Raw genomic sequence first — 50,617 nt, 5'->3', positions numbered from 1 at the left:
CGATGTCGTTCAACCACCGCAACTGCGTTTCGCTACGCGCGGCCGCTATATTGCTCAAGCGCTGACGAAATTGTTGAGCCTCCAGCAGTGGTTCTGGAAAGTGACTGACATAGTTTTCTAGCGCAGTTCGCTCCCGCGCCAGCTGTCCCGCTTGACCATAAAGTTTTGCCGCCAAATAACTAGCGTGGCGGCGGGTTTCAACCGTCTCTACACTACGCAGCGCGATACGCGCGTAAGCCGCCGCTGCCAATGCCGGTTGCGCCAATTTTTGATATGTCTCGGCTAATAGCTTTTCACCTTCAGCCGCCATTGCATGGCGGGGAAAGGAGCTAGCAAAGTTTTGCAACACATCTGCCGTGCTCTGCCAATCTTCAATTGCATAGAACTGCCCCGCCGCATCAAAACTCGCGTTGGCCTGTAATTCCGACTTAGGACTCAACTTAGCGGCGCGTAAAAACAGATTTGCCGCCAAAGCTCCATCGCCATTCGCCCGCGCTTCTTCAGCGAGACGATACACCGACACGGATAAGCGCTCGGCGGCAATAAGACGAAGCGCCTGTTTCCCCGATAACATGCCCATAAGCCGACTGTAATAGCGCTCAGCTTGTGCAAAATTATTTTGCGCGAAGAAGGCGTCAGCCGTAATACTTAAGGCCTTGCGCGTTAAATGTGACTCTTGCCGATCAGCACTTGCCAACAAAGGACGGGAAATTGCAATCGCCTCCTCGTAGCGCTTTAACATGTACAAATCTTCAGCGCTGGCCAATAGCACGCGGTTGCGTTCGGGGTGCAGGGGAAAGGCCGCCGCCATTTTGGTGCTAGCGGCAATTACCGCCTGCTGCGCGACGTCGCGCTCTCGCTCTGGCGCCACGGCCAACCACGCGCGGTAGGCTTTTACGGCCGCTAATGCGGCGTCTTCGGCATTATCGTGATCACTCAACTCATAGGCGACCAGACTGTATTGATCCCCCGCTGCATTTAACTCTCCCGCGTCAAATAATGCGTCGGCATAACGCATACTCGTCTTGGCAAATTCAGCGTCATTCGGAAGCATGGTAAGCATACGCCGATAACTCGCCGCCACGCTGACAAAGCGCGCCTGGCGTAAGTTCGGATCCGCAGTTTCCTGTGCTTCTGCATGCCGATAACGCAACACCTCGACCATATACCCTCGTAGTAAATCGTGCTGTGGCGGCGCAGTATCAACCGCTAGGATGTCATTGCCATAGCGCTCAATATAGGCCTCCTGAGCAGCAATCATGACATCAGTAAAACCACCATTTCGGTACGCCGCAATCGCCATTTCACTGAAACTCATTGCCAGGGCGTGCTGCGGATAGGCGCTCGCAAAATCCGCATATACACTGGCGGCATCGGTATAACGCTGTTTACTAAGGAGCAACTCACCAAGACTGCTGTACACCACCGGATAAAATTTATTGCTTGGTAGCGCCGCAAAATAATTGTTAATTTTGTGGCCCTCGGGCTTTGCCGCTAACGCTAAACATAAAGCGCGCAAACTGTCGCGAACGAGTTCTCTTTTTGTGGTCGGCACCAGTGCTAATAATTGCTCTACACTTTCCACTTCGCGGTTAATCGTCAAGTGCATCAGTATCGCGGTAAAGGCACCGGCAGCAGTATCTGCTTGGTTTAGCAGATACTGGCTCCAACCGTATTTATATTGGGCCATATGCCAATATGGCGTAGTTGCATCCTGCTCAAGTAAGTGCCGGTATTGCTTGCTCGCCTCGCTATAGCGCTTACGTAAATAGAGCATTTCGGCAGAGCGAAATAGTGCATCATTGGCGCGGCTGGATTGCGGAAAATCCTTTGCTAGATCACGAAGGGTATCAATGGCTAGATCGGGACGACCAGACAGCTCATAAGCCCGTGCGAGCTGGTATATAACATGGTCTTTATTTGGGTAATCGGGAAATTCGCTCAGCAGGTCTTGATACATTCCAAGCGCTAGCGCGACCTCGGACTGATTCACTTCCAAGCCTTGAGCAGCGGCTTCAATACGCAAGTCAGCAGAACGACGCATAGCCTCCGCGCGCACACCAGGCGCAGAATGCAAGTCCAAAACAGCCTGATAATGATTCAGCGCCGCTGCCTTAATCCTTTGACTTGCCACGTCAACATCATCAACTGTGGCCCGCGGCAACTTCGCCATAATAAGTCGATCTGGGCGCTGACCATTGCGCTCAAGTAAATCACCAATAGTCTGCGTCTCGCTATCGGGTAGCACACCATGCTGACAAGCCGACAACAGACCCAACAAGACGACAGCTCCGAAACCTTGAAATCGATTTTTAGGCACAGCGCTATGCATTATTGCCGCTCCTCGCCATCCCACACCACGCGGGTCAAACTACGACGAGCATTTTCGTGGTTCCGCGCCAAGGCAAAATTAGCTTCGGCCAAATACGTTTCAGTCCGCTTACGATGACGACTTAATTCCGCAAGCGCTATGCGATCAATAATTTCCGCACTGCGAGCAACATTTAGTGCCAAGCGCGGCAATAAATCACTAAGCTTTCCGCCCAAAGCGCCATCGTTAGCGGCAACTACCGCGCTGTCCTTATAGCCGCTAAGGACATGGTAAATACGCGCGATTTGGCGATAATCCTGCAACGCTCGGTAAAACGCCGAACCCTCAAGTAATAAATCCAAATAGCCATCCTTGCTATCATAAATAGTCGACAACCAAATATTCCAGCCACTGCTTTCGCGCTGGTCAGCTAAATCAATCGCGTTGCGTAAGCCGCCGCGTTGAACATCAGCGCTTGCGCTATTCAGCCGCTGCAACGCCTCCGCCAAGCGGCTCGTTGCCAAGGCGTAATAGCTGTCGGCGCGCTGCGCCTGGCCCGCCCAATGCGACATGGCGTAGGGCAGAATTAGTAGGCCTTCTTGCACGGCGGGATCGAGGGGGTCGCGATTCATTAACTCCATCCACGGCACTAGGGCAGCCTGCAAATCTTCGGCCTTACCTCCGGATGCGACCGCCCACGCCCGTCTAAACGGCGTGTGTCGTCGCGCCCACGCTATTTCATCTTCTGAGCCGGACCATAAATAAGCGGTGGATGGCGCCGCCGCCCCCAAGGCATCAACAGGGGCCGGAACTCGGTTCTGACGGGGACTTAGCAAGGCCCAGCCCAAACCTACTAATGCTTTATTGGCATAGGGACTTAAGCGCCTTACTAATCTAAAATATTTTGCGGAGAGCTCGCTATCACCCTGTTTTAAAAAGTGAAAGCCAAGCGCTAAATTAATTTTATCCCGAAGTAGCAATTCATCATATTCGACGTACTCCCCAGCACTCAGAGCCATGAGCGTTTGTACACCTTGAGCCCACTCCCCCCGTTTCAGCAACTCAACGCCTGCATTGTATTGCGAATACACCGGACTGATCTGAGGGCTTTGACGGGCCTGGTCGTTATGTAGCACTGGCTTTAAGGTGGCGGGGATATCCACTAAACCAAACTCATACGCACTGCGATTTAGAGCCTGCGTGAGTGACGGCGAAAACTGATCCGCCCGACCACCGGCTTTGAGAACAGCGAGGGCATCAGCCAAGGCTTCAAATGCTTGGTGGCGCTCGGCATTAAAGTACATGGCCTTTAAGCGCAGCGAATCGCTAACACTATTTTTAATCCCGCGCTCTTGTACTTTTATTGCCGCTTTATTTTGCCATTTAAACCAAGCGTCGTGTACCAGCGCCAATTCCCATTGGGTATTTCTTTCGAGCGCAAAAGTTTCTTCAATATAAGGGTATAGACGCTCGGCGTGTGGCCCGCCCTCAACACTCATGGCTGTCGCCTTCACACCGATTGCATAGCGCCCAATCGGAAGCCGCAAATCAGCGAGAAGATGAATCCCGCCGTTACGGATGGATTCTATTTCCAAATCACTATAGGTATAGCGCGCAACTTCGCGGCCATCCACCGTCACTTGAATTGCCCGAACGATTAAATCCGGTTCACGATTCCCAAAATACAATGCAACAGAGCGGGTATCCTGAAACGCAGCTTCTTCTGTCGCTTTGATATCACTGTATAAGTCTAATGCCTGTGTCTTTAGGTCTGCCTCTTCCACGCTGGCGGCCGCGAGGGGAAGCAGAACTAAACAAGCACAAAGTACGCGCTTTACAAAGCTTGGTAATGGCATCGTCACAAACTACACCGCTTTTATTTCCGCATTTCAGTAATCAGTGCAGGCCGAAGCGGCGCTGCACTCCCACATAAGTAAATACATTCAAGGTAGTGACAGCAAAAGGCGCGCCAACGGAAAGCACTTTAAAAATTTATGAGCAGATTACTTTAGTCATTAGAAGAAATAATTGGTGCGTACGGCTGCGAAAGCACAAAAAATGCAGTGAAAGATGAGATAGGCATGTGACGTTAAAAGTATACTGTCGAGAAAAACGACGTTGACGCACTACTTTTATACACAAAGAAATAGGCGTAGCCTCTCGTTTTGCACCACAACAGCTCAAAGAGAGTACACCGCGGAAATTTCCAGATAGCTAATAAGAACTAGTGTGCCAAGCTCCAGATCAGCCCCAAGAGCAGTAAAAACGAAACGCCCTGCCAAACCATTAATGGATTACGGTTTAACAAAGGCTGGAAACTGTCTTTGCTATACGCTGGGTTCGGGTGCTGTAGATCGTGGACAAACTCCGCTATATCGTTATAACGAAGTTCGGGGCTAATACTTAAGGCCCGATTTAGTGCGGCATCTAACCACAACGGTACATGCGGGTTGTAATGGCTAGCAGAAATGTACTCGAGACGAGTAAATGCAGCCGTAGTGGTGCAACTTTCTAAACGTCCTTGATAGGGTTTATGGGCCGTTAGCATTTCAAAAACAACCGCCGCCAGCGAAAATTGATCGGCACGGGTTCCCGGACGGCGTCCTAGCACATGTTCCGGCGCCGAGTATTGGGCTGTGCCTAACACACGGTCTCGCGTTATCGGTACCGCTATTTCCGCCAGACCCGCAACAAAACAAGATCCGAAATCGATGATCTTTACCTGACCAGTATCTCCCACCAATATATTGTCGGGCTTAATATCCTGATGAATAGTGTCCCGCCGGTGCATCGCCTGCAAACCCTTGGCCGCAGGCAAAATAATATCTAACATTTGCTGAGTCGATGGCTGCGGATGTGCCCGCATCCACTGCCCAAGCGTTACGCCCGGCACAAACGTCGACAAATAATACAGGCAACTTGGCGGAACCGGTGGATCAACAACCTCGATAACATTTTCGCTTTGAATACGCCGCCCCACCCAGCTTTCTAAAATAAATCGCTCTATGTAAGCAGGGTCATCATTGTAGTTCGCCGACGGGGTTTTCATGGCGTAATGACGATCTGCAGTGGCGTCATACACCTTGTATAACTGACTGCGAGGGCTAGCGTGAATCTCTTCTTCAATTACCAACCCATCCACCACCATCCCCACGGAGAGCGGTGGGGGAAACGGCAAAGCCGTTAATTTGCGATACACATCGCCCGCGTCTTCAAGCGGCAAGGCATCTATCCGCAGCAGCTGACAACTGAGATTGTCGTCACTACCCGCTGCCAGCGCCTCGTCTATCATGCGCTGACATGCCAGTTCCAGATCGTCGCCAGCCTCACTGATAATTGCCTGCAAGCGGTTGCTATTAAGCACATCGTGAATGCCATCGGTGCTCAACAGAAAAATATCCGCCAATGCGACATCGGCGGCGCGGTAGTCGACATCCAAATTGATATCCAAGCCCATAGCGCGGGTCAAGTACGATTTCCCCCTACTAATCGGCATGGCATGATCGCGGGTTAATTGCTCGAGGCAACCATCGCGCAATCGATAAATGCGGCTATCGCCAACGTGAAATAAATGCGCAGTTTGCGACTTAAAGACCGCAATACTTAAAGTTGAGACATAACCTTTCTCTGCCTGTAAATAACTTTGCCCTTGACCATATAGCCAACGATTTAAGGCATTCAGTACTTGTTGGGCAGAACGCTTTACCGACCAAGAGTCCGGAGTTGAAAAATAATCGCTCAAAAATCCGGTCACACAAGTTTCCGCCGCCTCTTTACCGGCTTCTGCTGCTGATACGCCATCGGCAATCACAGCCACTGCGCCCTTGGTTGTTAACTGCTCGTCTTTGGGAACGCAAATACCCAAACTGTCTTCGTTAACGGACTTTTGCCCAGCGCTGCTGCGCTGGGCAATCGCCAACTTCAATCCACCATCAAAGTGCATTAAAACTTCCCAAGGTATACATCGCAGCCATATCTCTAAACATTCTCTGCACTTTAACTTACTTCGATCAGCGCGACACTACCGTCTTCGTTTAATTCAGCAGTGTGTCCCTGGGGCTCTTCCATAAACTGCACGGCAATGAACACCACGCCCGCACAAGCAGCAATCACCAAGAAGAACTGGGAAGCGCTCACAAATGACAACACCGTCAAAAAGATTACTGCACCAACGTTGCCATAGGCGCCGGTCATACCCGCAATTTGGCCTGTCATACTGCGTTTAACCAAGGGCACGATTGCAAACACGGCGCCCTCACCAGCCTGCACAAAGAACGAACAACACATGGTGGCAACAACCGCAACCCAAATAGTCCAAGTAGAGTCAATATTGCTCAGCACCAAATAGCCTACAGCCAAGCCGGACACCAAGATAGAAAGCGATTTACGACGTCCAAACCTATCAGACAAGTAACCGCCACCGGGACGCGCCACTAAGTTCATAAATGCAAAGCCCGCCGCCAACATGCCCGCGGTCACTGCACTTAAGTCAAAGGTTTCCATAAAGAACAGAGGCAGCATAGACACTACCGCCAACTCAGAACCAAAGGTAACGAAGTAAGCGACATTGAGAATTGCTACTTGCTTAAACTTGTAACGCTGCATTTCTGGAATATCGACATTGTTTAAGACATCGCTATTGACTCGGATTATTTGACTAACTTGAAAAATAAAAAGCACCACTAAAACAACATACAAGGCCGTTGCCGCCGCGCCATTTAGCAAGCCGAGATTAACCGGTGACAACTTCCACGTTAATGTCGCCAAAGCGAGATACATAGGTACACACATGGCAATGTAAAACACGAGGTCGCGCTTACTACTCACCACTAAACCACCGGACTTCTTCGGTTTAAAATACGTAGAGCCTTTGGGCGTATTGCGCGCACGCCAGTAGAAAAACACGCCGTAGACTGACGCCATCACGCCGGTCATGGCAATGGCATAACGCCAGCCGTCTGGACCACCGAAATACAGTGCCAAGCTAGGCAGGATCATTGCCGCTGCCGAAGAACCAAAGTTTCCCCAACCGCCGTATACGCCTTCCGCCAAACCTACTTGACGAGCCGGGAACCACTCACCAACCAAGCGAATACCAATAACAAAACCAGCACCGATGAAGCCCATTAAAAAACGCAGCAAGGCAATTGTTTCGTAGCTATTAGCAAACGCAAATGCCACACACATCATTCCGCCGGTCACCAATAAGGCGCTGTACACAATACGAGGACCAAAACGATCCACCAACATACCAACGATAACCCGCGCCGGTATCGTCAACGCGACATTCAAAATCATTAAGGCTTTTACCTGTTGGCTGGTCAGATCAAAGGCTTCTTTGATTGACGACAACATCGGCGCAAAATTAAACCACACGACGAAACTTAGGAAAAAAGCAAACCAACTAAGGTGAAGCAATCGAATTTTTTCTTGCTTGAGGTCAAGCACATTTAAAGTTGAGGAAGACATTAACAGCTCCATAATGGCCATTTAAAAGTATTGCCATGGAACAGCAAGGCCTGTGCCAAAGACCCGCACCGCTCTGGAACAAAAACACTAACCGCTTGTTTTAAAACAATTATTTTTTATTTTTAAGTAATCAAACTAATTAATTGCATTATTTTGAAGCACCTAACAATACGAATCAGGCGCAAACAAGCGCACCATATTGGCGCGCAGCGCCCCAGCAAATTCCGCAAGCCCGGCTTCTCTGCGCAAAAAACCGCCCCAACAAGGCGCAGCTTCAAAAAATACTTCTTACAAATCATAGCGTTAACGTGCGATCCAAACTGTGGCACAGCTTTTGCTTTTCTTTAATGCAATATCCATCTGCAGCACCGGCCGCCGACGCTAGCCACCGCGCAACGCATTTAAGGAAGTAACCATGACAGACAAACAACGCCTGCTTATTATTGGTAATGGACCTGTTGGCCACCAATTTATTGAGTCGATTATTGAAAGTGGCCAAGGCGGACAATTCGACATCACGGTTATTGGTGAAGAGCCGCGCCCAGCCTATGACCGGGTTCACCTTACCGCCTGGTTTGAAACCCGTGAAGCCGCCTCACTGAATATGGTTAAAGAAGGCTTTTACAGCGAAAACAGTATTACCGCGCTGACTCATGAAAAAGTCATCGCCATCGATCGCGCCGCGCAAACCGTCAGCACCGACAAGGGCGAACAGTATGCCTACGATAAGTTGATACTGGCCACGGGCTCTTTCCCCTTTGTGCCGCCGGTACCGGGCCACGATCGCAAAAACTGCTTTGTTTACCGAACTATCGAAGATTTAGAGGCCATTACCGCTGCAGCGGCCAACGCCAAAGTCGGCGCCGTGGTTGGCGGTGGCTTACTCGGCCTTGAAGCCGCTAAGGCGATAATGGATTTAGGCTTAAAGACCCACGTTATTGAATTTGCTCCGCGTCTTATGGCAGTGCAGGTTGACGAAGGTGGCGGCGCACTGCTTCGCCGCAAAATAGAGGATTTGGGCGTATCCGTACACACGCAGAAAAACACCCAGCAGATCATCGACGGTGAGGACTGCGTTCACAAACTGCAATTTGCCGATGGTGCGGAGCTTGAAACTGATATTTTGGTTTTCTCTGCCGGTATTCGCCCCCAAGACGCGCTCGCCAGACAGTGCGAACTTGAAGTAGGCGAGCGCGGCGGTATCGTCATCGACAACAGCTGCTTAACCTCAGACCCAGCGATTTACGCTATTGGCGAATGCGCCCTGTGGGGCGGTCGCATTTACGGTTTGATTGCGCCGGGCTGGGATATGGCCCGGGTTGCCGCCGACCACGTGCTGGGCGGCATAGAAGAGAAGGCATTCACCGGTGCCGACATGAGCACTAAGCTCAAGCTAATGGGTGTTGATGTTGCCTCGATTGGCGATGCGCATGCCAGCACCCCCGGCGCCAAGAGCTACACCTTTATAGACGAAAAAGCCGAGGTCTATAAAAAGATTGTGGTCAGCGGCGACGGCCAGCACTTATTGGGCTCCGTACTGATAGGCGAAGCGAATGATTACGGCACCCTGCTCCAGTTTGCCCTGAACAAAATTACCCTGCCCGAGCAGCCAGAGAGCATGATTCTGCCGAGCTTAGATGGCAGCGCCGGTGTTGGTCTAGGTGTTGACGCCCTCCCCGATGTCGCGCAAATCTGTTCTTGCAACAACGTCAGCAAGGGCGATTTATGCGCCGCAGTGCAAGGCGGCGCTATGACCGTTGGCGATCTAAAGGCCTGCACCAAGGCCGCCACGACCTGCGGCGGTTGTACCGCGCTAGTCGGCCAAGTATTGAATGCGGAACTGACCAAAATGGGCGTAGAGGTCAACACCGACCTTTGCGAACATTTCCCTTACACCCGCCAAGAAATATTCCACTTGGTTAAGGTTGGGCAAATTAAATCCTTTGACGAGCTATTGGAAAAACACGGCAGCGGCCACGGTTGTGAAATTTGCAAACCGACCGCAGCGTCGATTTTAGCGTCCTGCTGGAACGACTATATTCTTGAACCCAAGCTCGCCGGCCTGCAAGACACCAATGATCGCTACTTGGCCAATATGCAGAAAAACGGCACCTACTCGGTTGTTCCGCGCATGGCGGGTGGCGAAGTCACCCCCGACGGTCTGATCGCGGTCGGCCAAGTCGCCAAAAAATACAATCTCTATACCAAAATCACTGGCGGCCAGCGCGTGGACTTATTCGGCGCCACCCTCGATCAGTTGCCGCCCATTTGGGAAGAGTTGATCGCCGCCGGCTTTGAGTCTGGCCACGCCTATGGCAAATCGCTGCGCACGGTAAAATCCTGCGTTGGCTCAACCTGGTGTCGCTATGGTGTACAAAATAGTGTTGGCCAAGCCATCGATTTAGAAAACCGCTACAAGGGGCTGCGCTCGCCACACAAGCTTAAAATGGCCGTGTCTGGCTGTACTCGGGAATGTGCCGAGGCCCAGAGCAAAGATGTCGGTGTTATCGCTACAGAGAAAGGCTGGAATCTGTACCTGTGTGGTAACGGCGGCATGAAGCCGCGCCATGCCGATTTGTTTGCATCAGACATCGACACCGACACCATGATCAAATACATCGACCGCTTCCTCATGTTTTATGTGCGCACCGCAGATCGTCTACAGCGTACCTCGGTATGGATGGAGAATCTCGAAGGCGGTCTCGATTACCTACGCAAAGTAATTATTGATGATTCTCTCGGCATCTGCGCCGAACTCGAAGCTGAAATGGAACATGTCGTTGACACTTACCAGTGTGAGTGGAAAACCACCGTTGAAAACCCTGAGAAGGTAAAACAATTCCGTAGTTTTGTGAACGCCGATAAAGCTGACAAGGAAATCGTCTTCATTCAGGAGCGCGGCCAAATTCGTCCAGCCACAGACGCTGAGAAAATGACGAATGCCGACGATTTAATCGCCGTAGCCTAAACCATACAACCTGAGAATCACTGCGTGCATAACCCAGTGATTCAAACCGTTTTACACGAGGAACACACCATGTCTTGGACCACCGTTTGCCGCCTTGACGACATATTGCCTAACGCCGGCGTAGCTGCATTGATCGACGAAACCCAAGTAGCCATTTTTCGGGTTGAAGATAAAGTCTACGCCCTCGCTAACAAAGACCCCTTTAGCAACGCCAACGTCTTGTCACGCGGTATCGTCGGCAGCGTAAAAGGCACCTTAGTCGTGGCATCGCCAATCTATAAGCAGCACTTCAGTCTTGAGGCTGGCAATTGCTTGGAGGACGAAACAGTGTCCATTCCCTGCTATCAAGCTCGCACCGAAGGTGAGTTGGTTCAAATCCAGGTATAGCTAAGTCGCTGAGCTCACCGCAAACAGCTAGTCTCCCCCCTCGTCGGCTGTTACCTCAGTAGTAGCCGACCTTTTTCCAGCTTTGGCAATAAAATCCTACACAGTTTATAATCGGCGCAGATTTTAACCCCAACCACAAACCAAAATGGAAGCCCGTCATGAGCTACACACAAATTCCGGCCGGTAAAGACCTGCCTAACGATATCTTCGTTGCCATTGAAATCCCTGCCAATAGCAGCCCCATCAAATATGAAATCGACAAAGACTACGACGCGCTGATGGTTGACCGCTTCATGGCCACCCCTATGTTCTACCCTGCGAACTACGGCTATATTCCCAACACCTTGTCAGAAGACGGCGACGCCCTGGATGTATTGGTTGTTACTCCCTACCCCGTTGTCCCCGGCTCAGTTATTCGCGCCCGCCCTATCGGCATTCTCAACATGAGTGACGAAGCGGGTAAAGACGCCAAGCTGTTAGCTGTTCCCCACGACAAACTCACCGTGCTCTACAAAGACGTGAAAGAGCCTTCAGATCTTCCTGCTCTGCTTATTCAACAGATTGAACATTTCTTTGAAAATTACAAAGATCTTGAGAAAGGAAAATGGGTAAAAATCGACGGCTGGGCTGGCAGTGAAGAAGCTCGCGCTGAAGTCATGAAAGCGGCAGCGGCCTACAAAGGCTAAGTTCTGCAGCGGGGCCAATTGCGGCCCCGCAACATCTCTCCAGCCAATCAAATATCATCACGAAATTCACGCCTTAACCCCGCCCGCCAGAGACACCAACTAGCACAGCGCCCCTCGCGTTTTTAAAGGCAAAAAAAAGGGACTCAAGGCCCCGTTTTTGTGCATCACGCACTATGCAAAAGAACGCCATCAATCAGCCCACTTCGGGCATGGCCTTCAATAAGCGCTGATATAACTTCGAGTTTTTATGAATCGATTTGTGTTTGGAATAAGCTTCAACCGCTTTATGCCAAGCATCATCACTGCCGTGAGCATTAAGCGAGAAACTGGTACATACGGTTTTTTTCTCAACTTTTGATGCGACACCAACCTGAAAAATCGGCGTTAAATTTCCGCTTTTTTCAGTCTTTAATAAATAACTAATCCCGCGTACCGTACCGTCGCTTTTAAAACAGCGATCTTCTTTCGTCTCTTCAATATAACGACGCTGCTCAGCCTCAAGAACTGCATCTCGCGCCTTTGCCTGTTTTTCCACCTCGCTCTTTAACTTTCCTTCCAGTCGAGTACCACCGTTTTTTAGCGAGAAATATTCCTGATACAACTTCCCCGCAACTGTACGGCGCACCCGATAGCCGTAAAACGCCTTATTATCTAATAGTTTAACGCTCACAAGCACCTCCCTTTTAAATTTATGGGACCTCTACAACCCACAATATAACAGATGTAATCTAAGAATACTGGGCGAAATAACTAGCCTCATTAGGCCTCGTCGCTGATATTCTGATCCATGTTTAATGCCGGTAAATCAACAGACAATACCCCAACCTGTTTTGCCGGTACCCCCGCTACGGTAGCGTGTGGCGCCACACTACTTAACACCACGCTACCTGCAGCAATTTTTGCGCCTTCACCAACAATAATATTACCAAGCACCTTGGCTCCGGCACTGATTAATACGCCATCATGAATATGCGGATGCCGCGGCCCTGGTCCACTTCCACAGCCACCTAAGGTCACGGAGTGCAACATAGACACATTGTTTCCAACTACCGCTGTTTCACCAATTACCAAGCCCGTCGCGTGGTCCACCATCACTCCACAACCAATTACCGCCGCTGGGTGAATATCCACATCGAAAACACTGGCTATGCGATTTTGCAAAAACAATGCCAGTGACTCACGTTTTTGCGCCCACAACCAATGGGCAATACGGTAGGCTTGAATCGCCTGAAAGCCTTTGAAATATAAAAACGGCATTCCGTAATGATCACATGCGGGATCGCGATCATAATGGGCGCGAATATCCATCGCCGCAGAACTAACGATTGTCGGGTCGCTAATAAAGGCCTCACTGAACACATCGCGAATTAACATCGCCGGAACGGAATCGCAGCCCAGCTTAGAGGCGATATGAAAACTCAGTGCATCGGCAAAACTGGCGTGATTTAAAATACTCGCGTGATAAAAGCTGGCCAGCACCGGCTCATTCTGTCCGTAATCCCGGGCCTCGCTTGTCATGGCAAGCCACAGATCATCTACTGCTGCATTCATTCCTTAAGCCTTGTTTATTAAATCGGTAAATATCGGTTCGGGGTAGCACGAAGGTGGCACGGCCACATAACGAGAATAAAGTTTATCTAACTCGTCCAGAATACCTTTTCGCAAACACAAATTTTCTACGTTACTTAATATCTCGCGCAATAAATTTTCGCTAATCACTGCATCACACTTTGCAGCTAAGGGGGCGTAACTTAAGTGCCAGCGCTCGGGCGCAATACCGCCGCGATCCACAGCATATGGCCGAAAAAAACCATGACCACCACCACTCGCAAACTGCTGATCCAACCACAGATGCAAGGGACCAAAAACACCGGTATCAGCCACTTCATCAGGGGTTAACTGCACGACGTAGTCGGCAGTAACTGCCGCCGCATCGTAGATATCGATATCGCTACCCCAATGATGTCGTGACGCACCAGGCAGTGCCGACCACCGCATAATGGCATTGATCAGCTCAGACTCTGAAAGCGTACTAATGTCGAGGGTATGCCCAGCACTGTCTAACACCGCGCGTTTGCCCTGCGCCTTGGCATTCCAAATTGCCAATTGGCGGTCAAAACTGCGATAGCCACTGACTAAGCGCAAATCAAAACCCGCTTTGGCTGCGTCGGCTTGCAGCGCTGTTAACGGTGCGATAATGGCCCGATGCACAGGAACACCGCAAAACAGTACATTTGCGGATTCCTCACGCCCTAAAACCAAATCGGCACTTACTGTTGGATCCTTCATGGGTGCATACTATTCGCGCGGTTTAAGGTATTGAAGCTTCATGGCATCATACTACCGGCAAATGCACCGACTTGAAATTCTGGAGTAAGAATACGTGAACGAGTCCTATGGACATGTAAAAAAAATTGGCTTAGCCCTCGGCAGTGGTTCGGCCCGGGGCATGGCCCATATCGGGGTTATCCAACGCCTTGAGGAGCTAGGTATCCGCCCAGACATTCTCTGCGGCACCTCAGTAGGCTCGATTATCGCGGCCTGTTTTCTCACCGGAAAACTCGACCATTTTGAGCATTGGATTCAATCCCTAAGTACGACGCAAGTTCTCCACTATATGAGTGTCAGCCTCGGCGCCACGGGCGGCGTCGCCCATGCAACGCGACTCATCGACTTTTTTGCACGAGAGTACGGCAATCCCAATATTGAAGATTTAGACCAACCCTTCGCCGCCGTTGCCACCGATTTGGTACGCGGCAGAGAAGTTTGGTTACAACGCGGCCCGCTTTGGGACGCGGTGCGCGCCTCTATGGCTATCCCCGGCATACTGACCCCAGTACCCTTTCGTAACTCCTGGCTAGTCGACGGTGGTCTTGTAAACCCCGTGCCGGTATCCGTATGTCGCGCTCTCGGCGCCGACATCATTATCGGCGTCGATCTAAATAGCGACCTCGTCGGGCGCCAAAAAGTGATTAGCAATGCCAAAGCGACCAACGTAGAAGAAATCACTGAAGAGGAAGAGGCTGAAGAAGAGCAGCCCACCTTTGAAGATAACGATGGCGACGAGGAAGATGGCCAAGATCCCTTCTTAGGCGCCGCTTTTAGCCGTTTTGCCGCGTCCGTTAAAGAAGCCGCCAGCAATTTCCGGGGCAGTGAAGACGACAAAAAAGCCGAGCCGCCGGGCACCATCGCGGTCATGATGAGCGCCATAAATATTATGCAGGATCGTATTACCCGCAGTCGACTTGCCGGTGAACCCGCCGACATCATGCTGTGGCCGCGACTCGGGCATATTGGTTTAATGGAGTTTAGCTGCGCCGCTGAAGCGATTCAGGAAGGCCGCGACTCTGTCGACCGAATGCTACCAGCCATTCGCCACGCTTTTAAAAGCGAAGGCGATGACCGCCTGATTGAACCCGGCCATTAAACTTTTGCTGGCAACCTCCTCTCAATCCACATCGGTCAGAGCCATTATGGCTCGACCGACTGCCAAACTTGAAAATCCAATTTATGCGCACACTTTGTCATATAAACGAGATTCCTGACCCCGGCTCAAAGGGTTTCAAATCTGCCGAACAAAGCCTCTTTGCTGTTCGCCTACGCGGAGAAATTTATCTATATCGCAATAGCTGCCCGCACCTTGGCATTGAGCTCAATTGGCAGGAAAATCAATTTCTAGATTACGATGACTCACTGATCCAGTGCTCAACCCACGGTGCATTATTTATCATCGAAAATGGCCATTGCGTTGCGGGGCCTTGTATGGGCAAGGAATTGGAAGCCGTCCCATTCCAAATCGACAACGGCATGATCACCCTGTGCGATTAACGCTATAAACACACCGGCAGAGACCCGCCGAGCACCATGCCATCAAGGCTAATATCAGCTTTATAAGCAATAAGCTCCAAGCCTACGTCCACTGCAGCGCTTAAGGTCGTCGCGTAAACGGGGTCAATATGTGCGGCGGGTGTCACGCGCTGAATTCCCACATGCAGTACCGCGAATAACAACACCACTCGGGCGCCCTGCTCCCGCAGCTCACACAAGTCGACAATATGCCTGCTCGCTCGCTTACTCACTGCATCGGGAAACGCACCGCGGCCGCCGCCGCAGTCCAAGGTCACTGACTTCACCTCGACATAGCACTCCGGTAGACCATTGGCCGCCGGCGCATAAAAATCTATACGACTAGCCGAGGCGAGCTTTTTTTCGCGCTGCCAATTCGGGTAGCCCGCTAATTCCGAAATTTGCCCGGCTTGCAGCGCCTCGTCTACCAATCCATTCGCTAAAGCAGAATGAATACACACCGCCTCGCCACTAGCGGTTTCGACCAGCTCCCAAGTCATACTGTATTTGCGCTTAGGGTTCGCGCTCACCGACAACCACACCCGACTACCAGGCTCGGCACAACCTGTCATCGCCCCAGTATTTGGGCAATGCACGGTGACTTCCTCGCCACTATCCAAGACCACATCGGCTAAAAAACGCTTATAGCGCCTAAGCAAATACCCCCCCTGCAACTCACCCTGCCACTGCACCCATATACCCTTTTTTAATTTCCGATAGATTTTATCTTGGCCGGGTTAACAACGGCCAAGGTCCAGCAAGCTCGCCAAACATGTTATCGTAGATCCACAGACATTTGCGCATGAGCCGACATTCAACACCATGATGAAAAAAACGCTAATCGCCTTCGGCGTCCTTACCCTTATTGCTCTTATCACTATTGCCACAGTCTTAATTCAGCCACAGCTATTGCGTGGCTTAATTAGCAGTGGCGCACAGCGCTTTGCTGGGCTCGAGGTCAATATCAATGATATACGCTCACAGCTAAACCCATTGCGCATTGAGATAGAGGGTCTAGAAATTCGCAACCCCCACTGGCCCCGCCCCGCCTTACTAAGTTTGGCCAATATCAATATTAGCCTCAATGAAAACCCCTTTGGTCAGAAGCCATTCTGGACCCTTAACGCCGACGACTTGAGCATTCGCCTAGAACAAAACGAAGCGGGTGATTTTAACTGGATTAGCCCCGAGCTACTCGCCAGCACTAAAACAGCCACGCCACCACCAGAAACAGACTCGGCCATGCCCACCCTGCCGGGTGACTTTAACTTTAATCGCATAAACCTTACGAATATCAAGCTAGTGTGGCGGGATAAAACCGGTGTAGAGCGTAACGTCCACCTTCCGCAAGTCAGCGGTGAACGGGTCGAAGCCGGCAACGGTGATTTCTATATTGGCCTCGACTACCAGAAGCAGCACTTTGAACTGCAGAGCGGTATCACCCTGTTCGACCCCAAGAGCGGTGCATTGGGCTACTCCCTGGCCCTTAAGCATCAGGATCTCAATTTCAGCAGCGACGGCAAGCTCATACTCACCCCCAATTTAGCGGGCAGTGAACTCACCTTCAAACTGGATTTGCGCAGTGCGGTCAATTTGGCGGCACTAGCCAATGCCGAAATTCCTGCGATTCCGAAAATACGCCTTGTGAGCAAGTTGAACATAAGCCCAAATTACGAATTCACCGACATCAAATTAAAGCTCAATGATGACGAAATTCGCGGCGCACTCACGGTCAATGCCAACAATTCGGCGGTGAGCGGAACGCTGAGTGCAAAAGCCATTAATGTCGACAAATTACTGCCAGCACAAACAACCGAAGCTACCAGCGCAAACCAAAAAACGAACGCCCGCGAAGCAGGCACTGAAGCGCCCATCGACTGGACATGGCTGGAAACAAGCCAGCTAGCCCTCAAACTCAATATCGGCACGCTCAGCGCGTCTGGCTGGCAGCTGCAGGACTTAAGCAGTGACATCGCCATAAAAGAAAATATCAAGCTCAAGTTCACAGCGGCGAGCATTACTGAACTGGCCACTAGCCGTGAAATTAAACAATTTACAGCCGATCTCGATGTAAAGCCCCTCGCTAAGGTCACCGAAACCGCTGATATAGCTATGAACTTAAAACTTAGCATGCTGGGCCTCAATGCCAGCGCCGACGGCGAGCTTAACGTCAACGGCATAGCCGGCAGCAAATTCAAGGTGCAGGCAGAGGCCGAAAATAGTAAAACCCTCTGGCTACTCGCTCAGCTGCCCTACCAGGAAGCGGGCGCAGTCAACTTGAATGCCGACATTCAAACTCAGGCCGACCGTTATAAGGCCAAGGGCAGTGCTAGCATGGGCAAGCAAAACACTGAGCTTGATTTACAATTTTCCCCAGCCACGACGGAACATGTCGCCGAACTTAACGGCAACATCACGCTGAAACGCATTGACCTCGCCTTTCTCAATGCGCCGAGTGCGGCAGCAAGCCCCACAACGGCTAACCCCGTTAAAAAAGGTAAAAAACTCATTAGCAAAGACCCTATTGACCTCAGCGCCATGCAGAGCGTGAACGCCAATGTGGGTATTGCCTTAGAGGACATTGATACCGGCTACGCCTTAATTCGCAAAGCCAATCTCAAGCCCAGCCTGCAGGCTGGCGTTCTAAATTTAAAAAACACCACGATCAACTTTGCCGGTGGCGATGCCAAATTGCGGCTAAAACTCGACAGCACTCAAAGCCAAGCTCGCATTGACCTGAAGCTCAGCGTGAATGCGGAAGATTACGGCAAACTTGGCTTAAGCAAAGCCGCCGGCATCAATGGCGGCAAGGGCGGCATTCGCTTAAATGTGAATAGCCAAGGCGCCAGCCCCCATCTGTTAGCCGCCAATATGAATGGTAAATTAGACGTCAAAATCACCGACTTGGTCGCTGAAGGCAATGCCCTGAATTTGATCGGCTCCGACGTACTCAGTGAAACGATTGATAAGCTCAATCCGTTTTCGGAGAAAAAAACCAGCACCGAGATCGAATGCGTCGCCATTCACTTTGATGGCAAGAACGGTAAATTCATCAGCGACGACGGCATTGCTTTAGAAACCGCCCAAACCAAAATTATCGGCACCGGCCATTTTGATCTCGGCAAAGAACAACTCTTATTTGGGGTATCGCCAATCGCCCGCACCGGCGTCGGCATCAATGTCGGCGCCGCCGCGGGCTTAGTCCGCCTTGGCGGCACCTTTAGCAAACCGAAAATTGTCGCCGACCCATCGGGGATGTTTACCTCTAGTCTGTCGACCGGCGCCGCAGTATACACCGGTGGCCTATCACTATTGGCGCAGGGCTTACTGAAACGGGCGATTTACGCAGGCAGCGCCTGTGACGGCGCCATAGATGAGATTCCGACGGTAGACGAACTACCAGAAGAACTATTAAAGCCGCGCTTACCCGAAGCCACTCCGGAAGCGGGTAATACAGTCGTCGTCCCTGCGGCGTCAGCAGCACAAACGACCAGTCCTCAACACTGAGGGCTGGTGCATAAGCGCCCTATTTACTCAGACAAACAACCTTAAATCCCTCATGCTCTGCAAGCACCTCAGCGCTTGCAAACAATGCCGCCTTGCGCTCCAGCGGGATGAATTGGTTTACCACAAACAGTGCCCGCCCCTTGGGTTTTAACAAGCGGTGGGCCGCCGCAATAAACTGATCCGTTAACGAGCCAGCAACCGCAAAGCCCTTATGAAAAGGCGGATTACACAGTACCGCGTCATAGGGACCGCTGAGTCCAGCGGCGCAGTCAGCCAATTCTATTTGTGCGTCAATCCCATGCACATCGCAGTTTTTATGCGCAGCCAACAGCGCCGTCGCGTTATTATCTGTTAGCAGCCAGTGACTCGCGGGGAGCTGCGCCGCCGCCATCACTGCAATAAATCCATAACCGCAACCAAGGTCAACCAAGCTCTTAGGCTGCTGACTAAACCCGGCCAGAAATACGGGCAATTGCTCTACTAACAATGCGCTACCGCGATCGATTTTCTGCCAGCCAAACACTCCCGGCTTACTATACAAGCTCGGTGAACTCGCAATTTCTTGAATATGGGTATAGTCACTGTCAGGTAGGAGCCCGCTAGGCTCGCTGCGTTTATGAATTGTGGCGATATAAGCCGCGCCGCTGTGCTTTTTAATCTCGGCGACAGCGCCAACCAGCCCCGCAGCCTTTTTAGCATAGCTGTGTAACCCGTCATTTTTATGGCCCGCCAAGTGTAAACTGCCGCCGACAGGCAGCACCGCCAAGGCCTGATTAATTAAATAATGTACCAGTGCTTTTTCCTTAGACACCCTATAGCAAACAGATTTCGGTGGTTCAGCATCCAGCGGCAACACAAAATCGCCCAGCTCGACCGGGTAGCCCGCTGCCTGCAACAGCGTAGCGATATCACAGCGATTACTAAAACTGCGCCAATTGTCCCGCGCAGCAGGTAAGGGCTGCGCGGCCACGTGCTCATCGGCAAACCACCACAGAGGCGTTTGCGCTGTGGAAAACTGCTGATACAGCGCCATTAAGGCGGTATCTGGCGAGAAAGAAGTTGACTGTTCGCTCATCGTCACGGGTGTCTCATCGAGTTTGGCTCTGGCTAAAGCAAATAAACCTATGTTTGAACACTGGCAACCTCGGCCGCCGTTAAATAACGATATTCGCCTTCAGCCAGATCGGCATCCAATACGATATCGCCAATCGCCTCCCGATGCAGGCTGGTAACTAAATTACCCTCGGCACCAAACATACGCTTAACCTGGTGATAGCGCCCCTCACAAATTTTTAAACGAGCTACTCGCTCTCCTAAAATTTCTAACTCAGCGGGCAATGTTCGGGCTTTATCGTCTTTCAAGAATACGCCGCGACTAAAATGCAGCTGCGTTTGCTCAGTGATCACTTCTGCAGTTTCAACATAATAACTTTTCCAACACTTACGCTGCGGGGAAGTCACCGCATGGGACCAATTGCCGTCATCGGTAAGCAAGACCAAGCCCGTGGTATCAATATCGAGGCGGCCAGCCACGTGCAGGCGCTCTGGATTATCCTCATCCATTAGATCCAACACAGTCTGATGACGACGGTCGCGCGCTGCGCAAATATAGCCCTGCGGCTTATTGAGCATAATATAACGGGGACCTGCTGCCCGCAGCGAGTGACCACTTAAACTCACCTCAGCATCTATGGCAATCCCCTGGGCAGGATCACGAACGACTATGCCATCCACCGTAATTTCACCGGCTTTTATCAGCTTTTTGGCATCACTGCGGGAGTAATCGGTCACGCTGGCTAAATAACGGTCCAAGCGCATGGGTTTATCGCTAACTTTACTCACAAATCCGGCCGCTCTGAAAATAAGGCGAGTATTGTCGGGTATGGGGGCACTGGCATCAAGCAGGCGATGAATCCACTACATCACTAAAGCGCCCGCAGAGTTCACACGTAGTGCTTATCTAAAAGTTCAACACGTATATTTTTGATGACGGGACTCACCGGAGGGCCAAACTGATTATAAATCGCGACATCGGCGGCATCTCGGCCATAGCCAATCACCACATAGCCACTGCGGAGCTCCGCCTGAGTGGCGTCAAAGGTATACCAGCGCCCGCCAACATAAGCTTCGAACCAGGCGTGTAAATCCATAGGCTCTAAACCGTACATATAACCCACTACAAGGCGCGCCGGAATACTCAGGCTGCGGCACAGTGCAATACCGAGATGTGACAAGTCTCGGCAAACTCCCGACTGCCGTGAATTCACCTCGACCGCTGAAATAGGTACCTCGCTATTACCCGGCTCAAAACGTATTGTGTTCCGCAGCCAGCTCTCTATCGCTTTAACTTGGTCGTAGCCCAGAAGTTTACCGGCAACAATAGCGGTGGCCATCTGACAAAAGCGGTCTGATTCACAAAAGCGACTGGGTAACAGGTAGCTAAGCACTTCGTCAGGCAGCTGCTCAATATCAACAAACGGCGCCCCCGGCGACTGATCCATTTGGTCGGCAGTCATCACTTCCGCAGCGGTATAAATTGTCAAACGGCCAGGCGGGGCAAGCAATCGTTGACAGAGATTACCGTAGCCGTCAGTAAATTCCATTACCGGAATAATCGGCGTGAGCATGTACTCATCACTCGCCACCCATTGCTGACGTCCACTGCGTAAACGCAGCATTAAGATGAATGGCGTCGGCCCTGAAATTTCGAAGCTCATTTCACAACTGGTGCGTAGCCACATGCGATACATCCTTTTTGAAACTTAAGTGAATCAATGACTGGCGCTAGCGCGAAAGCTACACTAGTTAAATTGAAGTTCAGAAGCTAAAAATCAATCTCCGTTAGCAAAATACTCCTTAGTCCCTTTCATTTTAAACACTTCTTGTAGGTGCAATAGTGCTTTGGCGTAGGCTGCCTGCCTAAAACTAACACCTTCTTTCTGGTGCTGAAACTGCCACATTTCCTCAAATGCCGCTTCGAGCTTTTCCTTTAAGCGGCTTTGAACATCCAGCAGCGACCAAGGGTACCCGGCGCGATTTTGCACCCATTCAAAATAGCTCACAATCACACCACCGGCGTTAGCGAGCACATCGGGGATAACGACAGTACCACGCTCAAATAAAACCTGATCGGCATCATGGCTAATCGGCCCATTGGCAACTTCCACCACCCATTTGGCACGTACAGCGTCGACATTATTCTTGGTTATTGCGTTTTCTAAGGCCGCGGGCACGAGGATGTCCACCTCCATAGCCAACAGCTCTTCATTGCTAATGGATTTGTAGCTGTCGCAGTTTTCACAGCGACTGACCGAGCCCTCAGGATAGTTCGGGTGGAGCTGATTCGTCGCTATTTTACGCTCGTGAACCAACTCAACGTCCAAACCCTGCGCACAGTAGATCCCGCCTTGAGAGTCACTCACGGCCACTACTTTATAGCCCGCCTCGGCCAATAATCGCGCCAGATGGTATCCGGCGTTACCAAAACCTTGGATGGCGATGGTCAAATCTTCGGGCACACGGCCCTTTTTGGCACGTAAAAACTCGATACAGTAGAACGCACCCCGCCCAGTCGCTTCAAAACGCCCTTCACTGCCCCCTAAATTGACGGGTTTTCCGGTAATTACTGCAGGAAATTTGCCACCTTTGATTACTTCATATTCGTCACGCATCCAGCCCATGATGCGCTCATTGGTGTAAACGTCTGGCGCCGGTATATCGAGGTCTGGCCCCACAAAATCAGCCATTGCGCGCATATACGCGCGGGAGAGTCGCTCAAGCTCCATACGCGACAATAATTTCGGGTCCACAACGACGCCGCCCTTGGCGCCACCATATGGCAAATTGACTACGGCGCACTTAATCGTCATCCACAAACCCAGCGCGCGCATTTCGCCATCATCTACCCCAGGATGAAATCGAATCCCCCCCTTGCTGGGACCAAGCATTTGACTGTAATGGCAGCGGTAGGCGTCGAAGTACTGGGTCGAGCCGTCATCCATGCGCACAGGAAGCGAGGCATACATCATCGCCTTGGGTCGCGACAAACCCGCGAGTACCGTATCGGCAATACCCGCGACCTGCCCCATCGACACCAACCTAGCAACCGCTTGATCGAAAATAGTATGCATCACCATCCCCTGAAAATTACTGCCTGCACGGTACATCCCATCCAACTGACCATAGTCTGCATGGGTACTGATGTCTATCTCCGGACCGAAGGCGCAAGTATTCGAGAGTAGGGCTGTATGCAATTTTTTTGGTGGGGGGGAGGAGAGTTAGCGTAGGAATAAATATTTAAAGATCCATCCCGCTGTTGCCCGCAGAACAGGCATAAAAAAGGAGCCCTTAAGGCCCCTTCTATCACGCAGATGTTGAGCGGAGTTTATTCTGCTGCGGCATCGGCATTCGCAGAAGCACTCGCGTTAACCTTAATATTGGTCAAGCTACGCAGTGCAGACTTCTTCTCTTCGACTGCGGCTTTGGCATTCGCTTTAGTTTCTGCACGAGCTTCAGCACGCGCTTGGGCATCGGCTTCAGCCTGAGCTTCACGCTCTGCTTTGCGTGCTTTTGCTGCGGCTTTTTCTTCTTCGCGCTTCGCTTTAGCTTCTTCATGCTTAGCTTGGGCTGCGGCCTTTTTCTCAGCAGCGGCAGCAATCATTGCATCACTTTTGGCATTGCCTTCGGCGGCCATTTTTGATGCTTTTTCATCAACATTGGTTTCAACATTCACATTGGCGTTAACCTTCGCATCAGCTTTGGCGTCTGCTTTTTCTTCGGCCTTAGCGCTGCCACCAAAACCCAGCTTGCTGAAAAAACTGCCTTCAGCCATTACACCGCCGCTCAAACTAACCAAGCTAACAGCCAGAACTAATTCTTTCATTTTCATTGTGATAATCCTTTGTTTTATCAAAAGTAATTATTGAACTCATTTTGTGGGATCTATTGTATGTCAGCACAGCGCTCAGACAAGTCTTGTATAGCGTAATTTTCACCGCAACTTTTTGCCCACAAGCTAGTCGCTGTTCAGCTTATAGCAAGCTTATGACATTAATGCTCACGTGTTGACCGGAAGCGCACTTCAGGATGCCGCTCCTCGGTTAATGATAAATTCACCCGCGTCGGCGCCAAATAGGTCAGATGACCACCCCCGTCTATGGCGAGGTTGTCGGCGCACTTACGTTTAAACTCATCAAACTTTTTCGGATCGTCACACTCAACCCAGCGGGCCGTATAGACATTGACCGGTTCATAGATGGCCTCAACTTTATACTCATCTTTAAGGCGATAACTCACCACTTCAAACTGCAGATTACCAACAGCACCAACAATAAGGTCACTATTGCGTTCCGGCATAAATACCTGTGTCGACCCCTCTTCAGACAGCTGCTGCAAACCTTTCTGCAATTGCTTAGCCTTCATCGGGTCCTTCAGGCGAATGCGGCGAAACAGCTCCGGCGCAAAATGGGGGATACCGGTAAATTTAAAATTCTCGCCAGAAGAAAAAGTATCGCCAATTTGAATAGTGCCGTGATTATGCAAGCCAATAATATCCCCTGACACCGCCTCTTCTACCAATTCACGGTCACCCGCAAGAAAACTCACGGCATCGACTATTTTCACGTCTTTGCCCAGGCGTACATGGCGCATTTTCATGCCCTTGGTGTAAGTCCCAGAACAAATACGCATAAAGGCAATGCGGTCCCGATGTTTAGGGTCCATATTGGCCTGAATTTTGAAGACGAAGCCTGAAAAAGTATCTTCTTTGGCGCTGACCTCGCGAGTATCGGTCGGGCGGTCTAAGGGCTCTGGCGACCACTCAACAAAACCGTCGAGCATTTCACGCACACCAAAATTAGACAGCGCCGTGCCAAAAAATACCGGCGTCTGTTTACCAGCCAAATAGGCCTCGCGGTCAAAGAAGTGGCTAGCGCCACGTACCAGCTCAATCTCTTCGAGGAAATTATCGTATTCATCATCCAATAACTTACGGGCGGCGTCACTATCGAGCCCCTCGATACGGATATCTTCAGCAACAACTGAACCCTTGCCGGGCTGAAAGACATGAATAGTGTCGGTGTAGAGGTTATAAACCCCTTTAAAATCACGACCCATGCCAATCGGCCAGTTAATAGGGGCGGCGGCAATGCCGAGCACGCTCTCTACCTCGTCGAGCAAATCAATGGGGTCGCGAATATCCCGGTCCATCTTGTTCACAAAGCCGAGAATCGGCGTGTCCCGCAGGCGACAGACATTCATTAATTTAATGGTACGATCTTCGACACCCTTGGCACCGTCAATAATCATCAGCGCCGAATCCACCGCCGTCAGCGTGCGGTAGGTATCCTCAGAAAAGTCTTCGTGCCCTGGGGTATCAAGTAAATTAACAATCCGCCCCTTATAGGGAAACTGCATCACCGAGGAAGTGACCGAAATGCCCCGCTCCTTCTCTAAACTCATCCAGTCAGAGGTCGCCGCCCGATCATTTTTCTTGCCCTTTACGGTACCCGCTACCTGAATCAATTGACCAAGCAGGATCAATTTCTCAGTAATAGTGGTTTTACCGGCATCCGGGTGGGAGATGATGGCGAAGGTGCGGCGCTTGGCCACTTCCTGCTGAAAGCTGATATCGGGCATGAAATTGGGTCTTCTGGCTGAACAGATTTGGGTCACATACAGGATTAAGGCTTACCTGTATCTATAAGAGGCGTGAGTTTAAAGGACTTGAGCAGGGCTTGCACTACCGGCGGTCGAACAAGCCCGAAATCCGCTGCCTCGCAAGCAATATTTACGAAATTATAATACCGTTGATTTTTGAGGTAGCTGCCCGGTCGACAGACCCGGGCGACCCAGCAAACCGCCCTAGCACACAATGAAAATTGACTGAGCCCGCAATCCTCCTAAGTAACACCGCAACAAGCTTGCGCAATAAGACTGACAGCGATATTTTGCTAGCCACAGCGACTTACCCCCACTTGAGCCCAAGCCAATAATAATATCTAGGAACAACAAGTATGTTTCGCACTAAACACCTCCTGCTCAGCGCCGTGGCTACAAGCATATTGGCCCTTGATGCGGCACCAGCCACCGCGCAACTAGAAGAAGTCCTCGTTACCGCCCGCAAGCGTGAAGAGTCTATTATGAAAGTCCCGGTCATTGCCTCGGTGGTCAGCCAGGAACAGATCGAGCAATATTCGGTCGGCGACCTTCACGGCATCTCCGATCGCGTGCCGGGATTGGTGATCGGCTCTGCCACCATGTCCTTTGGCAGCCAAGTCTCATTGCGCGGCTTGGGTACGAGCACACTCAATGCCACCGTCGATCAATCGGTGTCCCTCAATATTGACGGCATGCAAATGACCCAAGGCCTTGCCTATGCCGCAGGCATGTTCGACCTCGCCAATGTTGAAGTATTAAAAGGGCCTCAAGCCCTGTTTTATGGCAAAGCCAGCCCTGGCGGCGTAATTTCCATAGCCACCGCTGACCCGGGCGACGAATTTACCGCCTCCATCCGCCACGGTTATGAATCCAGCGCCAAGGAGAGCCGCAGCGACTTGGTGATTTCGGGGCCGGTGAGCGACAAGCTAGGAGTGCGCCTTGCGGCCACGTTCACCAGCCAAGATGGCTATTTCCGCAATGAAGCCCAAGCCGACCCTGAATACGGCGCGGCAACACCTAAGTACCGAAACTTAGCAGAAAAGGAAGAGTGGGTTGTCCGCCTAACAACAGTTTGGCAAGCCAGCGACCAACTTCAAGCAAAACTCAAACTCAATGCCACCGACTCAAAAGTTGACGGCGATGGCGGTGGCCTGCAATTTGTCTCTTGCCCCGATGGTGTTAGCGCGCCTTCCGGCATCCCCTTTTTGGGTGGCGGTGAGGATTGTAAGCTCGACGACAAGCTGCGTATTGTCGATCTAAGCCCCGAGGCCTTCATCGGCATCCGCAACGGCGGCGTGCCCTTTCTGTTTACTGAACAGCAATTTGGCTCACTGGATCTGAAGTACGATATAAATCCCGAGTTGTCACTCAACTCGGTGACCGGTTTCTATCGACTCGACCAAAGCAGCATGATCAACGGCACAATGGGCACCTTTGCCGCCGCCGCGGTGGTGGCCGATCCCGATTTTGCCCGCGACGATTTCACCCAAGAGTTCCGACTCAGCTCAGATTACGCCGCCGCACTGAACTTTACGGCCGGAATTTTTTACCAAGAAGGGAGTATGAGTTACCGCAACAATGTCCTCGGCAATACCACAATGAGCATTGGCCCAGAGCAGCTAGTGGCGCTGCCCTTTGAGCTCGGATTAGGTCAAACGGTAAACGTGGTGCCACTGCCCGCGCAAATACAACTCGGCTACCAAACTGTCGACATTGCAGCTATATCTGCTTTTGGCCAAATTGTCTGGAATATCTCCCCGGAATTAGAGCTGGCCTTTGGCGCACGCTGGACCGACGAAGAACGCCAGCACAAAGTTTGGGACGACATCTCCGGTGAACGAGTGCAGATCAATACCGCCACACCTACACTGTCAGTAAGCGATATTTCGCCAGAACTGACTCTAACCTACACACCCAGCGATACCCTGACCGTTTTCGCAGCGCTGAAACAAGCCCTCAAGTCTGGCTCCTTCGACACAGTGTTAATGCCGGCTGCGGGCGACGAAGTGGCCTTTGGCGACGAAGAAATTGCCGGTGGCGAATTCGGGTTTAAAAATCGTTTACTCGACAATAGTCTGCAAATTGAAGCCGCCGCTTATTATTATCAATTCAGTGACTTACAAGTAGGCGCTAACGAGAACCAAGATGACGGTACCCTCGTCATTCGCACATTGAATGCCGCCAGTGCCGACGTCTACGGCGTGGAGCTAATCGCCAACTATATGCCAATTGCGCTGCCCAACTTAAATATCTACGGCGCCCTCAACTACAACAAAAGCGAATACAGCGAGTTTGACAACGCGCCGTGCTGGGGTGGGCAAATGATTTCGGAAGGCTGCAATCGCCTAATGGACAGCAATACCGGCTTGTTTACGGCTCAAGACCTTTCCGGCGGGGAATTAATGCGCGCGCCAGCATGGCAAGCCAACGTTGGCGCCAGTTATGAGCTGCCAATCTGGCAAGACATGAGTGTGGCGCTGGGCTGGAACACCGTGTATTCGAGCAGCTACTACACCAACCTGCTACTCCGCGACGATATGCAGTGGGACAGCTACTTAAAACACAATGCCAGTGCCGCCCTGCGCGGCCGCGACGAACGCTGGGAAGCCGCGCTAATCATCAACAATATTAGCGACGAGCTCACCTCTGGTAACTGTGTTAACGCCAACTTTGCCAATGGCGCGGTTTACGGTGGCGTAGAAACCGGCGGCGATAGCCGCGGCTCCGCAGGCGTAGAAGAACTGGCCTGCAATATTGATGCTGGTCGCCAAGTCTGGCTCCGCATGGCATGGACTTTCGACTGACACTCACCGATAGGCAACGATACGGCGCATTAACCCCAACCTTAGGCGCTATCCAAGCTTGGGGTAAACCAATACTAGGTTTACCCCCCACCTCAAAACACCTCCTACCCCCAAATGCCCGCCAGCTCTGGTATTCCGTCGCATCGGGGTATCTCTCTATGGCGCAAAACTTGCTTTTCCCGTAAGCTGCACGCCCGCTGTCATCAGGACATCGGCCATCACGCCGCGACGCGCGACATTATGAGATGATAGATTTTATGAGTTTTACCTCCCTGGGCTTATCCGCCCCGATACTTTCCGCCGTATCCGAGAAAGGCTACGACACCCCCTCAGCAATCCAAGCCCAAGCCATTCCCGCCGTACTCGAAGGTCGAGACGTCATGGCTGCTGCGCAAACTGGCACCGGCAAAACTGCAGGCTTCACCCTGCCTATACTGGAATTACTGTCCCGTGGCGAGCGCGCCAATGCCAACCAAGTACGCGCCCTAATACTGACACCGACACGTGAACTCGCCGCCCAGATTGGCGAAAACGTCGCTATGTACGGCAAAAACCTGCCCTTGCGCTCCACCGTCGTATTCGGCGGCGTAAAAATTAACCCGCAGATGATAAAGCTGCGCCGCGGTGTCGATGTTCTGGTCGCCACTCCAGGCCGCCTGTTAGATTTATACAATCAAAATGCCGTGAAATTTAATCAGCTGGAAATTCTGGTCCTAGACGAAGCCGACCGCATGCTCGACATGGGCTTCATTCACGATATTCGTAAAATTCTCGCGGTATTACCCAAGCGCCGCCAGAATCTGATGTTTTCCGCCACGTTCTCTGGCGACATTCGTCAACTCGCCAAGGGCTTGGTTAATAACCCAGTTGAGATTTCGGTTAGCCCAGAAGTCACTACGGCCAAATCCGTTACGCAGTGCATTTACCCGGTTGATAAAAATCAGAAGCCCGCCCTGCTGACTCACCTGATTAACAGTAATAACTGGCAGCAGGTACTGATTTTTTCCAAGACCAAACACGGCGCCAACCGCTTAGCAACTCAGCTAGATAAAGCGGGCATCAAAGCCGCCGCGATTCACGGCAACAAGAGCCAAGGTGCACGTACCCGCGCACTGGCAGAATTTAAAAATGGCGACGTGCGAGCATTAGTCGCTACGGATATCGCGGCGCGGGGCTTGGATATCGACCAACTGCCACAGGTAGTTAACTTTGACCTCCCCAACGTGCCCGAGGACTATGTTCACCGCATTGGTCGAACCGGCCGCGCTGGTGCAACAGGCCACGCTGTGTCCCTGGTTTGCGCTGATGAGTTCAAGTTATTGTCAGACATTGAGCGCCTGATTAAAGAAGTTCTGCCTAGAGAGATTCCCGAGGGCTTTACGCCCGTTAATCCACTACCAGAGTCACGTCTAGGCGCACCGGGTGCATCTCGCCCGCATCGCCCGCGAGTAGAGCACCGTGACGGCCAACGCCCAGCGGCTAACCCCGCAGCGCGCCGAGGGCGCCCCGGTGGCGGCAATCGCGGCCGCTCTGCTGGCCAAGGCCGCAATTCAGCGCCAAAAGCCTCGTAATAAAACAAAAAGCCCGCTGCATGCAGCGGGCTTTTTGCATATAAACCAAGTGAATGGAGCAATTACGCGCGACTGTCTAACAAGCTCAGTGGCTCGCGCTCAATTGAGCTGCCATGAGTGCTGTACAAGCTACTCAAACGCTGGGCCTTAATATCTACTGCAGCAATATCAGCGCTAGCACGATCAGAAGCGAGATTTCGATCGGTTGCCGATGCCAACGCCTGGCCCTGGCTCGCCGCGCTTTCATCTTCAGCCGAACTTGACGCCAACTCGCGACGCGCCTCAGCCTCGATACGTGCTGCCTGTGCAGCCACTTGGCGGTCCTGACTACTTGGCTCAGAGGGCGCAAGTGCCGCCTGCTTAACAATTTGCATTTTATCAATCGTCGCTTGCGGCGTTGCGGCCGGAGCAATATCAATACTCACCTCACCATTAACGGCATAGGTGTTGCCGTCTGGCCCGCGCTTGAACTCATAACTCGGTGAGCCCGTATACCGACCACCTGCCACCGAGTGGGCAAGCTCATGCCTATGCACTTCCCGATCCCGCGCAGAGAGCTCTTGCACCTCAGCGCGAATTTGCTGCTCTTCCGCTTTCTGTACCGCCGCATCAACACGCTTTGCCGCTTCAGGCGCGGCAGCAACCGCCTCACTCTCTGCCTCGCCGTTACGGCTAGCAGCATCGCCATTAGCAGCACCCGTCACGCTATACACCACGCCATCATCACTCTGCTGCGCCTCCGCGACATACAAGCGCGGCGCAGACAATATCGCCAAACGGGCAGGCGATACCCCACTCTCAGCAAAAATCGATAAATTAGGGTCAGATTTGACCAAGCTGCGACTTTTACTGTCGTCCTGAGCGGGGGCATTAATTGGCCGGGGCTGGGGGCTTTTTACCGGCGCAAGTGCCTGTGAACCCTGCCCAACTGGCTGGGAACGCAGCTCTACACGGCCCACCCCGCTAGATTGCGAGCGAGTTATCGGACTAACTGAAGAAGTGGAAATAGCGTCCACTGACGATGCCTCGGAAATTGCTCAAAATTTGATCTAATTTTAACCCATTCAAGGGAATAAGCCAGTTTTAACGACCCTCGGCTTAGACCAATTATGTGTATACCTCCAGCACCACCGTGGTAATACGTCTCCGCCAAGTAATATTTGCTTAAGCAGATTTACCAGTCAGCAAGGAAACTCCATTATAATAGCGCGCTGCATTTCTCCCTTTCAAACAAGGTTTTAGTCCAATGTTAGAAAAAGTATTTGAACGCATCCTCTACTCTGCCCGCTGGTTATTGGCTCCTATTTACCTCGGCTTGAGCTTTGCATTGCTGGCGCTTGCTATCAAATTCTTCCAAGAAATTATTCACGTACTGCCCCATATCTTTGAAACCTCCGAAATGGACCTCGTACTCCTCGTTCTCTCCCTGATCGACATCTCGCTGGTAGGCGGCCTGCTGGTAATGGTGATGTTCTCCGGCTACGAAAATTTCGTGTCGCAAATAGACTTAGAAGACAACGACGACAAGCTAAGCTGGCTCGGCAAACTCGACACCGGCAGCCTCAAGAATAAAGTCGCCGCTTCCATCGTCGCTATTTCATCTATCCATTTACTCAAAATTTTCATGAATGCCGACAAAATCGACAATGACAAACTGCTTTGGTACGTGGCCATTCACCTGACCTTTGTACTTTCGGCCTTCGCTATGGGCATGCTTGATAAATTAACGCGGCACGGCCACTGAACGCCCTCATCCACAACACGCGCTGCCCATCTGAACTGGTGGGCAGCTCACAGTACCGTAGGAGCAATATACACAGCAGTCGCCAGGCTTAGGTTTAATAAGCTCACGACAGAACCTACACTCATAAAACCACTGACAAAAGTTCTCCGGCATTATCTCCTTCGCCTCCCCAGCGCAATATGGGCAGCATAAAGTCGACTCCAATTTTAACTCACTCATTGCTCAACCCTCGGCAGTGCACAGCTAGACTTAACTGACTTGAATAGTTCCACCACTGACAACACCAGCATCAATATCAACGCGGCATAGAATAAATTACTACTCAAGGCGTAGTGCCAGAATGGGTACAAACTCGCAAGAATGACACTTGGTCCCAAAATCGAAAGCAAACCACGCCAATGAACCCGATGCCGGAACCAGCCATAGCCGTTTATCAAGAGCACCAACAAGGTAAACAGCGGAAGGAGTTTATTTATCATGACACCTTCAAACTGGCTCAAAAAGCCCAGGCCTATAGCGCCTGCCAAAGCACCCAAAGCCGGAAAACAGCCAGCGCAACTCAACGCTGCGACCAAAACTCCACCAAATCCGACCTGGCCTGCTATGCGAATTTTACTACTCATACTAAGCTCCCGAGATTGACAATTCAGACACAGCACGACTATAAATGCTGTAGCAGCTACAGGGTCAAGTATTGTATGAGCACCAAAGCCACCACGTACTCTCGGGCGCAAGTTGCCAAATCTACCGACGTTAACAGCGAAACTATTCGCTATTACGAAGACTATGGGCTAATCAAGCCACCGACTAGAAGTGCCGGCGGGCACCGGATGTACACTAAGGAGCACGTATTGAGTTTGACCTTTATCCGCCGCAGCCGGGAGCTTGGCTTCACACTGCATGAGATAAAAAGCCTGATCGACCTAAGCGATGACTCCGAAAAAAGCTGCACCCAAGTACGCGATTTATCCGCGATCCACTTGACTGATATAAAAACCAAAATCAAAGATTTGAAAAAAATGGAAAAAACACTCACTGAAATGATTAAGCAGTGCGACGCCAACACATCGCCCGCCTGCCCCATAATTGACGTGCTGTCCTCGTAAGGGCCACGGGTTAATTTGTACGTTTTTGCTTCGTTGCCTGCCGCAAACGCTGTGGCCGACGTATGCGCCACATGACGATGCCGGTGGCAATCAACAGCACGGGACTAAGGCCCAATATAGCCCAAATAGCACGACTCCAGTTGCCGGCGAAATCACCAAAGTGTAAACGCCTAAAACTATTTTTTATCTGTGAAGTGGTATCCGCTAAGCGCAAATCTCGCATCCCCGTAAACTCGCCTGATTGCGCGTTATAACGCACTGCGTTAGCAAATTCGCTATACAGCGGATGCTGGCCACTGACCTCACCTAGGACACTTATTTCATAGCCCGGCTTACTGGGTAGCGAGACAAAACTCGGCCTAAAACCGGGGAGCCGCTGCCCCGCATCAGCTAATAGCTCATCAAATGACAGCCCTGAATCATATAGCCGCTCACCCACAATATACGGGGCAGCAGGCGACGCCGGTTTAGCAAGGCTATAACTGAGTTGGCTGATATTCCAGAATGCACCAGTAAAACCCAGTATCAGTAATACCGGCGATGCAATCGCACCGAGTAGCTTGTGGCCGTCGCCCAGATATATTATTGGCCGAGCACGATGGCGAAACCGAAACAAAACCTTCCAAAACTTGCGATGAAGAATCAAGCCAATAAGCGCTTGCCCGCAGAGTAGCACTGCAATCACAGCGCACAGCAGCAAGCCAGCATCCCCCACTAAAAACTGATAATGAAACGTTCTAACAAGGTCGGTGAAATAAAATTTCGGCGGCGCCGGTGCTGCCAAAACCTGCGCCTGATATTGGTCGACAAACATTGAAGACCAGGTACTGCCACCGTGCGCCATAACATATACCAAGTCGGCTCGCTGTGGATCAGCAAACATTTGCCAACCCGTCACTTCAACATTGGGGTAAAGTTTATTTACGGCCTGTAATAACACGTCAAGGGGCAATCGCTCACTGTTATGCGCAGCAACACGAACTCGCTCGGGCATCAGCAGCGCATCCAGTTCATGCTTAAACACCAAAATACTACCGCTAACGCTGATAAGTAAAAGTGGCACGCATATCAGCAATGCCAGTAGTCGATGAATTTTAAACAGAATTTTATTCATTCGCAGGAAGCTTAAATTGAAGAGCGCAAATAGGGCGACAGCACCGTAAAACTATCACTGCGGCCGATTATCTTGGTCGCCGATTTTACGCTTTATTCGGAAGTGGCACAGCTTTATTGCATATCGCAATTAGTGCTGCCCTAGTGAATACCCGGAAAATACATATGTTACGGCAAAAAAAAGCCGCGATGTCATTCAACATCGCGGCATACGCTAACACCTCAGTGCATGTTTAGAAGTTATACTTCAAACGCGCGCCGATTGTTCTCGGTGACCCCACTTGACGAGACGAGAAACCCAATGAGCTATCAGTACCTGAAATATAGGTCGTGTAGTCATCGTCCTGTAAGTTAGTGCCAAACACGGTTAGGTCGAGGGGCGTGCCCATGATATCGAACCACGAGACATTACCATTCAATAGATCAAAAGAACCCAGCATATCGTATGGAGTTGTACCCGTACCTGACATACGCTGTTCGCCGATATACGAGTAGTTTAACCCTATATTGAGCAGACCTAAGTCGGGGCCCATCGGGCGGGTATAACTCAAGCCGACGGTATACGATACGTCTGATGCGAAGGGTAACTCGTCGCCGACCACTGCGCTTGGCGAGAAGGTTGCCCCACCTACTGGGCCAGAAGCCGCTGCGACCTTAGGCTGGTTATCTTCCTGCTCAAGCAGCTCAGTAAGCAAACGTGAGTATGAAAGATTAAGAATCAAACCCTCAGCGAGCTGAAAGAAGCCTTCAATTTCTGCACCGCGAATAGACGCGCTACCGGCATTAAAAATGGCGGTAGTAGGACCTTTATCCGAAGAAACATAGCCGCCCTGCAATTGCATATCGGTAAAGTCATTATCAAATAGGGCAAAGTTCACACGCCCCGGAATAATCCAGTCGAAGCTCGTTTTAGCACCAATTTCGAAGGTGTCTACCGTTTCTTTATCGTGGGTTTGAATACCCACATCCGCCGCCATATTAACGCTACCCTGACGGTAGCCGCGAACGTATTTACCGTAGACCATTACATCTTCATAGGGGCGGAACTGCACCTCCATTAAACCGGTAGGCGCCTCGCTCGACTGACTGGCCTGTTCAACCCGGACTGTTGGCGTTTGAATCTGATCAGCAACAAAGGTGTAGCGCGTAAAATTAATGAAGCCCTTGGTGTCATCCCAGGTATAGCGTGCACCCGCAGTGATACTCATCCAATCGAAGACATCATAAGTACCTTGCGCGAAAATGGCCTTATTGCGATACACCGTTTTATTTCGGATTTGAGAAACGCCACCCAGAGCGCCATTGGTGACATCGAAACAGTTGTATTGATCAGGGTCACCGGTTTCGATAGTCGAAACATCACAAGACACTAAGATCGCTGAATCATTACCACTGAAACCGTTAGGCTGACTGTCTTCCCAATACAGACCAGACTGCCAGTCTAAGGCACCGTCAAATGATAGACCCTGGATTTGTAGCTCGGCAACGCGACCAGCCTGATCAGTAACATGGGCATCCCTTGGTGCAATTGAAACACCAGGGACAAATTCCCGACGGGGATCAGCCACCGCCACCGATACGGGAAGGCCTAACAAGCTCGCCTGAGTTTCAGTAAATTTTGTACCAAAAATATCCGAGGTGTTGTCTGTCACTAAATTCGACATCGACAATATAGAATTGAAGGTATAATTCTCAGCGAAGGCCCACGAGAATTTATTGATGAAACGAATGTCTTCGATGGCGGTAATCGGATTTGCTACGGTACTTACCGCATCGTAGAAACCATCTTGGCCAGCAGCAGCCTGATCGGCTAACTGCTGATTACAGCCAGTTCCAGTAAAGGCAACCAGGGGATTTTCCGCTGGTGTCGCGCTGGAACAATCAAATAGTGATGCGGTGCCACCAAATGTATCAGAGTCAGCGTAATTCAATACCGTGTAGTTGGTCATTGAGTCGCTAATATCAATCAATGAGCTAAGGCGAAATGCCGTGTAATCCACATTACTCAGCTCGTCACTCCCGATACCCGAAACGTTGCGCACGTGACCGTCGGCTTCTTTGTCGCTCACACTCAAACGAATTTTAAAATCGTCACCGAAAGGCACGTTAACAATCGCCTTTAATTCGCGCAGCCCGCGATCACCCGTTGTCAGTTCCGCAGAGCCTTCAAAGGTATCCGTTGGCTTGGTCGGCACCATGAGCACGGCACCACCGGTCGTGTTGCGGCCGAACAGGGTACCTTGCGGCCCCTTCAATACCTGAATGTTTTCAAGATCAAACAGCGTACCAGGGCCCGCGCCGTCGCCAGAGGTTTGCACGTTCTGACCTCGGGGCGCCGCTACCTCTGCGAAATACACACCCACCGATGCGGTAGTGCGAAGCTCCATGGTGAAACCGCGTATAGCGAAGGACGCATTCTCGGAACCAAAACGATTATTCGTCGTTAAGCCCGGGGTAAACGCGGCCAAATCTGCAGAGTTGGTCATATTGGCATTGGATATTTGCTCTTGGCTCAAAACGGTCATCGAGATCGCAACATCCTGCAGGTTTTGCTCTCGTCTGGTAGCCGTAACGATCACCTCTTCGAGGCCACCTTTAGCGGCATTCTGAGCATAGACAGGCGACGATAGCGCTGCACTCACCCCTGCAGCAATAAGCGTTAATTTTTTAAAAAATGCAGTTGGATTTACGCTGTGATCTCTCATGACACTCTCATCTTTTTTTTAAAATATAGTTTCTACAAGATAGCGGGACGAAATATATGCCCTTCCCCCGCCCGCCTACACAATGCAAAAAAATCCTTTTATGCCTAACTCCAGCGACTTTTATACCGAAAAATTTGACCGGACAAGACACCACTCAGTCCTGCGAAAACTCATTTTGCCGACGGTAAACCAATTATTTTGCTTGCAATTAAACCGACTGAAATTCATTTCGGCATTATTTTCAACGCCAATACTAACCCAGCAGTCATTACTGATCAACACTATTGTTTATTAAAGGAGGCGAGCAAAGAATAATTGGGATCCACAAAAATTAAACCGGACAAATATTATTTTGCGAACCACTATGGTTCACAATTAACACATAAGAAACCAACAAACTCCCACAGAAACAACGCTTGCGCGAGGGCCGCGCTTAACACCATTAGCCAAACGACGATTCCAGTAATCCGTACAAACCCTAAACCAGTCATGCAAGCACCGCACACCGCTAATAAAAACGTAAGGACGTAGAAGCAAATAATAGAGGAGACTGCCGGAGCAGATAGCAAAGGCCGTGACGAGCATGCCCCTTAAAGGAAGACTACTAGCTGCCAACTGAAGCCACACTCGACCGCTAGGAGGGCTAGGGAATCAGCGGAATAACACAATTAAGCGGCCTTATTATTTTATTTGCCGCCTAGCTGCTACATAGATACTTAGCCGCGAATGCGTCGAACCCTAAAATTACGGCCTTTGAGCTGACCCTCGCTTAATTTGCGCAGCGCATCAGCAGCCACATCATTGCGCACGGCGACATAGGCAGTATTATCGAATACATGAATTTTACCAACGTCAGTACCGGCAATCCCATCAGCACCAGTCAGCGCACCAACAATATCACCGGGACGAATTTTCTGCTTTTTACCGCCATCTATCTGCAAGCACGCCATTGGTGGCTTGAACGTTGGCTTATCCAGATAATTCACTTGGGGCAGTGCCTCAGGCACAATCTTATTGCCGCGCATCTCTTCAATACGGGCAATTTTGGCACTTTCACGCTCGGTATACAGACTGCAGGCAATGCCTTTGCCGCCAGCACGGCCGGTACGGCCAATGCGGTGAATATGCACTTCGGCATCGCGGGCAATGTGATAGTTAATGACCGCGTCGAGGGCATCGATATCTAAGCCCCGCGCCGCAACATCGGTGGCAACCAACACCGAGACGCTCTTATTGGCAAAACGCACCAAGGTTTGATCCCGCATCTTTTGATCTAAATCGCCGTGCAGCGCCTGCACACTAAAACCGGCTTCGCGGAGATCATCACAAACCTGCTGGGTTTCATGGCGGGTATTGCAGAAAATAACTGTTGAATCAGGACGGTAACGCAGCAGTAGCAATTTTACCGCGACAATACGCTGGGTATTATCCGCCACTTTAAAGAAGTGCTGGGCGATACTCTCGTTGTCGTGGGTAGACTCCACTTTAACGAGCAAGGGCCGCTGCATGATCCGCATGGCAATATCCTGAATCTCGTCAGGATACGTTGCACTAAACAGCAAGCTCTGCCGCTCTTTGGGAATATAACCAATAATGGTGTCGAGGGCGTCTTGAAAGCCCATCTCCAACATGCGGTCGGCTTCGTCCAGCACGAGCGTATTTACATTATCTAATTTGAGGGTGCCTTTGCGCACATGCTCTTCTATACGACCGGGGGTGCCAACCACAATATGGGCGCCGTGCTCTAGGGAGCCCACCTGTGGACCGAAGGGCATGCCGCCGCACAATGTCAGCACCTTAATATTATGGATAGTACGCGCTAACTTACGCAGTTCTTTAGCGACCTGATCGGCTAATTCACGAGTCGGGCACAATACCAAAGACTGCACGTAAAACTTTTTGACATCTAATTTTTGTAACTGGGTAAGACCGAAGACAGCGGTTTTTCCCGAACCGGTTTTGCCCTGTGCAATAACGTCTTTGCCATGGAGTGTGTGCGGCAAGGCTTTGGCCTGAATGGGGGTCATCTCGGTATAACCGAGCGAACTCAGGTTTTGCAATAGCGAGGGATTGAGCGGAAGGGTAGAAAAATCGAGCTGACTCACGATGTGTATCCTGTAGTACCGCCAGAAAAATGCGCGGCGGTGGCGCGATGGAACCGGATGTTAAATAGCGTTGCTGAAATGAAAAAAGGGCAAGACCCGTAGGTCCTGCCCCTTTAGCATTCAATCCACAAGGGTTTGAAGCTGGCCGCTGCCCGAAGGCGCGGCCACATAGCAAATTACAGTGCTACGATGTTCTCTGCCTGAGGACCTTTCTGGCCCTGAGTAACAGTGAACTGTACGCGCTGGCCTTCAACCAAAGTTTTGAAGCCTGAACCAGAGATTGCGCTGAAGTGAGCGAAAACGTCTGGACCTGATTCTTGCTCGATGAAGCCAAAGCCTTTAGATTCGTTGAACCATTTTACTGTGCCAGTAGTAGTAGACATAATTTTATTCCTGAAATATTCAAAGGTAATTTTGATCTGAAATCAGATCGATTAGGCTGGAAGTGATTCTATTACTTATGAAGTACAGGACGAAAACTACAGACAGGACTTCGAAATGGTGTACATAAATATAGGTCGAACTTTCTAGCTGCGATCGAGTATATAGAGATTTCAGCCCTTGTCTACCCCCTGCTACCAGTAATTCACTAGGGAATAAACCTATAAGGTGCGGATATTCATCATTTTATCCATTTGTTTCGCCCGTAGCGCGGTGGTTTTAGCCCCAAATTCAACACACCGAGCCCCACCACCCCAGAAAGGCGAAAATACGGCCAAGAACAAGGCTATGCAGACGGATTGTTCAGATTCAACCCAACACAGCCACGTCGTACATTTACTCAGCTCCGGTCTCAACTTCGCGCTCAGCGGCTGCGGCTCGCTCCGCCTTAGAAATATAACGAGGCTTATTGCTAGACTGGTTTTTAGCATTGGCCTTTTTAATCTTGGCGTTTAACACCTTGTTCATTTTCTTTTTGCGGTTCATGACAGCACCTAGACATTTGCAAGATAAATACATACTCGACTAAATAACGGCCAGCTCGAGCGGCTGAAGCCCAGCTCATTGAGTATTATGGCAACCGCCTAGGCGCTGTCATCATACGTTGAATTTGGGTAAAGCCAAAGTCAGACGGGCGATCACTAGCGCAATTCCAGCCAGTACAAAAACAAGCAACCCCAGCCATTGACCGGGGTTGCTTGTTTTTTAAAATCGAGGCATACACCCGAGATTGCTAGGTTTTACCTTAGATTAATAGGGCACCTTCTGGAACAAGACATCGGTGATCTGCACTGTACCAGCGCTGCGCTGATCAAAGGCTAAATGTATATTGTTGAGCTTAGTCATATCGATTTCGGCATCATATATCGCCTGTGCATCTAAGCGGAAGGGCACCATATTAATCACCGTTTTTGCACCGGTATCCCGCGCCGACACGGTTAAGCCCGGCGGGAAGTAAAGGGCATCGCTAAAGTCACTTGCCAACAAGCTCACCGAAACACCATTAATGTCCGTCAAGGTCAAAGTAAAATCCTGACCTAGGGCATTTTCTGGCGTCACGCTCACACCCATGCGCAGAGTCAGGAAGTCTGCACCCGTCGCATCCACGCCGTCGGCCGGCAGGGCATAATTTATACTCGCTCCCGTGCCGAGGTAATTGCCGTATATCTGCGGCGCTTTAGAAATAGTCGACGGTGATGGGCAGCTATCTTCATTTAAGCCCAAAATATCTTCCAGACTGCCACCATTGGGCGCACACCAGCCAGTAAAGGTGAAGCCCGAGAGCGTATTCGCCAAGCCAAATTCATTGGTACTTAACGATGCATCGGTCAAGGTGGTATCAACAACAATCAAGTTCTCTTTTGACTGGTGGAAAGACATGTGCAAACGCTCGTCGCAGGTGTCAGCCCCAGCTGGGCAAGCGCTGCTCGGCGCACGCTCAAAACCAGCCCAGTAGCCGGCGTATTGACCTTCGCCACCAACAAAGAGCCGCAAGAAGCTGGCAATCAAAAATTCACCGTGGCGCTTTTGATCAGCTCGCGAGTAACGACCCGACACTGGCGACGCTTCGGTACAGTATGGGTCAAAGCCATTTAAGGTGGCATCATCGTTAAACCAAAAATCGTTATAGTAGTTATGGTTAGCGCCCATCGACGTCACCATAAACTGTGGCTGCGAGACATCCTCTGCGCTGTAGCGAATATTGTCGTACATATACACCCCGTGCAGGGTCGATACATCACCGTCGCAATAGGGCGACAAGGTAACCCATGCCGTATTTAACGGTAGTTCGGAATCAAAATCTGTTGGCGCCAAGGAGAACACCGCTTTGATTTCGTGGGGTAGGTCAAACTGTGAGGTGGCGCGAAACTGAGGATCTTGGTTATAAGTAATCGCCTTAGCAACACCGTTACCTCCACGAGAATGGCCCATTAAACCAATGCGCGACAAATCTAAACTACCGTAGAGCGCGCTTAAATCAGTGCCGGCGCTGTCTTGTGCGTAAATAGACGCCGCGTTGTCGTTAATATCGCGGAGTATATCCAAGTGATGCAATATCAATTCGGCCCGCGCGGTAATCCCCTGATCATTCGAGCCAGAGTCCTGGGCATTAATGTCGTTCACATCAATAGAAATCACCACATAACCGTTAGAGGCCATGGTCTCGGCTATATAGTCATATCCCTTATCTGAGCGGATTGGCACCAAACCATTAGCCTCGCAATCGGTACCTGAACTTTCGTCACCGCTAGCATCGCCAGTGGTGGAACACGTGGAGTGCCGCCCATGCTGAAACAAAATAACCGGGAAACCACCCACTGGTACCGGTGTATCCACGGTCACCAAGGGGTAGTGAATAACGCCTAGCACATCAATTGGCTCAGCAAAGGTCGATACTCGGCTGCCATCGGCATCATTAATGTCTTGTGTGGCAGTGACCGGCGAATATTTAAAATCGACAGCACCTGAAATACTGTAAACGCCTGGGGTATCAGCGTCAGCCGCTGTTGCATCAAAACGCTCTGGGGCACCTTTAGGCTCATCGCCACCGGTATCACCGCCGGTATCGCCGCCAGTATCGCCGCCGGTATCGCCGGCGGTATCACCACCGGAATCACCGCCGGTATCACCGCCGGTATCACCGCCGGTATCGCCACCGGTATCGCCACCGGTATCGCCACCGGTATCGCCGCCAGTATCGCCACCGGTATCACCACCGGTATCACCACCGGTATCACCACCGGTATCGCCGGCGGTATCACCACCGGAATCACCGCCAGTATCGCCGCCATTATCAATATTCTGACTAGGCGCCGATGTTGACGCGGAGCTGCCCCCTCCGCAGGCCGAAATACTTGTCACTAAACAGGTGGCAAAAATGATTTTAAAAATCAGGCTAGATTTACTGCTCGGTCGAAGTGGTGTCATAAAAATTTCCCTACAGCTTAAAAGGAATTAGCCACTGGTTTTGGCTAAACAATACATATCACTGCGTGGGTATTGCAGAATCGATGCCACGGCGGCGAAAGCGCCTCTAAATCACACAATTACGTGACCGAGTTGGCAAGCAGGAATCTAACACCTAAATTTAGCGCACAACAAAGTCGCACGATACAGTGAGGCGACCTAAATGTGATCACCGAAAACAAATATTGGAAATATCAAATTTCACACACCATTCAATTTAATTTTGACTAAAAATTAACCGTAAGCTTGCATCCATCACAACAGCTTAACGATCAAGCTGCTTTTCTCTCCGGCCTACTATTTGTAGTAAACTCGACTCATAGACCACCGCTCACAGCGCCAAGGACTCAAAATTGAAAAGTAAACTTCCCGATGTCGGCACCACCATATTTTCAGTGATGTCGGCCATGGCCAGTGAATCCGGCGCCATCAACCTCTCTCAGGGCTTTCCTGACTTTACGCCCAACGAGTATTTACTCGACCGCCTTCGCCACCATGCCTACAGCGGTAAAAACCAATACGCGCCAATGAACGGCATTCCCGAGCTGAGGCAAGCTATTGCTAGGCTTACTCTAGAATGCTACGGCCGTGCAATTAATCCAGACACTGAAGTCACCCTCGCCTCCGGTGCCACCGAAGCCTTGTTCGTTGCCATTCAAGCCGTTGTTAATCGCGGCGATGAGGTGATTCTGCTCGATCCCGCCTATGACAGCTATGCGCCAGCGGTGACCTTGGCGGGGGGCATCTGCAAGCATGTCAGCCTAATGCCGCCGCACTACCAGCCCAACTGGCAACAGATTGAGGCCGCAGTGTCAGCCAAAACACGGCTCATTATCGTCAACAGCCCCCACAACCCGACAGCGACGGTATTTCGCGACAGCGACTGGCAAGCCCTCGCCAACTTGGCTGAGCAGCACGACCTATTCGTGATCAGCGACGAGGTCTACGAACACATCGTCTTTGACCAAGCTCGCAACAGCGCCCATTGCTACCCAGCCCTACACGACCGCACGTTTGTCATTTCGTCCTTTGGTAAAACCTTTCACGCCACTGGCTGGAAACTGGGCTACTGCATTGCGCCGCCTGCGCTAAGCGCGGAGTTTCGTAAAATACACCAGTTCGTTACCTTTACCTGCTTTACCCCGGCGCAATACGCGGTGGCTGATATGCTCAATAAGCACAGCGACGAGGTTCACGGCCTTGGCGATTTTTACCGCAGCAAACGGGACTGTTTTATTAACGCCATGCAAACCTCGCGCTTTAGCATGCTACCCAGCGCCGGTACCTATTTTGCCCTTGCTGACTACAGCGCAATCAGCGACAAAAACGACGTCGACTTTTGCGAAGAACTCACTCGCGAGCACGGCGTTGCCGCCATTCCCTTATCGGTGTTTTACAAAACCCCGCCGGACAGCCGCATCATCCGTTTCTGTTTTGCCAAGCGTGAACAGACCTTATTAGATGCCGCAGCCAAACTCTGCGCCCTGTAATTAAACGAATACCGAAAGAAACACTAAGATGAAAATAGCTGCACTGCAATCCCCCCTGTACTGGCAAGACCGCGAAGCCAACCTCGCCTACTTCGGCGACCTCATAGACAGCATCAGTGACGTCGATGTACTGGTTTTACCGGAAATGTTTACCACCGGTTTTTCCATGAAGCCGGAACAAATCGCCGAAGCCGCCGACGGGCCAAGCCTGCGCTGGCTGCGGGATATGAGCCAGCAACACAATATGGCCATTAGCGGCTCCGTCGCCGTTGAAGAAAATGGCAACTACTACAACCGCCTTTACTGGGTAAGCCCAGAGGGCGAAAGCCACTACGACAAACACCACCTCTTCCGCATGGCCGGCGAGCACAAACACTACGCCGCGGGGGACGAGCGCAAAATAGTTGAATACCAAGGTTTCCGCGTGTGCCTGCAAGTCTGCTACGACTTGCGCTTTCCAGTGTACTGCCGCAACCGCAACGATTACGACGTATTGATCTTTGTCGCCAACTGGCCAGAACCCCGCCGCCACGCTTGGTCATCCCTGCTCACCGCAAGAGCCATCGAAAACCAAAGCTATGTTATCGGCGTGAACCGTGTCGGCGAAGACGGCAACGGCATGAACTACAGCGGCGACAGTGTCATCCTAGATTACCTCGGCCAGCCACTGGCGCAAACCACCGCCAACACCCCCGCCATACTGACAGCGGAAATCTCGCTGACCGATTTGCAGGCCTTTAGAGAAAAGTTTCCCGCGCATTTAGATGCGGATGAGTTTGAGTTGCGGTAAGGATTGTCGGAGGACGGATGTCGGGTGTCTGACGCTTAAAGGCATTCGCTACGCTCATATGGATGCCTGCCTGCGCAGGCATGACGAGCTATAATTTTCAGTCACTCCCGCGAAGGCCGAGCACCGCCCCTGCGAAGGCAGGGGTCCATCCCAGCAATGAAGCGCAAGCCACACGCCATCGCCAAAAGCATTCGCTACGCTCACATGGATGCCTGCCTACGCAGGCATGACGAGCTATAATTTTCAGTCACCCCTGCGAAGGCCGAGCACCGCCCCTGCGAAGGCAGGGGTCCATCCCAGCAACAAAGCCAACCGCCCTTGCTAAAAACTAAAACCTTATCCTTAATTTGCCATCGCCCTAAGCAAACGTCCCATCGGTTTTTTGCCAAACTGACCAGAGAATTCATCATTCTCCCAGGCGACACTGCCCGCAATCATGACCAGCGGCACAACACCATCTGAGCGATTCACTAACTGCTCGTGATTGTATTCAGCTCGAAACTGACGAATAACGTGGGCTTCACCGTCGTAATTCGCGAGGGCCTGTGGATCGACCAAAATCAAATCTGCAACATCGCCTTCGTGGATCGTGCCGCCTTTAACACCAAAAAGATCGGCGGCGTCTTTCGTTAGTCGCTTCACCATATACGAGACGTCTTTATCGCCACCGCTGGAAGCAAGTTTGAGACTGCGCAAATTAACATCGTAGAATGCCATATTGGTCAGATGTGCGCCGCAGTCATTAAAGCCCGGCATAAGCAGTGGGTTCATTATTAATTCACGAGTTGTCTCTGGGTTGCGGTTAGCGGTGACCGTACTCCAGCTGAGGTCAAGGTCAAAGCTACGCAACAGCTGCAGCATAAAGTCAGCTTCGTCGCTGATCCAAAAGAAATCACTATTAATAATCTCTTTTTCTGCTTCGTTGTAGCCACTGGGCGTCTCGCCGCGTTTGATCGCGATGATCCGCTCGAGCAGTTGCTGCATATTTAAGCCCACCCAATTATCTATTGGGCAGCCTTCAACGGTCATATCACTTAAGTTGCGATTAAAGGCATAGTCTTCCAAATTGAGAATACGCTTTAGCCTCGCCACGCCCCAGCCATGCTTACCCTTTAGCCACATCGCCCGAAACGCCTTAATGTACTCGGCATCATTAAGGATACGTAGCCTTGCGCCGCGATCTTCCATATCAGTTTCATTTAATTTTCGCAGTTCCGGAATTTCTTCTGACAGCGGCGTGACTGCACCATCTGACCAAACTTTAAACGGTGCACCCAAGGCTTGCAGGTGAAAATCACCCCGGAGAAATTTGGAATTTAAAACTTTGCTAAGCAGCTTCGCTAAACTTAGAAGTTTCCGGTTATTCGCCACATCTAAGGCGGCGACTACCGTGGTTCGCAATGGTCGTTTATGCAGTCGGCCACTGGTCAACAAAAACGTTTTTAAGGTGTTAATTGCACTGTCTTTTGGCGGTGTTGCCTGCCATACCGCGCCGTTGTCACGGACGATCTGGGTCAATGCTTTAATTTCTTCGTATTTGGCAAATTGCGTGGGTATGGTTTTTTCGCAATTGGGCTGATTGGCCAGGTAATGAAAGGGCAAGGCGTCAGTAGAAAACCCTGCGTAACCCAGTTTAAGCGCAGCGCCCAAATTGGCTTGCATGGTTTTTAATTCACTGTCACTTGGATCGCGGCTAATACTGGCATCAAAGCCCATGGCATCAATACGTAACATTGAATGCGGGAATAGGGTGACGACATTAGGCCCTAGATTTAGCTGCTCTAGATGTTCCAAATACGCTTTTGGTGAGTCCCAGTAAACTTTGTCTGCGCAGCTGCGCAATAATGACTTTGGTAAGTTCTCGACCCGAGCAAAGCAATCGACGATGGGGTCTATATCGCCGCTGCGCTGATTGCCGAACGCCAAACCTAAACTGCAATTCGCAATAACAACCGAGGTCGTACCGTGCCGCACCGACTCGGGCAAACCGGGCGCGACTTCGAGCTCTAAATCGTAATGGGTATGGATGTCAAAAAAGCCCGGCATAAGCCATTTGCCGCTGCCGTCGATTACCCGCGCCGCCCCCTCCGCATCGAGATTTTTACCTCTTGCCACAATTTTACCGTTGGCTATGGCAATGTCTTCTACAACCGCGGCTTCGCCGTTATTAAAAATTTTTGCATTTTGAATCAGGGTGTCGACTGCTGCTGATGAACTCATGAGTTATTATCTCTATTCTTATAAATTATCAAAATAACTGGCGAGCATAGCTGCGCCCAGTTGTAATGTAAGGGCTTTCGATTGCTTTGGGCGGCCAAATACCTGGCGATGCACCAAGCCCTCTGCCATGGCAAATAGGTTAAAGGCAACAGCATCGGCGTTTTCAATATTGAAGCGATTCACAAACATCAGTACGCGGTCGTATAGCATTTTTTCACCTTGGGCTAGAATTTTCGCCAGCTCTGGGTCTAGCTCTTTACGCTGCTCTAATATTTGATGAAGCTCAGGCGCTTGCTCATGAAAAGCATAGATAAGCTCTAAAACATGGTGAAAAATCCGCTCAGTCGCACCCGGTTTTACAGTGGCTTTTTCCACCTTGCTACTAAGTTCAAGAAACTCGGTCGCCGACGGCACTTGTTGATAAAGTTCCTCCATGCGCTGCTTTGCAATGACGCGCAACATGTCTTCTTTATTTTCAAAATACTGATAAAACGTACCCGTCGCGACACCAGCTTTACTTGCCACGGTCTTTGCCGTGGTGTCGTGATAACCATGACTAATAAAACACTCGCTTGCCGCGGCGATTAAGGCGGCGCGCTTTTGTTTGGCTCTGGCTTGGCTTGGCATAGCTTTCATTAGGTGACTCTTAATCTCGATTTGTACGGGGTATCAAACGGTTAATCTAAGCAATATAGTCAAAACTTGAACCAGACGTCAAGTTCAGCTTTAATGGCCAAACATTAGTCCACTCTATTTTCGTAATGCATGGTGATATTGGGGTAAACATGAACACTCAAAATAAAAGCAATTTAAAGACAGCCCTTGCCAGCTGGAAGGCCAGCGGAGAGTGGCTAGAACTCAATGGCCACCAAATATTCGTCAAAGACGAGGGCGCAAGCGACCTCCCCATTTTGCTGCTTATCCACGGCTTCCCCACTTCAAGCTGGGACTGGTATGGCATATGGGATACGCTAAAAGCACGCTTTCGCCTAGTCACCCTCGATATGCTGGGCTTTGGCTATTCCGACAAACCCAATGTCAGCACCTACTCCATTCACGGCCAGGCCGATATTGTTGAAGCACTGGTAGCAGCCAAATCCTTAGATCAATTCCATGTATTGGCCCACGACTACGGCGACACCGTCGCCCAAGAGCTATTGGCAAGACAACAACAGGGCGTCGGCGCGGGTACATGGCTGTCGTGCTGTTTTTTAAATGGCGGCTTATTTCCAGAAACACACCGCGCAATATTGACCCAAAAATTACTACTGAGTCCCTTGGGCCCAATACTCAACAAGCTATCTGGTTACAAACAATTTAGCGCGCGATTTAGTTCAGTATTTGGTGACCAAACCAAACCCACCGAAGAAGAACTCCGAATCTTTTGGGCGCTCATTAATGAGAAAGGCGGAAAGCACATATTTCACAATTTAATTACCTATATGCGGGACCGCAAACAACATCGCGAACGCTGGGTGAACGCCCTGCATAATTCCACTATTCCGCTGGCCTTAATCAATGGCTCGATAGATCCCGTCTCCGGGGCACACATGGTCGCGCGCTATAAAGAGCTAAAATGCCGCTTAGATTATTTAGGTGAATTGGCGAGCATTGGCCACTACCCTCAGGTCGAAGACCCTGCCGGTGTCGTTCAGCATTTCATTAACTTCATTGACGGCAAAAAATAAGGTTTTTTTTGAGCAAGAGTTGAGGTTTCGTCTGGGCAAACATAAATGAGCAAATTCATGGAGCCACCGAGATGAATAAGCGAGCCGCACCTCAAGCCTACTGCAGATATTCCTTGAAATAATCCACCGCCACTTTAATTTTAGGCACAGTGTATTGCGGCTGTTGATACAGCATATAGATGCTGCCCGCCGGGTGGTTGGCAGTCGTCGAGACTGTTTCCGGCAGCGGCACCCACACGACTCGCCCGTTGGCGATTTCTTCCTCAACACTCCAGCTCGGCAACATGGCCAGCCCTTGGTCTGTTAATAGCGCCTGACGAATAGCCCTTAAGCTATTACTGATTTGTGCGGTGCCGATATCAATCCGTTGCCATGCGCCCCGCGACTCGACATGCCAATGCCATATTTGCGCGGGGCTGCGATACAACAGGGCGCGGTGAAGGCTCAGTTCCGCAATGGTTTGCGGCATGCCATATTTACCGACGTAGGACTTTGAGGCACACAGGCGATGGGTGTTATCGACTATGCGGTGGGCGATGATCCGGCCGTCGGGTTCGCTGCCGCCGCGAATGGCGATGTCGACGCCGTCGCGCTGGAGGTCGGCGGTGTGGTTCGACAGCTCCAGATCAATGACTATTTGCGGGTAACGGGTTTGAAACGCTTCCAGTAGTGGCAGCACACGACATTCGCCGTAGTAAGGCAGCGCGCTAATGCGCAGCACCCCAGAGGGGGCGTTTTGATAGTTACCTACTCGGCCCTCTGCGCGGTCGATGGCCGCGAGAATGTCTTTTGATTCATTGAGGTAGATTTTGCCGATTTCAGTGAGGCCAACGTGACGGGTGCTGCGCTTTAATAGCGCTGCACCCAGTTCAGACTCCAGCGCTTGAATACTGCGCGACACCGTGGAGACCGGCACATTGGCGAGCTTGGCCGCCGCGCTGAAACTCCCCACCTCGGCAATACAGCAGAGGTGGTGCATGGCTTTAAGCTTGTCCATTATTGCGATTCCGGCAAAAGTATTTCGTAATATTAGCTGATTATCTTCTGTTTTTGAAAAAGTATACTGTGCGGCTAGTGATGAAATGCATTAATTGTCTTATTTGAGGTAGCCACATGAACAACAGCGCTTTATTTACGCCATTTGAACTCGGCCAGCTTAAGCTCGCCAACCGCACGGTAATGGCGCCAATGACCCGCGCCTTTTCACCTAATGGCATCCCCACTGCTGACGTGGCGGAGTACTACCGCAAGCGCGCCGAAGGCGGCGTTGGCTTAATCATTACCGAAGGAACATTGATTAATCACCCATCTGCCACCGACAACACCAGTCACCCGTCGTTCTTTGGCGAAGAGGCGCTGGCCGGTTGGAAAAAAGTCGTCGAAGCGGTTCACTCGGTGGGCGGCAAAATCATGCCGCAAATTTGGCATGTTGGCGCGACTCGCAAACCCGGAACAGGCCCCGTGCCTGACGCGCCCTCGGCCTCGCCATCTGGCTTGGTCGCTAAAGACAAAAAGAAATATGAGCCCCTCACCACCCAAGAGATAGAAGGCTTGATTGCCGACTACGCGCAAGCGGCATTTGACGCGAAACAGATTGGCTTTGACGGCGTTGAGATCCACGGCGCCCACGGCTATTTAATTGACCAGTTTTTCTGGGCAGAGACCAATGTCCGTACTGACAAGTACGGCGGCAGCTTGGCGGCGCGCAGCCAATTTGCCATTGAGATTGTCAAAGCGGTGCGTAAACGTGTTGGCGAGGACTTTCCAATTGTATTCCGCTGGTCCCAGTGGAAACAGCAAAACTACGATGCACGCTTATGTGATACACCAGATGAGTTGGCTGCATTTCTCAAACCCTTAAGTGATGCCGGCGTGGATATTTTTCACTGTAGCCAGAGACGCTTCTGGGAACCAGAATTCGAAGGTTCCGATTTGAATTTAGCAGGCTGGACCAAAAAAATTACCGGCAAGCCCACAATTAGTGTCGGCAGTGTTGGTCTCGACCAGGAGTTTATCTCTGCGTTTCGCGGCGAAGGAGCGGG

Annotated in this window: 40 protein-coding genes; 14 read left to right on the top strand and 26 right to left on the bottom strand. The window is 51.0% G+C overall.

Going from position 1 to position 50,617, the window contains the following annotated elements; translation table 11 throughout:
• From ABYT30_RS02300 to ABYT30_RS02285, 4 genes are all read right to left on the bottom strand, one after another.
• Positions 1-2,332 (bottom strand): tetratricopeptide repeat protein (locus ABYT30_RS02300; RefSeq protein WP_373095108.1); only part of this gene is annotated, 2,332 nt, incomplete at its 3' end.
• Positions 2,332-4,173: a hypothetical protein gene (locus ABYT30_RS02295; RefSeq protein ID WP_373095106.1), complete on the bottom strand. Its 1,842-nt coding sequence runs from the start codon at positions 4,171-4,173 to the stop codon at positions 2,332-2,334. The genes ABYT30_RS02300 and ABYT30_RS02295, both read right to left, overlap by 1 nt.
• A 362-nt stretch (positions 4,174-4,535) precedes the next feature.
• Complete coding sequence (locus ABYT30_RS02290; protein ID WP_373083657.1) at positions 4,536-6,254, bottom strand: protein kinase; 1,719 nt, start codon at positions 6,252-6,254, stop codon at positions 4,536-4,538.
• Positions 6,255-6,307: 53 nt separating this feature from the next.
• Positions 6,308-7,780 carry a NarK family nitrate/nitrite MFS transporter gene (locus ABYT30_RS02285; protein ID WP_373095103.1) on the bottom strand — a complete coding sequence of 491 codons (1,473 nt, stop codon included), beginning with the start codon at positions 7,778-7,780 and terminating at the stop codon, positions 6,308-6,310.
• Positions 7,781-8,195: 415 nt separating this feature from the next.
• Between ABYT30_RS02285 and nirB the strand changes: the two genes are divergently transcribed.
• From nirB to ppa, 3 genes are all read left to right on the top strand, one after another.
• Entirely contained in the window at positions 8,196-10,748 is a 2,553-nt protein-coding gene (gene nirB, locus ABYT30_RS02280; protein ID WP_373095101.1) for a nitrite reductase large subunit NirB, read from the top strand.
• Between the two features lie 69 nt (positions 10,749-10,817).
• Positions 10,818-11,135, top strand: a complete 318-nt coding sequence (gene nirD / locus ABYT30_RS02275; RefSeq protein ID WP_373084279.1) for a nitrite reductase small subunit NirD — start codon at positions 10,818-10,820, stop codon at positions 11,133-11,135.
• Positions 11,136-11,293: 158 nt separating this feature from the next.
• Positions 11,294-11,821, top strand: a complete 528-nt coding sequence (ppa, locus tag ABYT30_RS02270; protein WP_373084282.1) for an inorganic diphosphatase — start codon at positions 11,294-11,296, stop codon at positions 11,819-11,821.
• A 193-nt stretch (positions 11,822-12,014) separates the two neighbouring features.
• Here the strand turns inward: ppa and ABYT30_RS02265 are convergent, their stop codons facing one another.
• From ABYT30_RS02265 to ABYT30_RS02255, 3 genes are all read right to left on the bottom strand, one after another.
• Positions 12,015-12,491, bottom strand: coding sequence for a hypothetical protein (locus ABYT30_RS02265; RefSeq protein WP_373095098.1), 477 nt, complete (start codon positions 12,489-12,491; stop codon positions 12,015-12,017).
• A gap of 89 nt (positions 12,492-12,580) precedes the next feature.
• Positions 12,581-13,372, bottom strand: a complete 792-nt coding sequence (gene cysE, locus ABYT30_RS02260; RefSeq protein WP_373095096.1) for a serine O-acetyltransferase — start codon at positions 13,370-13,372, stop codon at positions 12,581-12,583.
• Positions 13,373-13,375: 3 nt separating this feature from the next.
• Positions 13,376-14,110 carry a M15 family metallopeptidase gene (locus ABYT30_RS02255; RefSeq protein WP_373095093.1) on the bottom strand — a complete coding sequence of 245 codons (735 nt, stop codon included), beginning with the start codon at positions 14,108-14,110 and terminating at the stop codon, positions 13,376-13,378.
• A 94-nt stretch (positions 14,111-14,204) separates the two neighbouring features.
• On the opposite strand from ABYT30_RS02255, the gene ABYT30_RS02250 reads away from it, so the two are divergent.
• Positions 14,205-15,248: a patatin-like phospholipase family protein gene (locus tag ABYT30_RS02250; protein WP_373095090.1), complete on the top strand. Its 1,044-nt coding sequence runs from the start codon at positions 14,205-14,207 to the stop codon at positions 15,246-15,248.
• A gap of 83 nt (positions 15,249-15,331) precedes the next feature.
• Positions 15,332-15,649 (top strand): Rieske (2Fe-2S) protein, encoded by a 318-nt coding sequence (locus ABYT30_RS02245; protein WP_373095114.1) that lies wholly within the window; start codon positions 15,332-15,334, stop codon positions 15,647-15,649.
• Between the two features lie 2 nt (positions 15,650-15,651).
• On the opposite strand, the gene sfsA is transcribed toward ABYT30_RS02245, so the two are convergent.
• Positions 15,652-16,359: a DNA/RNA nuclease SfsA gene (gene sfsA, locus ABYT30_RS02240; RefSeq protein WP_373095087.1), complete on the bottom strand. Its 708-nt coding sequence runs from the start codon at positions 16,357-16,359 to the stop codon at positions 15,652-15,654.
• Between the two features lie 130 nt (positions 16,360-16,489).
• Between sfsA and ABYT30_RS02235 the strand changes: the two genes are divergently transcribed.
• On the top strand, positions 16,490-19,174 hold the full coding sequence (locus ABYT30_RS02235; protein ID WP_373095085.1) for an AsmA-like C-terminal region-containing protein: 2,685 nt from the start codon (positions 16,490-16,492) through the stop codon (positions 19,172-19,174).
• Between the two features lie 19 nt (positions 19,175-19,193).
• On the opposite strand, the gene ABYT30_RS02230 is transcribed toward ABYT30_RS02235, so the two are convergent.
• From ABYT30_RS02230 to ABYT30_RS02205, 6 genes are all read right to left on the bottom strand, one after another.
• Positions 19,194-20,249 (bottom strand): methyltransferase, encoded by a 1,056-nt coding sequence (locus tag ABYT30_RS02230; RefSeq protein WP_373095111.1) that lies wholly within the window; start codon positions 20,247-20,249, stop codon positions 19,194-19,196.
• Between the two features lie 47 nt (positions 20,250-20,296).
• The gene (rsuA, locus tag ABYT30_RS02225) at positions 20,297-21,016 is read right to left on the bottom strand and encodes a 16S rRNA pseudouridine(516) synthase RsuA (RefSeq protein ID WP_373081053.1); all 720 of its coding nucleotides are present in this window, start codon (positions 21,014-21,016) and stop codon (positions 20,297-20,299) included.
• Positions 21,017-21,117: 101 nt separating this feature from the next.
• Positions 21,118-21,915 (bottom strand): transglutaminase family protein, encoded by a 798-nt coding sequence (locus ABYT30_RS02220; protein ID WP_373081051.1) that lies wholly within the window; start codon positions 21,913-21,915, stop codon positions 21,118-21,120.
• A gap of 90 nt (positions 21,916-22,005) precedes the next feature.
• On the bottom strand, positions 22,006-23,304 hold the full coding sequence (locus ABYT30_RS02215) for a Glu/Leu/Phe/Val dehydrogenase (RefSeq protein ID WP_373081050.1): 1,299 nt from the start codon (positions 23,302-23,304) through the stop codon (positions 22,006-22,008).
• 254 nt (positions 23,305-23,558) lie between these two features.
• Positions 23,559-24,062, bottom strand: coding sequence for a hypothetical protein (locus ABYT30_RS02210; RefSeq protein WP_373095082.1), 504 nt, complete (start codon positions 24,060-24,062; stop codon positions 23,559-23,561).
• A gap of 161 nt (positions 24,063-24,223) precedes the next feature.
• Positions 24,224-25,810, bottom strand: a complete 1,587-nt coding sequence (locus ABYT30_RS02205) for a peptide chain release factor 3 (protein WP_373081046.1) — start codon at positions 25,808-25,810, stop codon at positions 24,224-24,226.
• A gap of 377 nt (positions 25,811-26,187) precedes the next feature.
• Between ABYT30_RS02205 and ABYT30_RS02200 the strand changes: the two genes are divergently transcribed.
• On the top strand, positions 26,188-28,635 hold the full coding sequence (locus ABYT30_RS02200) for a TonB-dependent receptor (protein WP_373095079.1): 2,448 nt from the start codon (positions 26,188-26,190) through the stop codon (positions 28,633-28,635).
• A gap of 257 nt (positions 28,636-28,892) precedes the next feature.
• Entirely contained in the window at positions 28,893-30,206 is a 1,314-nt protein-coding gene (locus tag ABYT30_RS02195; protein WP_373081043.1) for a DEAD/DEAH box helicase, read from the top strand.
• A gap of 62 nt (positions 30,207-30,268) precedes the next feature.
• Here the strand turns inward: ABYT30_RS02195 and ABYT30_RS02190 are convergent, their stop codons facing one another.
• The gene (locus ABYT30_RS02190) at positions 30,269-31,222 is read right to left on the bottom strand and encodes a putative metalloprotease CJM1_0395 family protein (protein ID WP_373081041.1); all 954 of its coding nucleotides are present in this window, start codon (positions 31,220-31,222) and stop codon (positions 30,269-30,271) included.
• A gap of 230 nt (positions 31,223-31,452) precedes the next feature.
• Between ABYT30_RS02190 and ABYT30_RS02185 the strand changes: the two genes are divergently transcribed.
• Positions 31,453-31,950 (top strand): TIGR00645 family protein, encoded by a 498-nt coding sequence (locus ABYT30_RS02185; RefSeq protein ID WP_373081039.1) that lies wholly within the window; start codon positions 31,453-31,455, stop codon positions 31,948-31,950.
• Positions 31,951-31,956: 6 nt separating this feature from the next.
• Here the strand turns inward: ABYT30_RS02185 and ABYT30_RS02180 are convergent, their stop codons facing one another.
• Positions 31,957-32,169, bottom strand: a complete 213-nt coding sequence (locus ABYT30_RS02180) for a GDCCVxC domain-containing (seleno)protein (protein WP_373081037.1) — start codon at positions 32,167-32,169, stop codon at positions 31,957-31,959.
• Positions 32,166-32,573 (bottom strand): organomercurial transporter MerC, encoded by a 408-nt coding sequence (gene merC / locus ABYT30_RS02175; RefSeq protein WP_373095075.1) that lies wholly within the window; start codon positions 32,571-32,573, stop codon positions 32,166-32,168. Before merC ends, ABYT30_RS02180 begins: the two co-directional genes overlap by 4 nt.
• 75 nt (positions 32,574-32,648) lie before the next feature.
• On the opposite strand from merC, the gene ABYT30_RS02170 reads away from it, so the two are divergent.
• Positions 32,649-33,056 carry a helix-turn-helix domain-containing protein gene (locus tag ABYT30_RS02170; protein WP_373081035.1) on the top strand — a complete coding sequence of 136 codons (408 nt, stop codon included), beginning with the start codon at positions 32,649-32,651 and terminating at the stop codon, positions 33,054-33,056.
• Between the two features lie 10 nt (positions 33,057-33,066).
• On the opposite strand, the gene ABYT30_RS02165 is transcribed toward ABYT30_RS02170, so the two are convergent.
• The 6 genes from ABYT30_RS02165 to ABYT30_RS02140 form a co-directional block, all read right to left on the bottom strand.
• The gene (locus ABYT30_RS02165; protein WP_373081033.1) at positions 33,067-34,170 is read right to left on the bottom strand and encodes a PepSY-associated TM helix domain-containing protein; all 1,104 of its coding nucleotides are present in this window, start codon (positions 34,168-34,170) and stop codon (positions 33,067-33,069) included.
• 232 nt (positions 34,171-34,402) lie between these two features.
• Positions 34,403-36,874, bottom strand: coding sequence for a TonB-dependent receptor (locus tag ABYT30_RS02160; protein WP_373081031.1), 2,472 nt, complete (start codon positions 36,872-36,874; stop codon positions 34,403-34,405).
• Between the two features lie 716 nt (positions 36,875-37,590).
• Entirely contained in the window at positions 37,591-38,982 is a 1,392-nt protein-coding gene (gene dbpA / locus ABYT30_RS02155; protein WP_373081060.1) for an ATP-dependent RNA helicase DbpA, read from the bottom strand.
• A 173-nt stretch (positions 38,983-39,155) separates the two neighbouring features.
• Positions 39,156-39,362 carry a cold-shock protein gene (locus ABYT30_RS02150; RefSeq protein WP_008251819.1) on the bottom strand — a complete coding sequence of 69 codons (207 nt, stop codon included), beginning with the start codon at positions 39,360-39,362 and terminating at the stop codon, positions 39,156-39,158.
• Positions 39,363-39,756: 394 nt separating this feature from the next.
• Positions 39,757-39,906, bottom strand: a complete 150-nt coding sequence (locus ABYT30_RS02145) for a DUF2986 domain-containing protein (protein WP_373084350.1) — start codon at positions 39,904-39,906, stop codon at positions 39,757-39,759.
• Between the two features lie 264 nt (positions 39,907-40,170).
• On the bottom strand, positions 40,171-42,348 hold the full coding sequence (locus ABYT30_RS02140) for a hypothetical protein (RefSeq protein WP_373095072.1): 2,178 nt from the start codon (positions 42,346-42,348) through the stop codon (positions 40,171-40,173).
• Positions 42,349-42,740: 392 nt separating this feature from the next.
• Here ABYT30_RS02140 and ABYT30_RS02135 point away from each other — a divergent pair, with 392 nt between their 5' ends.
• Positions 42,741-43,877 carry a methionine aminotransferase gene (locus ABYT30_RS02135; RefSeq protein WP_373095069.1) on the top strand — a complete coding sequence of 379 codons (1,137 nt, stop codon included), beginning with the start codon at positions 42,741-42,743 and terminating at the stop codon, positions 43,875-43,877.
• Between the two features lie 28 nt (positions 43,878-43,905).
• On the top strand, positions 43,906-44,667 hold the full coding sequence (locus tag ABYT30_RS02130; RefSeq protein ID WP_373084012.1) for an amidohydrolase: 762 nt from the start codon (positions 43,906-43,908) through the stop codon (positions 44,665-44,667).
• 342 nt (positions 44,668-45,009) lie between these two features.
• On the opposite strand, the gene ABYT30_RS02125 is transcribed toward ABYT30_RS02130, so the two are convergent.
• The gene (locus ABYT30_RS02125; protein WP_373095066.1) at positions 45,010-46,887 is read right to left on the bottom strand and encodes an amidohydrolase family protein; all 1,878 of its coding nucleotides are present in this window, start codon (positions 46,885-46,887) and stop codon (positions 45,010-45,012) included.
• A gap of 18 nt (positions 46,888-46,905) precedes the next feature.
• Entirely contained in the window at positions 46,906-47,523 is a 618-nt protein-coding gene (locus ABYT30_RS02120; protein WP_373084149.1) for a TetR/AcrR family transcriptional regulator, read from the bottom strand.
• Positions 47,524-47,672: 149 nt separating this feature from the next.
• On the opposite strand from ABYT30_RS02120, the gene ABYT30_RS02115 reads away from it, so the two are divergent.
• The gene (locus tag ABYT30_RS02115; protein WP_373084146.1) at positions 47,673-48,575 is read left to right on the top strand and encodes an alpha/beta fold hydrolase; all 903 of its coding nucleotides are present in this window, start codon (positions 47,673-47,675) and stop codon (positions 48,573-48,575) included.
• Positions 48,576-48,672: 97 nt separating this feature from the next.
• Here ABYT30_RS02115 and ABYT30_RS02110 read toward each other — a convergent pair whose 3' ends face one another.
• Positions 48,673-49,572 (bottom strand): LysR family transcriptional regulator, encoded by a 900-nt coding sequence (locus ABYT30_RS02110; RefSeq protein ID WP_373095064.1) that lies wholly within the window; start codon positions 49,570-49,572, stop codon positions 48,673-48,675.
• Between the two features lie 116 nt (positions 49,573-49,688).
• Here ABYT30_RS02110 and ABYT30_RS02105 point away from each other — a divergent pair.
• Positions 49,689-50,617, top strand: a 929-nt coding sequence (locus ABYT30_RS02105) for an NADH:flavin oxidoreductase (protein ID WP_373095061.1), incomplete at its 3' end; no start/stop codon positions are given.

This window comes from Zhongshania sp., assembly GCF_041623545.1.
Lineage (GTDB): Bacteria > Pseudomonadota > Gammaproteobacteria > Pseudomonadales > Spongiibacteraceae > Spongiibacter.
The sequence above is the reverse complement of the archived record's forward strand: the minus strand, read 5'-3'. Positions and strand labels throughout refer to the sequence as shown.

Bases quoted from the DNA above. Each gene is read 5' to 3' on its own strand.
- ABYT30_RS02290 (WP_373083657.1), bottom strand. From the start codon at position 6,254: ATGCACTTTGATGGTGGATTGAAGTTGGCGATTGCCCAGCGCAGCAGC.
- ABYT30_RS02285 (WP_373095103.1), bottom strand. From the start codon at position 7,780: ATGTCTTCCTCAACTTTAAATGTGCTTGACCTCAAGCAAGAAAAAATT.
- nirB (WP_373095101.1), top strand. From the start codon at position 8,196: ATGACAGACAAACAACGCCTGCTTATTATTGGTAATGGACCTGTTGGC.
- nirD (WP_373084279.1), top strand. From the start codon at position 10,818: ATGTCTTGGACCACCGTTTGCCGCCTTGACGACATATTGCCTAACGCC.
- ppa (WP_373084282.1), top strand. From the start codon at position 11,294: ATGAGCTACACACAAATTCCGGCCGGTAAAGACCTGCCTAACGATATC.
- cysE (WP_373095096.1), bottom strand. From the start codon at position 13,372: ATGAATGCAGCAGTAGATGATCTGTGGCTTGCCATGACAAGCGAGGCC.
- ABYT30_RS02255 (WP_373095093.1), bottom strand. From the start codon at position 14,110: ATGAAGGATCCAACAGTAAGTGCCGATTTGGTTTTAGGGCGTGAGGAA.
- ABYT30_RS02245 (WP_373095114.1), top strand. From the start codon at position 15,332: ATGCGCACACTTTGTCATATAAACGAGATTCCTGACCCCGGCTCAAAG.
- ABYT30_RS02235 (WP_373095085.1), top strand. From the start codon at position 16,490: ATGATGAAAAAAACGCTAATCGCCTTCGGCGTCCTTACCCTTATTGCT.
- ABYT30_RS02230 (WP_373095111.1), bottom strand. From the start codon at position 20,249: ATGAGCGAACAGTCAACTTCTTTCTCGCCAGATACCGCCTTAATGGCG.
- ABYT30_RS02220 (WP_373081051.1), bottom strand. From the start codon at position 21,915: ATGTGGCTACGCACCAGTTGTGAAATGAGCTTCGAAATTTCAGGGCCG.
- ABYT30_RS02215 (WP_373081050.1), bottom strand. From the start codon at position 23,304: ATGCATACTATTTTCGATCAAGCGGTTGCTAGGTTGGTGTCGATGGGG.
- ABYT30_RS02210 (WP_373095082.1), bottom strand. From the start codon at position 24,062: ATGAAAATGAAAGAATTAGTTCTGGCTGTTAGCTTGGTTAGTTTGAGC.
- ABYT30_RS02205 (WP_373081046.1), bottom strand. From the start codon at position 25,810: ATGCCCGATATCAGCTTTCAGCAGGAAGTGGCCAAGCGCCGCACCTTC.
- ABYT30_RS02200 (WP_373095079.1), top strand. From the start codon at position 26,188: ATGTTTCGCACTAAACACCTCCTGCTCAGCGCCGTGGCTACAAGCATA.
- ABYT30_RS02195 (WP_373081043.1), top strand. From the start codon at position 28,893: ATGAGTTTTACCTCCCTGGGCTTATCCGCCCCGATACTTTCCGCCGTA.
- ABYT30_RS02185 (WP_373081039.1), top strand. From the start codon at position 31,453: ATGTTAGAAAAAGTATTTGAACGCATCCTCTACTCTGCCCGCTGGTTA.
- ABYT30_RS02180 (WP_373081037.1), bottom strand. From the start codon at position 32,169: ATGAGTGAGTTAAAATTGGAGTCGACTTTATGCTGCCCATATTGCGCT.
- merC (WP_373095075.1), bottom strand. From the start codon at position 32,573: ATGAGTAGTAAAATTCGCATAGCAGGCCAGGTCGGATTTGGTGGAGTT.
- ABYT30_RS02170 (WP_373081035.1), top strand. From the start codon at position 32,649: ATGAGCACCAAAGCCACCACGTACTCTCGGGCGCAAGTTGCCAAATCT.
- ABYT30_RS02165 (WP_373081033.1), bottom strand. From the start codon at position 34,170: ATGAATAAAATTCTGTTTAAAATTCATCGACTACTGGCATTGCTGATA.
- ABYT30_RS02160 (WP_373081031.1), bottom strand. From the start codon at position 36,874: ATGAGAGATCACAGCGTAAATCCAACTGCATTTTTTAAAAAATTAACG.
- ABYT30_RS02150 (WP_008251819.1), bottom strand. From the start codon at position 39,362: ATGTCTACTACTACTGGCACAGTAAAATGGTTCAACGAATCTAAAGGC.
- ABYT30_RS02145 (WP_373084350.1), bottom strand. From the start codon at position 39,906: ATGAACCGCAAAAAGAAAATGAACAAGGTGTTAAACGCCAAGATTAAA.
- ABYT30_RS02140 (WP_373095072.1), bottom strand. From the start codon at position 42,348: ATGACACCACTTCGACCGAGCAGTAAATCTAGCCTGATTTTTAAAATC.
- ABYT30_RS02130 (WP_373084012.1), top strand. From the start codon at position 43,906: ATGAAAATAGCTGCACTGCAATCCCCCCTGTACTGGCAAGACCGCGAA.
- ABYT30_RS02125 (WP_373095066.1), bottom strand. From the start codon at position 46,887: ATGAGTTCATCAGCAGCAGTCGACACCCTGATTCAAAATGCAAAAATT.
- ABYT30_RS02120 (WP_373084149.1), bottom strand. From the start codon at position 47,523: ATGAAAGCTATGCCAAGCCAAGCCAGAGCCAAACAAAAGCGCGCCGCC.
- ABYT30_RS02115 (WP_373084146.1), top strand. From the start codon at position 47,673: ATGAACACTCAAAATAAAAGCAATTTAAAGACAGCCCTTGCCAGCTGG.
- ABYT30_RS02110 (WP_373095064.1), bottom strand. From the start codon at position 49,572: ATGGACAAGCTTAAAGCCATGCACCACCTCTGCTGTATTGCCGAGGTG.